General features: G+C 46.1%; 58 protein-coding genes, 1 other RNA gene, 1 pseudogene and 2 other annotated features (1 of these 62 running past the window's edge). Of the genes and pseudogenes, 5 read left to right on the top strand and 55 right to left on the bottom strand.

What is annotated here, in order from left to right; translation table 11 throughout:
* From MHZ95_RS21025 to hisS, 7 genes and pseudogenes are all read right to left on the bottom strand, one after another.
* Positions 1–119, bottom strand: a pseudogene (locus MHZ95_RS21025) (IS3 family transposase); the annotation flags it as partial.
* Between the two features lie 83 nt (positions 120–202).
* Complete coding sequence (locus tag MHZ95_RS16905) at positions 203–766, bottom strand: helix-turn-helix domain-containing protein (protein WP_239391968.1); 564 nt, start codon at positions 764–766, stop codon at positions 203–205.
* A gap of 72 nt (positions 767–838) precedes the next feature.
* Entirely contained in the window at positions 839–1,648 is an 810-nt protein-coding gene (locus tag MHZ95_RS16910; protein WP_239391969.1) for a DUF6612 family protein, read from the bottom strand.
* A 222-nt stretch (positions 1,649–1,870) separates the two neighbouring features.
* On the bottom strand, positions 1,871–2,638 hold the full coding sequence (locus MHZ95_RS16915; protein ID WP_239391970.1) for a tRNA threonylcarbamoyladenosine dehydratase: 768 nt from the start codon (positions 2,636–2,638) through the stop codon (positions 1,871–1,873).
* A gap of 94 nt (positions 2,639–2,732) precedes the next feature.
* Positions 2,733–2,915, bottom strand: a non-coding RNA gene (gene ssrS / locus MHZ95_RS16920) — 6S RNA.
* A gap of 185 nt (positions 2,916–3,100) precedes the next feature.
* Complete coding sequence (aspS, locus tag MHZ95_RS16925; RefSeq protein WP_239391971.1) at positions 3,101–4,855, bottom strand: aspartate--tRNA ligase; 1,755 nt, start codon at positions 4,853–4,855, stop codon at positions 3,101–3,103.
* 19 nt (positions 4,856–4,874) lie between these two features.
* Positions 4,875–6,149 (bottom strand): histidine--tRNA ligase, encoded by a 1,275-nt coding sequence (hisS, locus tag MHZ95_RS16930; RefSeq protein ID WP_239391972.1) that lies wholly within the window; start codon positions 6,147–6,149, stop codon positions 4,875–4,877.
* Positions 6,150–6,203: 54 nt separating this feature from the next.
* Positions 6,204–6,439: a binding site (T-box leader), on the bottom strand.
* 240 nt (positions 6,440–6,679) lie between these two features.
* Between hisS and MHZ95_RS16935 the strand changes: the two genes are divergently transcribed.
* The gene (locus tag MHZ95_RS16935) at positions 6,680–8,197 is read left to right on the top strand and encodes an N-acetylmuramoyl-L-alanine amidase family protein (RefSeq protein ID WP_239391973.1); all 1,518 of its coding nucleotides are present in this window, start codon (positions 6,680–6,682) and stop codon (positions 8,195–8,197) included.
* A 92-nt stretch (positions 8,198–8,289) separates the two neighbouring features.
* Here MHZ95_RS16935 and dtd read toward each other — a convergent pair whose 3' ends face one another.
* The 8 genes from dtd to MHZ95_RS16970 all read right to left on the bottom strand — a co-directional run bounded on the left by dtd (position 8,290) and on the right by MHZ95_RS16970 (position 17,192).
* Positions 8,290–8,733 (bottom strand): D-aminoacyl-tRNA deacylase, encoded by a 444-nt coding sequence (dtd, locus tag MHZ95_RS16940; protein WP_239391974.1) that lies wholly within the window; start codon positions 8,731–8,733, stop codon positions 8,290–8,292.
* Between the two features lie 16 nt (positions 8,734–8,749).
* Positions 8,750–10,951, bottom strand: a complete 2,202-nt coding sequence (locus MHZ95_RS16945) for a RelA/SpoT family protein (RefSeq protein ID WP_239391975.1) — start codon at positions 10,949–10,951, stop codon at positions 8,750–8,752.
* 131 nt (positions 10,952–11,082) lie between these two features.
* Positions 11,083–11,595 (bottom strand): adenine phosphoribosyltransferase, encoded by a 513-nt coding sequence (locus MHZ95_RS16950; RefSeq protein WP_239391976.1) that lies wholly within the window; start codon positions 11,593–11,595, stop codon positions 11,083–11,085.
* Positions 11,586–13,934, bottom strand: coding sequence for a single-stranded-DNA-specific exonuclease RecJ (gene recJ, locus MHZ95_RS16955; protein ID WP_239391977.1), 2,349 nt, complete (start codon positions 13,932–13,934; stop codon positions 11,586–11,588). The genes MHZ95_RS16950 and recJ overlap by 10 nt, the downstream gene beginning before the upstream one ends.
* Positions 13,894–14,016, bottom strand: coding sequence for a hypothetical protein (locus tag MHZ95_RS20900; protein ID WP_255726823.1), 123 nt, complete (start codon positions 14,014–14,016; stop codon positions 13,894–13,896). Before MHZ95_RS20900 ends, recJ begins: the two co-directional genes overlap by 41 nt.
* Before the next feature lie 43 nt (positions 14,017–14,059).
* Entirely contained in the window at positions 14,060–14,404 is a 345-nt protein-coding gene (locus MHZ95_RS16960; protein ID WP_239391978.1) for a LapA family protein, read from the bottom strand.
* Between the two features lie 75 nt (positions 14,405–14,479).
* Positions 14,480–16,750 (bottom strand): protein translocase subunit SecDF, encoded by a 2,271-nt coding sequence (secDF, locus tag MHZ95_RS16965; protein WP_239391979.1) that lies wholly within the window; start codon positions 16,748–16,750, stop codon positions 14,480–14,482.
* Between the two features lie 121 nt (positions 16,751–16,871).
* A complete protein-coding gene (locus MHZ95_RS16970; protein WP_239391980.1) occupies positions 16,872–17,192 on the bottom strand; it encodes a post-transcriptional regulator in 321 nt (106 codons plus the stop codon).
* A 109-nt stretch (positions 17,193–17,301) separates the two neighbouring features.
* On the opposite strand from MHZ95_RS16970, the gene MHZ95_RS16975 reads away from it, so the two are divergent.
* Positions 17,302–18,819, top strand: a complete 1,518-nt coding sequence (locus tag MHZ95_RS16975; protein ID WP_239391981.1) for a putative polysaccharide biosynthesis protein — start codon at positions 17,302–17,304, stop codon at positions 18,817–18,819.
* Here the strand turns inward: MHZ95_RS16975 and MHZ95_RS16980 are convergent.
* From MHZ95_RS16980 to MHZ95_RS17170, 39 genes are all read right to left on the bottom strand, one after another.
* Complete coding sequence (locus tag MHZ95_RS16980; protein ID WP_239391982.1) at positions 18,813–19,454, bottom strand: DUF421 domain-containing protein; 642 nt, start codon at positions 19,452–19,454, stop codon at positions 18,813–18,815. The two genes, MHZ95_RS16975 and MHZ95_RS16980, sit on opposite strands and share 7 nt — an antisense overlap.
* A gap of 169 nt (positions 19,455–19,623) precedes the next feature.
* Positions 19,624–19,881, bottom strand: coding sequence for a preprotein translocase subunit YajC (yajC, locus tag MHZ95_RS16985; RefSeq protein WP_239391983.1), 258 nt, complete (start codon positions 19,879–19,881; stop codon positions 19,624–19,626).
* A 39-nt stretch (positions 19,882–19,920) separates the two neighbouring features.
* Complete coding sequence (tgt, locus tag MHZ95_RS16990; RefSeq protein ID WP_239391984.1) at positions 19,921–21,060, bottom strand: tRNA guanosine(34) transglycosylase Tgt; 1,140 nt, start codon at positions 21,058–21,060, stop codon at positions 19,921–19,923.
* Entirely contained in the window at positions 21,060–22,112 is a 1,053-nt protein-coding gene (queA, locus tag MHZ95_RS16995) for a tRNA preQ1(34) S-adenosylmethionine ribosyltransferase-isomerase QueA (protein WP_239391985.1), read from the bottom strand. The genes tgt and queA overlap by 1 nt, the downstream gene beginning before the upstream one ends.
* Before the next feature lie 29 nt (positions 22,113–22,141).
* Positions 22,142–23,152: a Holliday junction branch migration DNA helicase RuvB gene (gene ruvB, locus MHZ95_RS17000; RefSeq protein ID WP_239391986.1), complete on the bottom strand. Its 1,011-nt coding sequence runs from the start codon at positions 23,150–23,152 to the stop codon at positions 22,142–22,144.
* A gap of 31 nt (positions 23,153–23,183) precedes the next feature.
* Positions 23,184–23,789 (bottom strand): Holliday junction branch migration protein RuvA, encoded by a 606-nt coding sequence (gene ruvA, locus MHZ95_RS17005; protein WP_239391987.1) that lies wholly within the window; start codon positions 23,787–23,789, stop codon positions 23,184–23,186.
* 97 nt (positions 23,790–23,886) lie between these two features.
* Positions 23,887–25,161, bottom strand: a complete 1,275-nt coding sequence (locus MHZ95_RS17010; protein WP_370643094.1) for an ATP-binding protein — start codon at positions 25,159–25,161, stop codon at positions 23,887–23,889.
* A 109-nt stretch (positions 25,162–25,270) separates the two neighbouring features.
* Positions 25,271–25,993, bottom strand: a complete 723-nt coding sequence (locus MHZ95_RS17015) for a YebC/PmpR family DNA-binding transcriptional regulator (RefSeq protein ID WP_239391989.1) — start codon at positions 25,991–25,993, stop codon at positions 25,271–25,273.
* Positions 25,994–26,004: 11 nt separating this feature from the next.
* The gene (locus tag MHZ95_RS17020; RefSeq protein ID WP_239391990.1) at positions 26,005–26,874 is read right to left on the bottom strand and encodes an aminoglycoside phosphotransferase family protein; all 870 of its coding nucleotides are present in this window, start codon (positions 26,872–26,874) and stop codon (positions 26,005–26,007) included.
* 6 nt (positions 26,875–26,880) lie between these two features.
* Positions 26,881–28,005, bottom strand: a complete 1,125-nt coding sequence (safA, locus tag MHZ95_RS17025; protein WP_239391991.1) for a SafA/ExsA family spore coat assembly protein — start codon at positions 28,003–28,005, stop codon at positions 26,881–26,883.
* 204 nt (positions 28,006–28,209) lie between these two features.
* Positions 28,210–29,073: a prephenate dehydratase gene (pheA, locus tag MHZ95_RS17030; protein ID WP_239391992.1), complete on the bottom strand. Its 864-nt coding sequence runs from the start codon at positions 29,071–29,073 to the stop codon at positions 28,210–28,212.
* A 19-nt stretch (positions 29,074–29,092) separates the two neighbouring features.
* Positions 29,093–29,548: an ACT domain-containing protein gene (locus tag MHZ95_RS17035; RefSeq protein WP_304649483.1), complete on the bottom strand. Its 456-nt coding sequence runs from the start codon at positions 29,546–29,548 to the stop codon at positions 29,093–29,095.
* A 66-nt stretch (positions 29,549–29,614) separates the two neighbouring features.
* The gene (gene obgE / locus MHZ95_RS17040) at positions 29,615–30,904 is read right to left on the bottom strand and encodes a GTPase ObgE (protein WP_239391993.1); all 1,290 of its coding nucleotides are present in this window, start codon (positions 30,902–30,904) and stop codon (positions 29,615–29,617) included.
* A gap of 11 nt (positions 30,905–30,915) precedes the next feature.
* Positions 30,916–31,530, bottom strand: coding sequence for a Spo0B domain-containing protein (locus tag MHZ95_RS17045; RefSeq protein ID WP_239391994.1), 615 nt, complete (start codon positions 31,528–31,530; stop codon positions 30,916–30,918).
* A 97-nt stretch (positions 31,531–31,627) separates the two neighbouring features.
* A complete protein-coding gene (gene rpmA, locus MHZ95_RS17050) occupies positions 31,628–31,918 on the bottom strand; it encodes a 50S ribosomal protein L27 (RefSeq protein ID WP_239391995.1) in 291 nt (96 codons plus the stop codon).
* 13 nt (positions 31,919–31,931) lie between these two features.
* Complete coding sequence (locus tag MHZ95_RS17055) at positions 31,932–32,261, bottom strand: ribosomal-processing cysteine protease Prp (protein ID WP_239391996.1); 330 nt, start codon at positions 32,259–32,261, stop codon at positions 31,932–31,934.
* A gap of 6 nt (positions 32,262–32,267) precedes the next feature.
* Positions 32,268–32,576 carry a 50S ribosomal protein L21 gene (gene rplU / locus MHZ95_RS17060; RefSeq protein ID WP_239391997.1) on the bottom strand — a complete coding sequence of 103 codons (309 nt, stop codon included), beginning with the start codon at positions 32,574–32,576 and terminating at the stop codon, positions 32,268–32,270.
* 13 nt (positions 32,577–32,589) lie between these two features.
* Positions 32,590–32,663: a sequence feature (ribosomal protein L21 leader region), on the bottom strand.
* A 45-nt stretch (positions 32,664–32,708) separates the two neighbouring features.
* Entirely contained in the window at positions 32,709–33,320 is a 612-nt protein-coding gene (locus MHZ95_RS17065; protein ID WP_239391998.1) for a M50 family metallopeptidase, read from the bottom strand.
* On the bottom strand, positions 33,317–33,883 hold the full coding sequence (locus MHZ95_RS17070) for a M23 family metallopeptidase (protein WP_239391999.1): 567 nt from the start codon (positions 33,881–33,883) through the stop codon (positions 33,317–33,319). The genes MHZ95_RS17065 and MHZ95_RS17070 overlap by 4 nt, the downstream gene beginning before the upstream one ends.
* 650 nt (positions 33,884–34,533) lie before the next feature.
* Positions 34,534–35,334 carry a septum site-determining protein MinD gene (gene minD / locus MHZ95_RS17075; RefSeq protein ID WP_239392000.1) on the bottom strand — a complete coding sequence of 267 codons (801 nt, stop codon included), beginning with the start codon at positions 35,332–35,334 and terminating at the stop codon, positions 34,534–34,536.
* A 1-nt stretch (position 35,335) separates the two neighbouring features.
* On the bottom strand, positions 35,336–36,007 hold the full coding sequence (gene minC / locus MHZ95_RS17080; protein WP_239392103.1) for a septum site-determining protein MinC: 672 nt from the start codon (positions 36,005–36,007) through the stop codon (positions 35,336–35,338).
* A 26-nt stretch (positions 36,008–36,033) separates the two neighbouring features.
* Positions 36,034–36,558 carry a rod shape-determining protein MreD gene (gene mreD, locus MHZ95_RS17085; protein WP_239392001.1) on the bottom strand — a complete coding sequence of 175 codons (525 nt, stop codon included), beginning with the start codon at positions 36,556–36,558 and terminating at the stop codon, positions 36,034–36,036.
* A complete protein-coding gene (mreC, locus tag MHZ95_RS17090) occupies positions 36,555–37,460 on the bottom strand; it encodes a rod shape-determining protein MreC (RefSeq protein WP_239392002.1) in 906 nt (301 codons plus the stop codon). Before mreC ends, mreD begins: the two co-directional genes overlap by 4 nt.
* Positions 37,461–37,479: 19 nt before the next feature.
* Entirely contained in the window at positions 37,480–38,496 is a 1,017-nt protein-coding gene (locus MHZ95_RS17095; protein ID WP_239392003.1) for a rod shape-determining protein, read from the bottom strand.
* 144 nt (positions 38,497–38,640) lie between these two features.
* A complete protein-coding gene (radC, locus tag MHZ95_RS17100) occupies positions 38,641–39,315 on the bottom strand; it encodes a RadC family protein (RefSeq protein WP_370643098.1) in 675 nt (224 codons plus the stop codon).
* Between the two features lie 13 nt (positions 39,316–39,328).
* A complete protein-coding gene (locus MHZ95_RS17105; RefSeq protein WP_239392004.1) occupies positions 39,329–39,943 on the bottom strand; it encodes a Maf family protein in 615 nt (204 codons plus the stop codon).
* A 95-nt stretch (positions 39,944–40,038) separates the two neighbouring features.
* Positions 40,039–40,686 carry a hypothetical protein gene (locus tag MHZ95_RS17110; protein ID WP_239392005.1) on the bottom strand — a complete coding sequence of 216 codons (648 nt, stop codon included), beginning with the start codon at positions 40,684–40,686 and terminating at the stop codon, positions 40,039–40,041.
* A gap of 167 nt (positions 40,687–40,853) precedes the next feature.
* Entirely contained in the window at positions 40,854–41,609 is a 756-nt protein-coding gene (locus tag MHZ95_RS17115) for a prepilin peptidase (RefSeq protein WP_239392006.1), read from the bottom strand.
* Positions 41,606–42,289, bottom strand: a complete 684-nt coding sequence (locus MHZ95_RS17120) for a pilus assembly protein PilO (RefSeq protein ID WP_239392007.1) — start codon at positions 42,287–42,289, stop codon at positions 41,606–41,608. The genes MHZ95_RS17115 and MHZ95_RS17120 overlap by 4 nt, the downstream gene beginning before the upstream one ends.
* Positions 42,282–42,896 carry a PilN domain-containing protein gene (locus MHZ95_RS17125; RefSeq protein WP_239392008.1) on the bottom strand — a complete coding sequence of 205 codons (615 nt, stop codon included), beginning with the start codon at positions 42,894–42,896 and terminating at the stop codon, positions 42,282–42,284. Before MHZ95_RS17125 ends, MHZ95_RS17120 begins: the two co-directional genes overlap by 8 nt.
* A gap of 4 nt (positions 42,897–42,900) precedes the next feature.
* Complete coding sequence (gene pilM, locus MHZ95_RS17130) at positions 42,901–43,851, bottom strand: type IV pilus biogenesis protein PilM (RefSeq protein ID WP_239392009.1); 951 nt, start codon at positions 43,849–43,851, stop codon at positions 42,901–42,903.
* A gap of 60 nt (positions 43,852–43,911) precedes the next feature.
* Complete coding sequence (locus MHZ95_RS17135; RefSeq protein WP_239392010.1) at positions 43,912–44,331, bottom strand: prepilin-type N-terminal cleavage/methylation domain-containing protein; 420 nt, start codon at positions 44,329–44,331, stop codon at positions 43,912–43,914.
* A 127-nt stretch (positions 44,332–44,458) separates the two neighbouring features.
* On the bottom strand, positions 44,459–45,670 hold the full coding sequence (locus MHZ95_RS17140; protein ID WP_239392011.1) for a type II secretion system F family protein: 1,212 nt from the start codon (positions 45,668–45,670) through the stop codon (positions 44,459–44,461).
* Between the two features lie 2 nt (positions 45,671–45,672).
* Positions 45,673–46,710 carry a type IV pilus twitching motility protein PilT gene (locus MHZ95_RS17145; protein WP_239392012.1) on the bottom strand — a complete coding sequence of 346 codons (1,038 nt, stop codon included), beginning with the start codon at positions 46,708–46,710 and terminating at the stop codon, positions 45,673–45,675.
* A gap of 11 nt (positions 46,711–46,721) precedes the next feature.
* Positions 46,722–48,380, bottom strand: coding sequence for a GspE/PulE family protein (locus MHZ95_RS17150; protein ID WP_239392013.1), 1,659 nt, complete (start codon positions 48,378–48,380; stop codon positions 46,722–46,724).
* Between the two features lie 14 nt (positions 48,381–48,394).
* The gene (locus MHZ95_RS17155) at positions 48,395–49,699 is read right to left on the bottom strand and encodes a G5 domain-containing protein (RefSeq protein ID WP_239392014.1); all 1,305 of its coding nucleotides are present in this window, start codon (positions 49,697–49,699) and stop codon (positions 48,395–48,397) included.
* Entirely contained in the window at positions 49,689–50,117 is a 429-nt protein-coding gene (locus MHZ95_RS17160; protein WP_239392015.1) for a hypothetical protein, read from the bottom strand. The genes MHZ95_RS17155 and MHZ95_RS17160 overlap by 11 nt, the downstream gene beginning before the upstream one ends.
* 208 nt (positions 50,118–50,325) lie before the next feature.
* On the bottom strand, positions 50,326–51,561 hold the full coding sequence (locus MHZ95_RS17165) for a GGDEF domain-containing protein (RefSeq protein ID WP_239392016.1): 1,236 nt from the start codon (positions 51,559–51,561) through the stop codon (positions 50,326–50,328).
* 79 nt (positions 51,562–51,640) lie between these two features.
* On the bottom strand, positions 51,641–52,858 hold the full coding sequence (locus MHZ95_RS17170; protein WP_239392017.1) for a bifunctional folylpolyglutamate synthase/dihydrofolate synthase: 1,218 nt from the start codon (positions 52,856–52,858) through the stop codon (positions 51,641–51,643).
* A gap of 62 nt (positions 52,859–52,920) precedes the next feature.
* Here MHZ95_RS17170 and MHZ95_RS17175 point away from each other — a divergent pair, with 62 nt between their 5' ends.
* Genes MHZ95_RS17175 through MHZ95_RS17185 form a run of 3 tightly spaced genes read left to right on the top strand, consistent with a single transcriptional unit; the run spans position 52,921 to position 55,607 of the window.
* Positions 52,921–53,787 (top strand): ATP-grasp domain-containing protein, encoded by an 867-nt coding sequence (locus MHZ95_RS17175; protein WP_239392018.1) that lies wholly within the window; start codon positions 52,921–52,923, stop codon positions 53,785–53,787.
* Positions 53,784–54,608 carry an ATP-grasp domain-containing protein gene (locus tag MHZ95_RS17180; protein WP_239392019.1) on the top strand — a complete coding sequence of 275 codons (825 nt, stop codon included), beginning with the start codon at positions 53,784–53,786 and terminating at the stop codon, positions 54,606–54,608. Before MHZ95_RS17175 ends, MHZ95_RS17180 begins: the two co-directional genes overlap by 4 nt.
* Before the next feature lie 60 nt (positions 54,609–54,668).
* Positions 54,669–55,607, top strand: a complete 939-nt coding sequence (locus tag MHZ95_RS17185; RefSeq protein WP_239392020.1) for an MBL fold metallo-hydrolase — start codon at positions 54,669–54,671, stop codon at positions 55,605–55,607.
* Between the two features lie 845 nt (positions 55,608–56,452).
* Here the strand turns inward: MHZ95_RS17185 and MHZ95_RS17190 are convergent.
* Positions 56,453–57,671, bottom strand: the 3' portion of a protein-coding gene (locus MHZ95_RS17190) for a pilus assembly PilX N-terminal domain-containing protein (RefSeq protein WP_239392021.1). 320 nt of this gene lie beyond the right edge of the window; only the last 1,219 of its 1,539 coding nucleotides appear in the window; its start codon lies beyond the right edge, outside the window; the stop codon is at positions 56,453–56,455.

The following is a 57,671-nucleotide window of genomic DNA, read 5'->3' on the forward strand; positions in this document are numbered from 1 at the left end:
CGCTGAACTTTCTTGTGATTTACTCGCATGCCCCGGTTCTCTAACTCTAGTTGAATCCGTCTGTAGCCATAGTTTCCAGCGTTCTCCTCGAAGATGGATTGAATCTCCTCTTCCAACTCCTGATCAGGGTTAACTGCCTGCAGTCGATTGATATGATAATGATAGGAAGATTCAGGGATGCCAACGACCAGCAGTATGTCCTTCAGTTGGAACTTTTCTTTGAGTTCGAATGATAACGCTGCTTGTGCTTTTCGAGATAGGCATCCGGATCCATCTGAAAAGCCCGCAACTTTTTTAAGTACTCGACCTCCAAGCGAAGGAGTTCGTTTTCCCGTTCCAGTTTTTGTTCACGTGTCATCTCACTGTCTTTTTGAAGTTTCTTAATGTTCTTCTCTGCGTTATTCGTCATGGGTGGCCGTCCTCTCGGTTTGTCCAGGGCTTCAGCTCCACCTTCAAGGAATTTTTTCTTCCATGAAGAAATCATCGGCGGGTTGGTCAAACCAAAGTGATGGGCCGTATCATTCTGCGAAGCGCCTGTCCTTTTCATAAAGCTTAGTACATCCAGCTTAAATTGAACAGAATAAACTTCTTTTTTCTCCTTCAGGACAAGGCCGTCTTCGCCGTGATTCTTGTATACATTCACCCAATTCAAAATCTGTTTATGTGATTTTATGTTGTATTTGCGCGCCAGAAGTTTATAGCCAAGCGGACCGGCAAGGTATTCCTGTACAACCATCAGTTTAAAAGATTCACTATATTTAGCCATAATAAAACACCCCAAAAGTTAGATTTTGACTCTAACTTTCGGGGTGCATATCAAAATGGGAGGTTTTTTCCTTTATTGTACAGCCGCTTCCTGTACTGCGGCCGGAAGATTAACGGTTTCGACGTCATTGAATCGGCTATAGCCGGCATTTATTTTCTGTTTGACCCGATGGGAATTGCCATCGATTTTGGTTGTCGAGTAGGCTGTCGTATCCAGCGTCATTTTGAAATTGGAGACGAAATATGTCAAACCATCGATGCTGATTTCCATTTCAAACTTATTGATCAATGGATATTCATCCTCGATTTCAGCCAATGCCTCTTCCGTCACTTCCGCCAACATCTGCTTTCTGAATTCTTTATACTGCTCTCTTGAAAGTGTCAATTTCAAACGATAACCATAGTCGATTTTCTCCAGCTCGAAATCATCCGCAAACGACTCAAAAATGGTAAAATCCAATGTTGGGTTCACAGCGGCGATCATCGTTCCGAACAGTTCCGTCATGGAACCGGAAACCGCTTCTTCCATTTCAGATTCCCCGTCTTTTTTAATGAAGAGACGATCATTCATTTTATAGACATCCGCTTGCCATGATTTTTCACCGAGCTGATTGACATTGACCCGCTGTTTGAATAGATCAGGCTGAAGTTGAGCATCCGATGTCATTTCGTATTTCACACTCATTCTTTCATCTGGCACAGTCGTCCTCCAAAAATCCTCGTAAACGACAGTGGTGCGAACTTGTTTCAGTTTGCTGGAAGCCTCTTTCGCTCGTTCGTAGACATCCTGCGCCGTTAACGTCTCATTCGCTTGGGCACTGCCACATGCCGCTAGAAGGAGTACGATGAGACCGATGATCATCCCATTTAACACTTTTTTCACATTGAAACTTCCTTTCTATTTCCCACTTATCCATCTTGCACACCGCTTCAACATCAAGACGTTATTTTAGCTAGTAAGTTGCAAGGTATCTATGCAACTAGTTTAACATGCTTTTTGGGGACATGCTTAATAAAAATCGACAAAAGCTGCCTATAGAAAACGATAGGCAGCTTTTACTAATTTCCTATTTCTTTATTGGAGCGCGAAGTGCACTGTTTTTTGTTATTTTTTGTCCTTTACTCGTTCGATGTGGATATCAGAGACGATATCATTCATCACCCAGCTGGCGCATACTAAGCCAGCAACGGATGGAACATATGCATTGGAGGCGGGTGGCATTTTGGCCTTCCGGATTTGTGCGTCCGGTTTACCGACCGTGCCGACAACATCTTCCCTAACAACGATCGGGCTCTCGTCGGAAAAGACGACAGGAACACCTTTACGAATGCCTTCTTTCCTTAATCGGAGGCGGATGACTTTCGCAATTGGATCGGTATGCGTTTTCGATATGTCGGCAATTTGGAAACGGGTCGGATCCAATTTGTTGGCAGCACCCATGCTCGAAATGATTTTAACGCCACGAGCCACGCATTCTTTGATCAAATGAATTTTGTAACTGATCGTATCCGACGCATCAATGACATAATCCGGCGCATAGCTGAAGAATTCTTCATAAGTCTCTTCCGTGTAAAACATATGGAGCGAAATGACTTCACAGTCCTTATTAATATCTGCGATTCGCTCTTGCATAACTTCCGTTTTGGAGCGGCCGACTGTTGACAAATATGCGACCAACTGACGATTGACATTCGTAATATCGACATTATCCTTGTCCACAAGGATGATGCGTCCGATCCCACTTCTTGCACATGCTTCTGCAGCGAACGAACCGACGCCGCCAACACCAAGAATGGCGACGGTAGTGTCTTTCATCCGTTTTACACCTTCCGTACCAATTGCTAACTCATTTCGTGAAAATTGGTGCAACAAACTAACTCCGCCTTCCTCATTTGAATAACTTCCATTTTCCCAATAAAAACCCTCTCCGTATATATACGAGAGAGGGGTGATTTTCCATTAAAAGACAAATCCCGAATGTGCCGTCTTTGTAGTATCGTTTTGAACCTGCAAATTCAGCAGGTGGGTGCCCTGTTCAACTCTTTTGAAGTCCTTGTGAAAGGCATGTCATCCAAATCGAAACGCAGACTCCCGACGATAGAATGTTCGGTCAAAACTGATTGGCAAATGACGAACACCTCAGGATTTGTATTAACTGTATCCTATCACAAATCAAAGAGCAGTTCAACGATTTTACTAGAATAAATTTCAGAATAATCTTTCAAAGTCGAGGTTTGCGCCTTTAGATGGGGCGCTAGACGTCTTAGCAATTCATTCATGACTCTAGCTTCCCAGCGCCATACTTGGCCCTTTTTCTCAACTTCGCATAGATGATTACAATAAAGTTTGAATGCCTAGCTCTTTTAGTTGACGGTCATCCACTTGGCTAGGTGCATCTGTTAGTAAGCAGCTTGCACTTGCCGTTTTCGGGAATGCGATCGTATCGCGTAAGTTGGTTGCACCTGACAGCAACATGACGATCCGGTCAAGGCCGAATGCAATCCCGCCATGTGGAGGTGTTCCGTAATCGAACGCGTCGAGTAGGAAGCCGAATTGCTCACGTGCAGACTCGTCCGTGAATCCTAACGCTTTGAACATTTTTTCCTGCACATCACGTTGATAAATTCGAAGGGAACCGCCACCCAATTCATAGCCGTTCAAAACGAGGTCATACGCTTGTGCTTTGACCGTTTCCGGGCTTGTAACCAATTCCTCGACATCAGCAGGCATCGTGAACGGGTGATGCGCCGCATAATAGCGCCCGTCTTCTTCGTTGTACTCGAACAATGGCCAATCTGTCACCCAAAGGAAATTGAACTTGGACTCGTCAATCAAGTTATGGTCCTTGCCAAGTTTCGTACGAAGTGCGCCTAACACATCTGCCACAACCGATTTCTTATCTGCAGCGAAGAGTAATAAGTCTCCGGTTTCTGCATCTGCCGCCGCTTTCAATGCTTCGCCTGCTTCGTCTTGGAAGAACTTGCCGATTGGACCTTTCAAGCCCTCTTCATCGACTTTCAACCAAGCCAAGCCTTTTGCTCCATAAATGGCCGCGAATTCCGCTAGACCATCGATTTCTTTCCGTGTATAGCTGTCCGCTGCCCCTTTGACATTAAGCAACTTCACTTGTCCGCCAGCTTCGATAGCGCCTGTAAATACTTTGAGGCCAGAGTTTTGAGCGATTTCGGAGATATCGATTAGCTCCATGCCAAAACGCGTGTCCGGTTTATCCGAACCGAAACGTGCCATCGCTTCGTCGTAAGGAATTCGTTTGAATGGAACTTCAACATCGATCCCTTTGACATCTTTCATCACTTTTTGCATTAAACGTTCGTTCAATTCAATGATCTGCTCCATAGACATGAAGCTCATTTCCATATCGATTTGTGTGAATTCCGGCTGACGATCAGCACGCAAGTCTTCATCACGGAAACAACGAGCGATTTGGTAATAACGGTCAAAACCGGATACCATCAACATTTGCTTGAATAATTGTGGAGATTGCGGCAACGCATAAAACTCACCTTCATGCACCCGGCTCGGTACGAGGTAATCACGCGCCCCTTCCGGTGTCGATTTTGTCAAGATCGGTGTCTCCACTTCCAGGAATCCTTCGTCATCTAGGAAATTTCGGACTGTTTTTGTAATATCCGAACGCATTTTGAACGTCCGTGCCAGTTGTGGACGGCGGAGATCCAAGTATCTGTATTTCAATTTGATGTCTTCGCCTACATCCGTTTCATCTTCAATCATGAACGGCGGTGTTTTCGCCTCATTGATGATTTCAACGGATGCTACTTGGATTTCGATAGCTCCCGTTTTCAGTTTCGGATTTTTCGTTTGTTCTTCCCGCTCGATCACTTTCCCGTTGATTTCGACAACATATTCATTGCGAAGTTTTTCCGCAATTTCCAATGCTTCTTGTGAAATATCCGGGTTGAAAACCGTTTGGACAATCCCTGTACGATCCCGCACATCGACGAAAATAAGGCCGCCAAGGTCCCGTCTTCTCTGAACCCAACCTTTCAGTGTCACTGTTTCTCCGATTACTTGTTCTGTCAATTCGCCGCAATAATGTGTCCGTTGCATTGCTTTTCTCCGCCTCTCTTTATCCTAACAATGTTTCTTTCATTTTTTCGATGAGTTCGGCAACCGGGACTTTCACTTGCTCCCCGTTCGCCATATTTTTCAACTGCACGACGCCTTCTGCCACTTCGTCTTCCCCAAGTAGTATCACCATCTGTGCCTGCAGTCGGTCAGCCGATTTCATTTGCGCTTTCATCTTGCGGTCCATATAATCCATTTCCGACCGGATGCCTGCCGCTCTCAATTCGCCGAGCAGTTTGAAGCCTGGCTGGCGTGCCTGTTCCCCGAGCGTCACAATATAGACATCTAGGGCCGGTTCTTCCTGGAATGTCTTCCCTTCCGCTTCCATAGCGAGCAACAAACGCTCGATACTCATGGCAAAGCCGATACCCGGTGCAGACGGTCCCCCGATTTCTTCAGCGAGACCATTATAACGGCCACCGCCGCATAATGTCGTAATGGCACCGAATCCGTCCGACGTGCTCATGATTTCAAAAGCCGTATGATTGTAATAATCAAGACCACGGACGAGGTTCGCATCGACTTCATATTCAATGCCGAGGTTATCCAGACAGCTTTTCACATCTTCAAAATAGCGGGCTGATTCCTCATTCAAATAATCCGCCAGTGACGGTGCCGATGCGATTAATGGATGACCATGATCCACTTTACAGTCCAGGATGCGCAATGGATTTTTTTCCAACCTCGATTGGCAGTCGGTGCAAAATTCGCCGATATGCGGTCCGAAATGGGCAACGAGCGCTTTTCGGTGCGCAGTTCTGCATTCCGTATCCCCGAGAGAATTGAGCACGAGCTTCAGGTGCTTCAAACCTGCACGCTTGTACACATCGAGCGCGAGTGCAATCACTTCAGCATCGATGGCCGGATCTGCACTGCCGATCGCTTCTGCACCAAATTGGACAAATTGGCGATAGCGCCCTGCCTGCTGGCGTTCATAGCGGAACATCGGACCTGTATAATAAAGTTTGACTGGCTGATCCGGATAACCGAACATTTTGTTTTCCACGAACGAACGGACGACAGGTGCCGTTCCTTCAGGACGCAATGTCAAAGAGCGATCGCCTTTATCCGTAAATGTGTACATCTCTTTCTGGACGACATCTGTCGTATCCCCTACGAGACGCTGGAATAATTCCGTCTGCTCAAAGATCGGTGTACGGATTTCTTTGTAGCGATATAGATCGCATAGTTCGTCAATGATTTTTTCGACTTGTTGCCATTTCCATGTTTCGGATGGCAAAATGTCTTGTGTCCCTCTAGGCACTTTGAACTTCATTCCAATTCTCCTTCCTTTCCATAGCAACAAAAAAGGCTCCCATCCCTTGCCTATGCAAGGGACGAGAGCCTATGTAGCTTCCGCGGTTCCACCCAGATTGGCGCAAATAGATACGCCCACTCAACACCCGGATAACGGCCGGTTCCGTCCGCACCTACTGAATGAGTTTCGTTCAGCACGGAGCCTCGATGGTGTTTTTCCTTGTAACTGTCTGTAGGATGGATTTCAGCCACGTCCGTCCCTCTCTTGTCAGCCAACTTTACAAATACTTTCCATGTCTTCAGCATAGTTGTTTATTCATCGAAATTGCAAATGACAATGTCAATCAACCATTATCTTAATGATTCGTTCGCAATGTGTCAACCTTTTTCATTTATCTTTATTCAGCAAAAGACTTTCATCTCTATATGATCTACATCCTGTAGACTTCAAGTTCGATTCAAAATTTGGATGTAATTGCGCCTAGGCGTAATGTATTATAGTTTTTTCTCCGAAAAAATTTTACAATGGAGATAATGGAGGTGGATTATTTGTTGAAGTGGGGAAAATGGATAATTGCTTGTGTTCTTTTACTAAGTCTTTTCCCGGCGATCCCTAAAACATATGCAAATACGGAGGCCGTTATTGTAGAGGTGGATTCGCTCCATATCCGTTCAGGTCCCGGCCTGACATATGCTGTGACAGGATCGCTGAAAAATGGAGACCGTGTCGAAGTGCTTGCAACAGATGGGGATTGGTTGAAAATCCAGAATGGCTGGATTGCCTCATGGCTCACGTCTGCTGACAATCGGACATCCGGTACAGCGAAGACCGTCGTTTCACAAGTCAACCAATTGAATATCCGGTCTGCACCCTCCGTTGGTTCCGCGGTTTTGGGACGGATGGATGCCGGTGATGAGGCGACGATGACCGGCGAGAATGGCGAATGGGCTTCCATTTCATACGCAGGCATTACTGGCTGGGTACATACAGATTATATTTCACAATCAGAAAGTCCAGTAGTTGCTACAACGGCAAAAGAACAATCAGCATCGGCAGCGACGTTCACTGTTGCGGTTGACGCGCTGAATGTCCGGAAAAAAGCGGACTTATCATCCAAACGGATCGGTCTTATCCATCGGGGTGAATCCTATGCTATTCAAGAAATCGATGGCAATTGGGTACGCATTGCATTTGGAAACAAACAACAAGGTTGGGTCTATACGTTCCACGGGGTTCTATCGACAGCCTCCCAGCAGGCAACCGATGAACCGAAAAACGGAAACGTGACGATTCTCACCGATGGGACAAACATCCGAGAACAAGCGACGACTTCTTCACAAATCGTCGCGCGTGCAGATGCAGGTGAACGGTTCCCGATCCTTGAAGACCATGGGGATTGGTATGAAATCGCTTTGGCATCTGGACGCTCGGCCTTTGTCGCTAACTGGGTCGTTTCCACCGATGAAACATCGGTCACAACAGAGCCTGTCATGAAAGAAAAAAAAGCGCGGGTACCAGGCACATTAAAAGGGCTGACGATCGTCATTGATCCCGGCCATGGCGGCAATGACCGCGGGACGACCGGCGCACGGGGCACCGACGAAAAGAACATCACGTTGCTTACTTCTGAACGATTAGCTTCCAAGTTAAAAGCTGCCGGCGCGGACGTGGTGATGACAAGAGAAACGGATACGTATATTCCGTTACGAAAACGGGTGGATGTCAGCCATCATGCGAATGCAGATGCCTTCATCAGTGTACATTACGATGCAAACCCCGATACATCTGTGACAGGGTTTACAACCTATTACACCCATCCGCGTCAGCGGAAACTGGCTGAAGCCGTGAATGATGGACTAGCCTCCTCTGTTAGTCTACGAGACCGCGGGGCACAACCTGGCGATTTCCTAGTGTTGCGTGAAAACAGACAAAACGCTATTTTGATTGAACTCGGATTTTTATCCAACTCTGTAGAAGAACGGGCTGTGACGACGGATATGTTCCGCGAACAAGCCTCCCACGGCATTTACCAAGGGCTTCTCAACTATTTTAACGTGGAAGATTGAAATAAGGCTTTATCCACGATCAGCGTGAATCTGAAACGAAGAAAAGGCTGTCCGGAAAGTCAGTAACAATCGACTTTCTGGACAGCCCTTTTTCATGATTTTGATTCGACAATGATTGTCACAGGTCCGTCATTTACGAGTTCGACATCCATCATGGCGCCGAAGATGCCCGTTTGTACGGCCAACCCTTCTTCTTCTAATTTACGGTTGAAATAATTCCATAACGGTTCCGCGTGCTCCGGTCTCGCCGCTTCAATGAAACTAGGACGTCTACCTTTCTTCGTATCCCCATACAACGTAAACTGAGAAACTGATAAAATGTCACCGCCCACCTCGTCGATGGAGCGGTTCATCTTCCCTTCCTCGTCTTCCCACAAACGGAGACCAGCGATTTTCTTTGCAACATAATCCACATCTTTCTCCGTATCCGTATGTGTGATGCCTACAAGTAACACATACCCTTTGTCGATCTGCCCTGTCACTTCGCCGTTGACACGGACCGCTGCGGGACCCGATCTTTGCAATACGACTCGCATCTACTCTACCTCCGACTTAATTGATCACACGCTGCACGGAATAGATGTCACGAATTTGCTTAATCCGATCGACAATTCGATGCAAATGTGCAATATCTGTTATTTTAATCGTCAGATGAATGCGGGCAATCTTATCCCGGTCCATCTTGCCGTTGACCGCAACAATCGGCGTTTTCATATCAGCAATGACCATCATCACTTCATTTAAGACACCTTGACGATCGAATGCGGACACTTCGATATCCACATGAAATTCTTTCTTCGAAGTGGACGGACCGACTGCCCATTCCACATCGATAAGACGATCATCTTCCTCATTTTCACACGTAGTGATATTCGGGCAGTCGGATCTGTGAACGGACACACCGCGCCCTTTCGTGATGAATCCAACAATTTGATCGCCTGGAACGGGATTGCAACATTTGGATAAACGAATCAACAGATTTTCGATCCCTTTCACGATGACGCCCGACTCCGTCATTTTCGTGGAAGAGGCGGAATTTATCTCCGAAACGATTTTGTCGATTGTATCTTGCTTTTCCCGCTCACGTCTCATTTTTTCTGCAAGGCGGTTGACGACTTGTTGAGCAGTGATGCCGCTAAAGCCGACTGCCGCATACATGTCCTCTTCTGAAGTGAAACTGAATTTCTCGACCGTCCGGTTAATGTTCTCAGCTGTGAGCACTTCCCTGAGATCATACTCCTGTGCTTTCACTTCTTTTTCAATCATTTCCCGGCCTTTTTGAATATTTTCCGCACGTAGCTGTTTCTTGAAAAATTGACGAATTTTATTTTTCGCTTGAGAGGTCTTAGCAATCTTTAACCAATCGCGGCTCGGTCCGAATGATTGCTTCGACGTCAAGATTTCAATGATGTCCCCCGTCACCAACTCGGCATCAAGCGGGACCATCTTGCCGTTCACTTTCGCCCCGATGGTTCGGTTTCCGACTTCGGAATGGACACGGTAGGCAAAATCGATCGGGACCGATCCTGCTGGTAGCTCCAGCACGTCCCCGTCAGGTGTAAAGACGTAGACCATATCCGAAAACAAATCGAATTTCAATGATTCCATAAATTCTTCCGCATTGGATGACTCATTTTGGAATTCAAGGATCTCCCTGAACCAAGTCAGTTTCGAATCGATATCGCTTGGCCGGTCTGAAATCGATTTCCCTTCTTTGTAAGCCCAATGTGCAGCCACACCGAACTCGGCAATTTTATGCATTTCTTCCGTCCGGATTTGCACTTCAAGCGGATCACCCGCTGGTCCGACAACCGTTGTATGCAATGACTGATACAGATTCTGTTTCGGCATGGCGATATAGTCTTTGAATCTGCCCGGCATCGGTTTCCAAAGCGTATGGATGATCCCAAGAACTGCATAGCAATCTTTAATACTGGAAACAAGAATCCGCACAGCGAGAAGATCGTAAATCTCGTTGAATTCTTTCTTTTGGAGAATCATCTTCCGATAGATGGAATACAGATGTTTGGGGCGGCCTGAGAGATCGGCTTGGATGTCCATCGAGCCGATTTCCTCTTTGATTTGCTCCATGACATTTTCCAAGTAATTTTCACGTTCGACCCTTTTTCGTTTCATCATATTGACGATCCGGTAGTATTGTTGCGGATTCAAATAACGCAATGCCGTATCTTCAAGCTCCCATTTAATGGCGGAGATTCCGAGACGATGAGCAAGCGGAGCGAATATTTCCAATGTTTCAGCTGCGACACGACGCTGTTTCTCTTCCGGCACATGTTTCAAAGTCCGCATATTATGAAGCCTGTCCGCCAATTTTATTAGAATGACACGGATATCCTGTGCCATGGCCACGAACATTTTCCGATGGTTTTCCGCTTGTTTTTCCTCTTTGGACTTATATTTCAGCTTTTCAAGTTTCGTAACTCCATCGACAAGTAACGCCACTTCTTCTCCAAATTCACGAATGATATCTTCCCTGCTGACTTCCGTGTCTTCCACCACATCGTGCAGAAAACCCGCAGCCACCGTCGAAGGATCCATTTGTAATTGAGCGAGAATACCCGCAACTTGGACAGGATGAAGAATGTAAGCCTCACCTGAGCTTCTGAACTGGCCTTCATGAGCGGATTTTGCAGACTCGTATGCTTTTTTGATAAATTCGACATGCTCGGCATTCATATAAGAAGAGACCAGTGAAAATATCTCTTCCGCTGTCATGTCACGATTTTTCGCCATGTTATTACTCCTTTCGACTCTTTCCGCAAAAAAAAATGATAATACTTCTATTGTATGTATAAAAGCATAAAGATGTAAAGGGGTAAGATAGAGAAAAATCCCCCGCTCTAATGCGGAGGACTTATTTCTCATTAGTATTGAATCAATGCTCTCATGTCGTAGCCTTTTAGTTTTTCACGGCCATTTAAATAGGACAATTCGATGATGAATGCGCATCCAGCAACGACACCGCCGAGTTTCTCGACCAGTTCGATCGTAGCGCCGACCGTCCCACCTGTAGCGAGCAGGTCATCGACAATGAGTACACGCTGTCCAGGCTTGATGGCATCTTTGTGAATGGTCAACGTATCCGTGCCATACTCTAAGTCATACTCGACTTTAATCGTCTCTCTCGGCAGTTTCCCTGGTTTGCGTACAGGAGCGAAGCCGACTTCCAGCGCATACGCCACCGGGCAACCGATGATGAATCCGCGCGCTTCGGGACCGATGATAATATCTGTACCGACTTCATTTGCGTATTTAACGATTTCATCTGTCGCGTATTTATAAGCTTTTCCATTATCCATGATCGTCGAAATATCTTTAAAACTAATTCCTTCTTTCGGATAATCCGGTACAATCGTCACATAATTTTTTAAATCCATTGATGTTCCTCCCTGTCGACAGTGCCCTTAAGGACTGCGTCGAACCAACTTTTCAATTCCAAATGGGGTGTATAGAGCAAATTTTTTTCGAGCTCCATCTGACGTGCGCGTGCTTGATAAGACGGGGCTTCGGAAAGATCCCGTTTCCCTGTCGTTTCCACAATGGAAACAAAACCATCTTCTATCTTAACAAATCCAAGTTCAGAAAACACCTTTGACATGAAAATTACCGAATCTTTTTTCCAGCCTTTATGCTTCGTCAGCAGTTCACCGTTCTTTGACAGATCGAATATTTCGCGCTTTTTCAAGAAACTGTAGTACCAGCCGAATTGTTCGCGGCTCGGAAGTCCATCGAAATAGACCGATTCCGGTGCATGGAAATGGGCATAAATCCGATCTGGCGCTGCCGCTAGAACCAATTGTTGCAAATCCTTTTCATCCTCCGGAATATCCAAAAGAACCAGATTTTTCACTTCTGTTACAGGTCGGCGTCCGTAAATATCGATGGCAATGCCTTTCAATGAAGATTGGAACTGCGTGACCGTCCGCTCGTGAAATGCAACAAACGACGTATGCTCCACCGGAATGGATGGCAACCATCTGGAAGGTTCGCGGACTCCCCTTAAATCGAATAACTGCCATTCATCCGACCGGATATCTCCAATCATCAATTGCGGCTTTTTAAGCCCGTTCCACTCATTCACTTGCAAATCGCCCGCTACCGACAATGTAATGGCAGGCGTCAGTTCATCGGCGATATGGCCTATACCGAAACCAATGGCATCTAGCGACAGTTCCCCATCTGCCAATTCCAATTTCAAATGATTTTTGGCAGCTCCGATTTTCCGGAAGGATTTAACGGATAGGTCTTCCAACAGATAATTCGGCTTTTCAAACGATATGCCAAATGGACGTAATAATTCCAACGATTCCAGAACTTCCACATCAATTTCATCTATCGTAAGCGGAACATCAATGAGCAGTTCAGGAGAAAGCATGTCATCGGTCAATACTTCTTCCGCCTGTGTATTCAGTTGTTGACGCAGCAAATCGATATTTGAAACTTCAAGGGACATGCCTGCCGCCATTTGGTGACCGCCGAAATGCGGAAGCAACTGTGCGCATTTCGACAATTCTGCGAACAGATCGAAGCCTGGAATGCTTCGGGCAGACCCTTTTGCAATCCCTTTCTCTTCGTCAATCGAAAGGACAATAGTCGGACGGTGATATTTGTCTGTGATACGGGAAGCGACAATGCCAATCACGCCTGCATTCCACCCTTCTGCAGCAATGACGAAGACAAGCGGGATGTCCGTGCCGTAGGTTGTGGCAATGATGTCTTCCGTTTCCTGATGAATGGCAGAAACGAGCGCTTGCCTTTCTTTGTTCAGCTCATCCAATTCCGAAGCAAGTGCAAGTGCTTGCTCCATAGTTTCCGATTTGAGTAGATGTACCGCTGGAGAGGCGTCGCCAAGACGGCCTGCCGCATTCAAACGGGGCCCGATCATAAAGCCTATCGATTCCTCATCCAGTGTTCTTTGATCCGTCCCGGAGATTTTCGTAAGTGCTTGAATGGCAGGCCTTTTGGAAATCCGCATCCGTCGAATTCCCTCTTTGACAAAATATCGATTCTCCCCCTGCAACGGAACAAGATCGGCGACTGTCCCGATCGCTACAACCTCAATCAAGTCTTGCGGAGGTCCTTCTAAAAGCGCACTGGCAAGCTTGAAAGCGACTCCGACACCGGCCAGTTCTCCAAATGGGTAATTCCCTTCAGGATGGCGTGGATGGATAATCGCATCCGCAGCCGGCAGCACTTCTCCGATTTCATGATGATCCGTCACAATCACTTGCATGCCGAGCGTTTTGGCAAATGCGATTTCATCGTTACCGGCAATTCCATTGTCAACTGTAATGATGAGAGACGCGCCTTGGGCATACAGCTCTTGGAAAAGATCTTTATTCGGACCATAGCCATGTTCAAAACGATCGGGAATGGCAAAGGATACATCTGCTCCGAGACGTTCCAAGGCGGTCGTCAGCACCGTTACACTCGTCACACCGTCGGCATCATAATCACCATAGACAACAATTTTCTTATCAGCCGCAATCGCTTGTTTAATCAGTTTGACCGCCTTATCCATATCATGAAATAAAAATGGATCATGCATAGCCGACTCTGTCATATATAGGAAATTTTTCGCTTCAATTGGGTCCGTTATCCCTCTTGCCGCAAGTATTTTCGCTTGGACGGTGGAAATGCCAACATCTTTCGTCAACGCTTCGACGATTTGCATGTCAGGCCTTTCCACCGTCCATCTTTTCATTGATTGTATCAAAATCTTTCACATCCTTACGTTCATTATAACGAATCAATTCGGTATCTGAAAGCGGCAGAAGAAGTTCCAATTGCTCCAACAATAGAAAAAACACCTTCATCGGTATATAGAAGGTGTTTTGCGCGTCATTCCGCCAGTTTTTCTGTCACTGGAGTATTTTCGGCACGACGGGCATTCTGTTTTTGCAATTCCGCAATCTCATTTTGTTGCGCCGCAATGGTCAATTCCTTTGCCGTCATTTCTTTTTGAAGTTCTTTCAGCCGATGCTTTGACTGAACCGAGCGGAACATCGCTACAAAGATGCTAATGATGGCACCAAGGAAAGCGGAACCTAAAACGACCAGAATCAATGGCCATTGCGCTTCCCCAAAAATATAATTCACTTTAACTGCCTCGACATTGACGATGGCAAACAAGGCGATCACAATCGCAAATAAAAGTCCAAATAATAAATTCCACTGAAATTTCACCGTATGACCTCCTTATCATGAAAAAGAACAGGATATAGCATAACTATACCCTGTTCTACACTGATACCAAACCTATTAGACAACAGGCTCGTCTGAACCCCATTGTTTCTTCTCTTGATCCACTTTAATAGTACCTCTCGTTTTCATTTCACGCTTTTTCAAATCAAACCAGATTTGAGCTGAAATGAAGATGGAAGAGTAAGTCCCTGCGATTAATCCGATCAATAAGGCGATTGAGAATGGGCGGATGGCCTCGGCACCCATTAAGATCATTGCCACAACAACGAAGATGACCGTCAAAACTGTATTGACGGAACGACCAAGCGTTTGACGAAGAGATTTATTGACAATGTCTGCAAGCTCCGCCACATCATTGATCGTACCCCGACGATTCAAGTTTTCTCGAATCCGGTCGAATGTGACAATCGTATCGTTGATAGAATAACCGACAATTGTCAGAACAGCAGCGATGAAGGTGATATCCACTTCCAACCGTAAAATACTGAAAATCGCCAGCATAAAGAACACATCATGGACAAGTCCGATGACAGTCGCCAGACCCATACGCCATTCGAAACGCAATGCTACATAGAGGAGAATACCAAGCCCAGCATAAAGGAGTGCGTAAAATGCATTTTTTGCAAGCTCCTTACCGACTGTCGATGATACGGTCGAGATATTCGGATCGGCCCCATATACAGCAGCAAGTTCCGCTTTTATTTTATTGACTTCAGCCTGGCTGAACTCCTCCTTATACCGAGCAACGCCAATATTGCCCGTTTCGCCTGAAATGACGATATCGCTTGTAGGATGTCCAATTTCCTCTAATTGTTCTTGCAGTCCCGCTTCAGTCAATGGATCGTTGGATAAGACTTCCACACGTGTCCCACTGGAGAAGTCAATACCTAGATTCAATTTGAAAACTGCAAGCATAATTATGCCCACGACAAGTAAAACCGCCGACAGACTGTAAAATCTTTTACGAGTACCAACGAAATCGAAACGATCAAATTTCGTCGACAATTCCAATGTTTCCACGCCTTCTTCCGGAGCATGGACCTTATTTTTCGAAATGCCGAACAGTCCCGGTTTCCCATCGAGCATTCCACTATTGACGAGAAGACCGAGCAGCAAACGTGTTCCCCAGACAGCTGTTATAAAGCTTGCGAGAATACTGATAATCAAAATCAGTGCAAATCCTCTAACAGAACTTGTCCCGTAAACGAAGAGGACGACTGCTGCCAAAATGGTTGTCAGGTTGGCATCCAATATGGCTGTGAAGGCTTGCTTCGCTCCAGCTTGGAACGCCGCCTTCACCGACTTGCCGACACGCAATTCTTCTCGGATACGCTCATATGTCAAAATGTTTGCATCGACGGCCATCCCGACCCCGAGCACCAATGCCGCAATACCCGGCAATGTCAGGACGCCATTGATGAGCGTGAATACAAGCAAGATGAGATAGATGTAAACCGATAGCGTAATGACGGCCACCAATCCAGGTATTCTATAATAGACAAGCATGAAAAGGAAGATGAGGGCGATACCGATAATCCCCGCATACACCGTCTTATTCAATGCCTGCTCACCGAATTGTGCACCGACAGAAGTCGAGTATACTTCTTCAAGATGGACCGGTAATGCACCCGCATTCAGAATTCCGGCCAGGTCTTTCGCTTCTTCCAATGTAAATGAACCTGAAATTTCCACATTGGAGGAATTGATCGGATACTGAACGCGTGGTGCTGAAACGAATTTCGGATCCGGTTTGAGCATTTCTTCTTTATAGGAGTCTACACCCTCTTCAAAATCGAGCCAGATGACGAGCACATTATCCGGCGCAGGCTTACTGGAAATTTCCGTTGTCACTTGACCGAATTTTTTCGGGTCTTTCATTTCCAGCGTAACGACAGGGCTATTCGTGTCACTGAACCCTTCCTTCGCCTTGCCTTCTTTCAGGTCATTTCCGTCCAGAATGATGTTATCATCCGCATCTCTGAACGTTAAATTTGCCTGAGTGGACAGCATTTCCCGTGCCGATTCCTGGTCTTCCACGCCCGCTAACTGGACACGAATCCGGTTTCCGGACTCGACTTGGATGATCGGTTCACTGACCCCGATCGCGTCAACCCGTCTGGACAGCGCACTTGCTGTATCGGCAACGACTTCTTCCGTTATTGGTTGTCCTTTCTTCAATTCTTCAACTTGATAAAGAACTTCAAAGCCTCCTTGTAAATCGAGACCGAGTTTGACATTTTTCAATATCGGATTGGTCGTCGTCCCGATTGTCGCGGCAAACACGACAAGCAATAATAGGAACGCAACGATTCGTCCTCTTCTTTTCATAATTCTATTTCCCCCTCTTTATGTGGAGCGGCACAACAACTAGCTATGTACATGCCAAAAACGCAATACGTCCATTATGAAACACGGTCATCCATGTGTCAAATGAACTTGCGTTTCTTTATCATAACTTATTTTCCTGTTTTTGTGGTGAGAGAAGAATTTGCAGTTCTTCACTATTCAAGTCGGAGAACCAATCGGAGCCCCGCTGTTCTTCAATCTGAGTATACGTCATGAATTCTGCTGGAGTAATTTGGAAGATACTATTGACAATTTCATGAAGTTTCATCGACCCGACATCTTTTTTCCGCCATTTTTTCCGAATGCAATACGCCCAAATCTCTTCCTCGGTGACGGTAGAATAGCCGTATAGATGGAATTCATTCTTTTTACTTTCAACCGCTGGCAACACTTGGATGAATCGTTGTTCGAATTGAAGTGTCATCGTTTCCATTCCTTTCATTTGACTGAAGATGAACAGTCCTAAGTACGATTACGTAAGCATACGTTTAGTGTATATGAATTGACTGTATTTAGGAAGGAGTTGTTTAACTTTGTCTTCATTCATTCGCGGAACGGTCGTCCTCATGGTCGCAGTCTTCCTCACAAAACTTTTGGGGTTCGTCTATCGTATCCAATTCATGCGGGTTGCGGGTGAAGAGGCGGTAGGAATTTACATGACCGCATACCCGGCGTTCATCTTTTTCCTCTCGCTCGTCCAATTAGGTGTGCCGATTGCCGTTGCGAAAGTGATTGCTGAACTCGATGCGAAAGGGCAATCCGTGAAACTACCTTCCGTGATGAGAACTTCCACGTTTATCACGGTTTTGACCGGGGCTGTTTTCATCCCTGTCTCAATTCTTTTCGTACCCTATCTATCCGGGACGCTGCTCGGGAATGCGGCATCTGCCACAACATTGTATGTCGGGATTGCCATTATCCCGGTTGCAGCCATCGGTGGATTGATCCGGGGTTACTTTCAAGGGATCGCCCGTATCGAAGAAACAGCATGGTCTCAAATTATCGAACAGTTTGTCCGTATCGCATTGATCACCTGGCTGTTGCCCACACTACTCGTTGCGGAAAATACGGCACTCAGCGCTGCGTATGCAATGGCCATCACATTATTGGCGGAAATGGTCTCCGTCTTGTATCTACTGTTCAAATACCAGCAGAAGAAAAGGCATGTGCCAAAAGAACAGAAAAAGCAGCCACGCTATCCGATGGAGCCCATCTTATCCATCGCGCTCCCTGCTTCCGGCAGCCGCTTGTTTGGATCCTTCACCTGGTTTCTTGAACCGATCATCTTTTTGCGTGCATTGGCGATGTCAGGGGTGACAGCTGTTGCGGCCACTACGCTCTATGGCGTTATCTCGGGCGTCCTCGTGCCCTTATTGCTCTTTCCATCATTCATCCCATATGCGTTGTCGGTTGTCCTTATACCGGCTGTCAGTGGGGCTGCAGCTGCGCATAACATAAAAAAGTTGCGGGAACGGATCCATTTGTCGCTTCGATTATCAGCCTTGACGGGAGCATTTGCCGCGGCGGTTTTTTATATCCACGGACAGGCGTTGGCAGAAAAGCTTTTCCACGTCACGGAAGGCGCTTCGTATATGACGTTGCTGGCCCCTGTTTTTTTCTTTTATTATATCCAAAGTCCACTGTATTCGATTTTGCAAGCGACAGGAGATGCCAAAGCCGGGATGATGAACTCCATCTATGGAGGAATCGCGAAACTCGGCGTCATGTTCGTCCTTGCTTCCCAGCCCGGACTTCAGGAAACGGGCGCTGTACTCGCAATCGGTTTCGGGGTTCTCGTCACATCGTTCCTGCATATCGCGACGCTTCGGAAAAACCGATCAACGGGCACCGGTTTTTCCATGTTCGCCTTACCTTATGCCGCCTTTATCGCAACATGTATTATGCGACCGATCTTCCTGCCTATCGGAAATTACGGCTTGTTAACGGAATGTGTCATTACAACGCTCTTCCTCCTCGTTGCGCTTATCCTGACGGGGCAAGTGAAAAAAGGCGATCTATTTTTGTTCAGAAGATTGATGAAGCATCATTGAGCATCTTCTTTCAATTGGAATCTCAACTTCCCCTCTTCAAATGTACAGTAAAAAACGGTCTTCACATCATACACGCCTTGAGATTGAAGTTGTTCCAGAAGCCATTGCTCTGTTTTCCCACTAATTTCAAGATGCCGCTTTTGAACGCTTCCATCCGCAATCAAGGAAAGAGCCGGTTGGACATCGGCATGTTTGAATACAGATAGATTTCCTGAGGGCTCTAAATAAGCCACGGACACCTCATGTACAGAACCGATTTGCTGCTCACGAAGTTGTTGGAAGAGATCATCAAGATTATAACGCTGTTTCCGCATTGCACTTTCAAGTATTTTCCCATTTTTTATAATCAACGTCGGATCACCGTCTACAAGATCCCTAAATTTCTTACTCTTCAATGATAAAAAAGACGAAATCAATTGAATCACGAGCAAGACGAACATCGGAACAATCGATTGAATGAGTTTCTGGTCAGGGGAATCAATTGCGAATGCAGCAATCTCCGCTAAAAAGACAAAAACAACAATATCGATCACCCCAAGTTCGCCGACTTCCCGTTTTCCCATAATTCGCAAGATGATCAAGATGAGCACGTAAAGTAATACTGTACGGAAACCGATAATAAGCAAATCGTGCATCTACATCCCCCTTTTTCAAGTAGGATACCCTTGATCATTTACGGACTATACCCGATTTGTTGTAAATCCAATAGGCAAGCGAAATTTGAGCACTTCCGAAACGCCAAAAAAGGCGGTCGTCCTACCAGGAAAATCCTGACAAGATGATCGCCTTTTCTTGTGCTTACAATTATTCTACAACTCGCCCGATTGCTTGTCTTTCAAATTGTAATCTTGTTCCATCTGAAACTTTAATAAATACGGACGTTTCATCCACCGCATCGATTGTTCCATGAAGTCCACCGATTGTAATGATATTGTCTCCGCGTTTCAATTCGCTTTGCATCGTTTTCGTCGCTTTCTGTCTCTTTTGCGCCGGTCTGATGAGCAAGAACCACATTACAGCGAACATTGCCACAAACGGCAACAGTCCTGCTAAACCTTCCATTTTTCATCCCCCTTTCAATCAAGATTCATTATACAAGATTCAAAAGTTTTTTGCATTCGGTTTGTTGAAACCGTAGTTTTCGAAAAACTCTTCCCTGAAATCGCCTAACCGATCTTGACGGATCGCTTCCCTCACTTGTTCCATCAAATGAAGAAGGAAATGTAGATTATGATACGTCGTCAAGCGGATGCCGAACGTCTCCTCTGCACGGATCAAGTGGTGGATATAAGCCCGGCTATAGTTTTTACACGCATAGCAATCACAGTTTTCGTCAAGCGGACGGAAATCATTCTTAAATTTCGCATTGCGGACAACTAAGCGCCCTTCACTCGTCATCAATGTACCGTTTCGTGCAATACGTGTCGGCAATACGCAGTCGAACATGTCCACCCCGCGAATCGCACCATCAATAAGCGAATCAGGTGAACCGACCCCCATCAAATAACGAGGTTTGTCCTGTGGCAGGAGCGGTGTCGTAAATTCCAATACACGATTCATGATATCTTTCGGCTCGCCGACCGATAATCCGCCGATTGCATAACCCGGGAAGTCAAGCGATACGAGGTCTTTTGCACTTTGCTTGCGCAATTCCTCAAACTCTCCTCCTTGCACGATACCGAATAAGGCTTGATCGTTCGGACGTGCATGAGCTGTAAGACAACGTTCGGCCCATCTGGAAGTCCGCTCGACACTCGCTTTCATATAATCATAGGTCGCTGGAAATGGCGGACATTCGTCAAAAGCCATCATAATATCCGGACCGAGCGCATTTTGGATTTCCATCGCTTTTTCCGGACTGAGGAACAGTTTGCTTCCGTTTAGATGATGTCTAAAATGGACGCCTTCCTCTTCAATCTTCCGGAAATCGCTCAATGAAAAAACTTGAAAGCCACCTGAATCGGTCAGAATCGGACGGTCCCAATTCATGAATGTATGCAAACCGCCCGCCTCTTTGATAATTTCGTGACCGGGACGCAACCATAAGTGGTACGTATTGCTCAAGATGATGCCTGCCCCGACCGCTTTCAAATCTTCCGGCGACATCGTCTTGACCGTCGCCTGTGTCCCGACCGGCATGAAAGCAGGTGTCTCGAAAGAGCCATGTGGCGTATGGACAATTCCAAGACGCGCTCCGGTCTGTTTACACGTTTTAATATGTTCGTAAGTAATGGCTGCCATTAGTTTGATTCCTTTCTTTGTTGAGGTTTAATGAACATGGCGTCACCGAAGCTGAAAAAACGGTATTCTTCATCGACTGCCTGTTTGTATGCCGCAAGAATATGCTCTCGTTTGGAAAGCGCCGAAATAAGCATCAGCAATGTCGATTTCGGTAAATGAAAATTGGTTAAAAGCCCGTCCACGATGCTGAACGTATAGCCCGGATAGATGAAGATCGACGTCCATCCACTTGTAGCGACCATTTTCCCTTCATTCGCCGAAGCGATCGTTTCCAATGTCCGCGCGGAAGTCGTGCCGACTGCTATCACCCTTCCACCTCGTTCCTTCGCTTGGTTGATGGTGGCGGCTGTCTGTTCCGTGACGTAATAATATTCGGCATGCATCGTATGCGCTTCAACAGAATCCACGCTGACCGGACGGAATGTCCCTAAGCCGACATGCAAAGTGATGAAGGCGACGTCGACACCCTTTTCCCGGAATTGATCCAAGATTTCTTCCGTGAAATGGAGCCCAGCTGTTGGCGCAGCGGCCGAGCCGCGTTCTTTCGCAAACACCGTCTGATAGCGATCCTGATCGTCCAATGTTTCTGTTATATAAGGCGGCAACGGCATTTGACCGAGCGCATCCAAGATCTCATAGAAAATACCTTCATACTGAAACTTGAACAGACGACCGCCTTGTTCCAAAACGCCTGTACATTCCGCTTTCAGACGGCCATCGCCGAATGTGACGACCGTTCCGACTTTTATCCGTTTCGCCGGTTTGACAAGTGTTTCCCACTCATCTTCGCCCGTTTCCTTCAAGAGCAGGACTTCGATTGTCGCCCCCGTGTCTTCTTTCACACCCATCAGACGCGCTGGAAGCACGCGTGTATCATTGAGTACGAGGATATCCCCCGCCTCGACTTCATCGAGCAAGTCCGGGAAGTGCCGGTGTTCGACATGCCCTGTCTCTTTTTCAAGCACCATTAGCCGACTCGCTGTCCGGTCTTGTAATGGTGTTTGTGCGATGAGCCGTTCTGGTAAATCAAAATCGAATTCATTTACATCCATCAGCTATATGATCTCCCTTTATTCTAAGATTAATGTGTGTTCTCCTCGGGAAATACATACCCGAAATGATCGTAAGCAAGGCGTGTTGCAATCCGTCCGCGCGGTGTCCGTTGGATAAAACCAATTTGGAGAAGATACGGTTCATAGACATCTTCAATCGTCACCGATTCCTCACCAATGCTTGCAGATATCGTATCGATGCCAACAGGTCCCCCACGGAAACGTTCAATCATACCGGTCAACAATTTATGGTCAATATGATCTAGTCCATGCGAATCGACTTGCAACATTTCAAGTGCTTCCTCCGCCATTTCCAACGTAATGTTGCCATTTCCTCTCACTTGCGCGTAATCACGCACACGTCGCAGCAAGCGGTTGGCAATACGCGGCGTTCCACGGGCACGACGAGCGATTTCTCTTGCTGCCCGTTCGTCGATTTCCACTTCAAACAGGCCGGCACTGCGCACCACGATTTCTGTCAGCGGCAGGACTTCATAATATTCAAGACGCAGCGGAACACCGAATCTGTCCCGTAGCGGTGCCGACAATGCCCCTGCACGCGTCGTAGCACCAATCAACGTGAAGGGAGGCAAGTCGAGCCTGATGGACCGGGCGGAAGGACCTTTTCCGACCACAATATCAAGGCAGAAATCTTCCATTGCAGGATACAGAACTTCCTCAATTGAGCGGTTCAATCTGTGTATCTCATCAATAAATAACACATCGCCCGGTTCCAATGACGAAACGACAGCAGCAAGATCGCCCGGACGTTCAATCGCAGGACCACTCGTCATACGAACATTGACGTCCATCTCATTGGCAATGACGGTCGCAAGCGTCGTCTTCCCAAGACCGGGAGGGCCATACAACAAGACATGATCCAAACTTTCACTACGCCCTTTTGCAGCTTCGATGAAAATACCAAGGTTGTCCTTCACTTTTTCTTGCCCGATATACTGGCTCAGAAACTGCGGCCTGAGCGATTGTTCAAAACGCTCATCATAATTCGATACTTCCCCCGATATGACGCGTTCTTCCATCTTCATCCTCCTTTCCCTCATTATGAATCCGTTATTTCTGTTTCAATAATAACTGAAGAGCCAATTTCATATAGCCTTCTGTATCAAGTTCTTCTTTTTCCAGTTTCGGTTTTACTTTCGTCAATTCACGTTGCGAATAGCCTAATGCTTCCAAAGCCAACATCGCTTCATCGAGCGCACCATTTTCAACCATTGTCAATAAAGTCGTTTCCTCGTCCGGCACGTCGATTTCACTGAACAAATCATGCAGCTTCCCTTTCAAATCTAAGATCATTTGCCGAGCCGTCTTTTTACCGACCCCCGGGAATTGAACGAGGAATGCTTCGTCTTCTCGTTCAATGGCTCCGATCACTTGAGATGGAATGCCACTTGCCAATATTGCCAATGCACCTTTCGGACCGATTCCTGAAACTGTGATCAGCTTTTTGAACAATTCACGCTGTTCAAGTGTTTTAAAACCAAGCAACATTTGGATATCTTCCCTGACATGTAAATGCGTGAACACTTGTTGAAGCTCATCTGTCATATGAAACGCATAGGGATTCGGTGTCATGATGAGCCAGCCGATTCCACCTTGTTCAAGCGTAATATATTCAGGCGTCACACGCGTAACATGCCCTTTTATATAGTCGTACAATAAATTCGCCCCCTATATGTATAGAAACAATTATATCATACGAACGCACTTTCTACCCGATTGGGAAATCCTCTCTTCCGTTATTCTAACTGGAAAATTAAACGGGAATAGTAATTAGCATGGTCGTCCCTTTTCCGAGCGTACTTTCCACTTCAATCTTGCCATTTAAGCTATTGATTGTTCGATACACCATGAACATACCAAGGCCCGTCCCTTCTTTTTTTGTTGAATAATAAGGCACGCCTAATTGCGAGAGTTCTTCACTTGTCATGCCAATACCGCTGTCTTTGACTTCGATTAGGATATTGCTATTTTGTGCTGATATATCAATTGTAATGTTGCCGCCTTCTTCTTTCATCGATTCAATGCTGTTTTTAATAAGATTGATGAAGCATTGCCTTACTTGGCTTTCATCATAACTTTTCTTTAATTTGTTTGTGCATTCAATATGGATGGCAACATTATTTTTAGTGGCATAGGGACCAAGGATGTTTTTCACATATTCGAGTTCATCTTTAAAATTCGAATAAACCATATGAATTGATTGAGGCTTTGAAAAAGCAAGAAAATCATTCACAATCGTTTCTGCACGCTCCAGTTCAGTCAACGAAAAATCGATATATCTTTTTTCCTCCGGAGTAATCGTCTTTGAACTGTTCAACAGTTGCAGAAATCCATTTGTGACGGTCAGCGGATTTCGTATTTCATGCGCGATGCTCGCCGATAATTCACTAATATCCTTCAGCCTTTCCGATTGAATATAAATCTCACGTCGCTTGACGTTGGAAATGATTTTCTCGATTAAAGACATGATAATGAAGATAACAACCGTATAGGTCAGCAGCGAATTAATGACCAACTCCCAAAACTCATCCGTCAATTCCTCGTAAAAAAAGCCCAGAGATGTAAAATAAAGTGCCATCATCGAAAGGGTGGCAATGATTCCATAAGCCACACGCCTATTGGGAGTCTGAACGATGAATTGCTCCCTGAAGAAAGGGATCACTAGCAAAATGACGGTCGCGAAAGCAAGGGAATGATAGAATCCATCCCCCCCACCGATAAGGTAGCGATAAACATTCAGAACAATATAGAGAGGTAAAGCCATCTTATAACCGCCAAAAAGGGCCACAACGATGAATGGAATCCATCTTAAATCAAACATGAAACCGATCTCTAATTTCAGTGGAAACGCCATACAAAGAAGAAGTGATACAGATGACCAGAAGATCAGGCTGAATTTATTAAAGGTATTCCATTTATTTTCGAAAAAAATGACAGATATTAAAACTGGAAGAAGCAAGAACAAAAAATTTAGCAGTAATGTTTCAAACAAGCGGAACTTCCTTTCCATGTATACATACCTATGCATTGTACACTATTTTTCTAGCGCAGTATGTAGAAAATCAATATCATAAAATAAATATCCATCATCCGTTAGAATTCAATCAATTCTTAAACGGGTGATGGATATTTGGGACTTACTCCGCTGCGTTATGGTAAATATCCTGCACGTCATCGTCGTCTTCGAGCACTTCGATCATCTTCTCGAAGTTTTCAAGTTTTTCTCCAGAAAGTTCCGTATACATCGATGGAACCATTTCGATTTCGGCGGAAATAAACACAATCCCTTCTCCTTCGAGCGCTTCCTTTACAGTCAAAAAGTCGGATGGTTGCGTGACAATTTCAAAGCCTTCCTCAGTCGATGTGATATCATCCGCACCCGCCTCGAGGGCCGCCATCATCACCGCGTCTTCGTCAGTGTCTTCCGTCCGCTCGATGAACAGACGACCTTTCCGTTCGAACATATACCCAACCGAACCGCTTTCTCCGAGGCTTCCCCCGTTTTTGTTAAAAGCAACACGGATATTGGGTGCAGTACGATTTCGGTTATCCGTCAAACAGTAAACGAGAACCGCAACGCCTCCTGGGCCATATCCCTCATAGATCACTTCTTCGTAATTTTCATCCGCTCCCGCGCCTGTCGCTTTATCGATGGCACGTTTAATGACGTCATTGGGAACGTTAGCGCTTTTCGATTTTTCAATCGCAAGACGGAGCGCGGCGTTCGATTCGACATCGGGTCCGCCCGCTTTTGCGGCTACGAATATTTCCTTCGACATCTTTTGGAATATTTTCCCACGCTTCGCGTCCTGTGCACCTTTACGATTCTGTATGTTTTTCCACTTGGAATGTCCTGCCATGTTGTTACCCCCTAAGTAATCATCCGCTCTACATCATACCATAATTTCGGCCAATGTGAGAGCGCGGACTTCGTAAAGGGGATGAGCCGTTTCGCCTGCTTTTCCCTGTTCGAGGGTGATAATGTAAAGAGATAAAGCCATTCACGCAGCAACTCATTTGGAAATAACAACATCGTCTTGGCAGCTCCATCCATTTTCTGCAACGAAGGCTGTTCATCAAACAGAAAATCGATATCATAGTCGATCTGCGGCAATACACGATGGACCCATAACGCATTTTCCGTCCCCGGAGGTCCCGTGCATGCCAGATCGAAGTCTATGAAACGGATGATGCCGTTCTTGTCACGCAAAATATTATGATGAACCACATCACCATGCAACAAGGTCCCGTCTAACTGATCCACATAATTCTTTTTCAAGATCCCCATCGCATTCGTCGCATAAAATAAAATTTCATCGACACGACCTTTACCAATATACGACTCGCACGCCCCACTCATTTCACGGAAACGGAGGATGCGATCTTCCCATTTTCCTAGAAGTGGATACGGATGCAAATAGGACTTGGATCCCCAGTCGATTTGTGACTTTGTGGCATGAAGGGCGTGAAGGGCCGCCAATGAATCCGTCCGATCTGCTCTTTTTTTGAAATTGACGGCTTTCGCCCCTTCAAGCCATGGCTGGATAAATGACAACTGGTCTTCCGTAGCGACAACTTGCACGATATGCGGAAACGCCACCGAGTGAAGTGCCTCGTGAATTTGTTTCACTTTCGAAGCTGTTGACAACGAATGGTAACGTTTCACCGAAAAATGATTGCCACCCTTTTCTAATTTCCACACATTCTCTTTGATTTTCTCTAGATTTTTATCTAGTGTCATACACCCTTAGTAAGACCCATACCAATTGGTGTGTTGATAAGGGGTAGGCATCATATGGAATGGATGAGCATGTGTGGGTGCATTACAAGACCATGGATTCCCGAAGAAAAACGGCATCGGCATCATGATCGGATGATGTCCACCACTACAACCGCAGCCGCAACCTTGCTGCCCCTGGTGGTGCATCGGCATCTGATAGGCAGGCGATAGCGCTTGTGGTACATATCCGTCCTCCGGTGGGCAATGGACAGATTCCTCAAAGTGGAACATCGGCGATTCTTCAAAATGCATATCCGGTGATTCGATCAGTTGCCAACCTTCCATGGCCGGACTTGGCTCTGGCGGTGCTACCGGCGGTCGGCTTTGGAATACTGGCGATTCTTCCATGAATGGTTCTTCCTGTCGTATCGGTGCTGGCTGAGGTGCTGGTGGCATTGCCTGGATTTGCCCCGAATGCATGTATGGATAACAATCTGTATCGAAGATGGGCATCCATCCGCATGGAACGCTGAAAATAGGTTGCACGAAAGTCGGCATTGGAAACGGCTGAGCTGGCGGTGGTGCCGGCATATGCGGAATCGGTGGTGCTGGCATTGTTGGTTGCGTTTGTATTGGTGGCAGCGCCGGGATTTGTGGAATCGGCGGGATTTCCAGTTCCTCTCTAGGAGGCAACGGCTGCACCGGTGTTGGTGTCGGCATTGGCTTAGGTGCCGGTGTCGGTTTTGGCGTCGGTTTTGGTGTTGGTTTTGGTGTCGGTTTTGGTGTTGGTGTTGGTGTTGGTTTTGGTGTTGGTTTTGGCGATGGTGCTGGTGTCGGTTTTGGCATCGGTGCCTGCTTCACCGGCTCCTTCCCTTTTCCAGGATGCTTGACGTGATCATGATGTTCCCCTTTTGAACCATGATGTTGTTCACCCGTAGACTTTCGCGGTACAAATATCTTCATCCCTGGTACGATATAATCCGGATTCGCCAAATGTGCGTTGGCCCGTTTCAGCTCTTCAAACGGGACGCCATATTGCCGGGCAATCTTCCATAATGTATCCCCTCTTACAACAATATGAACTTCCACTTCCATATTTCCCCCTTCCGTCAATCCATCGTATGAACGAACGCCCGTCTTTGTGACGTTCATTTCTACGTGATGTCCCCTCTTGCCATTTATATGCGAGACGAGGCTATTTATTCGAATAAAAGATTGTTCCAGACGGAAGGGGCTTCCGGACGTTCCCTCACAAAAACGCCCCGTATATGTTAGTTTGGTGTCTAACATGTACGGGGCAGTTCAACGAGATATTGTTTATTTTCGGCAAGGAGCAACAAAGGCCTTGCGTTTTGATCAGTATGTAAAATAAGAGCCAAGGGAGCGGACCGAACAATTCAATGCAGCCAATTCCTCTTTGGCACCAAGCATCATCGGATGTTCGTCGGACTCCAATACATCGATAATGAAAAAATAGTTTCCGAGCCCTGTTTTCATCGGCCTTGATTCAATTTTACTCAAATTGAGCTTTCGCCATGCAAATACCGATAATACTTGGTATAGCACACCGGATTGATCGTCTTCCGGAAGTTTTACAATTAAAGTCGTTTTGCGTTTTTCAGAGTGTCCTTCTTGTTCCAAAACTCCTTTGCGCAACGAAAGAATGATAAAACGCGTATGATTGAAATGGAAGTCATGGATATTCTCTTCCGCAATATGTAGTCCGTATCTTTCGGCAGCCAATCGGTTCCCGATAGCCGCAATTTTCGCTTCCGGATGCTCAGAAATATATTTTGCAGCGGCAGCTGTCGATGTCGTTTGAATGAGCGGAACGCGACGGTAATGATACTTTAAGTATTTATGGCATTGCGCAAGTGCATGTGGATGGGAATTGATGGATTCAAGCTCATCCAACTTAGACATTTGTTGTGGATTGACCAATAAATGCTGTTCGATCGGGATGGAGATTTCAGCATTGATGTACAAGTCGCTTTCATGGAACAAATAATCGATCGTCATCGGAACGGAACCTTCCAATGCATTTTCCATCGGAACGATTGCATATGCCACATGCCCTTTGGCAACCGCTTCAATACAATCCGGAATGGTCGGTTGCGGTATCAGCCCGGAAGTGCCGAAAAGCTTGGTTGCCGCAACATGTGTAAAGGATGCCTCCGGTCCTAAATAAGCGACCGTCGGCGTGAACTTTTCATTTTGCATATTCTCATAATCCTCCTATTTATATGGCGCCTGAACTGATCAAAACGACAGATTCAACAAAATCAGGCACTTTCAATCTTTGTAAAAATTCTTCCATTCTGATGGGCATTTCGGTCACATCCAATGATAATGTAATATTTGCCCGTCCTTGCACCGGAATCGTCTGATGGATCGTTAAGACATTGCATCTTGCATCCGAAATGATTTGCAGCAAAACTGCAAGCGACCCTTTCCGATCTTCCATCTGAATGAAAATCGTCAGAATTCGTTCCCGGGCAATGGATTCAAATGGAAAAACGGTATCCCGATACTTGTAGAACGCACTCCGGGATAGTCCTACCCTTCTTGTTGCCTCTTGTATCGTCGATTCTTCTCCACTCGCCAAAAGCCTCTTCGCCTCCAGCATCTTCAGCATCGATTCTGTCAGCACGTCTTCCCTAACAAGGTAAAACTGCCCTTCCCCCAGTTGTTTCATAGCAGATTCCTCTTTTCTTGCACAGCATGGCAATCATAGTCGAAGCGAATATCGGGTTTAGATTCCTTACTCGATAAAATCGAATTCGAAGTCGAGAATACGGACCGTATCCCCGTCTTTTGCCCCGCGCTCGCGAAGTGCATCATCCACGCCCATTCCCCGCATTTGTCTTGAGAATTTACGGACGGATTGATCAAAGTTGAAGTCAGTCATTTTGAACAATCGTTCAATCGTATAGCCGGATAATACAAACGCCCCATCATCATCACGAGTAATGACAAAGTCTTCCGGTTCCGCTTCATGTTTATAAAGCACGGAATGCTCGTCCTGCTCCTTGATTTCATGCATTGGGAATTCAGGCGTCGTTTCCAGCAGATCCGCAACCTCATAAAGTAGATCATCGAGCCCTTTTCTCGTCAATGCTGAAATTGGGAAGATGCGCGCGTTTTCGTCATCCAATTTTTCCTTGAATGTCTTTAAGTTCTCCTCCGCATCAGGCATATCCATTTTGTTGGCAACAATAATTTGTGGCCGTTCTGTCAAGCGTAAGTTGTATTTCTCCAATTCTTCATTGATCGTCACAAAATCTTCGTACGGATCGCGCCCTTCCAAACCTGACATGTCGATCACATGAATGATGACCCTTGTCCGTTCGATATGGCGAAGAAACTGATGGCCCAGACCTACACCCTCATGCGCTCCTTCAATAAGTCCCGGCAAATCCGCCAAGACAAATCCGCGGCCATCATCCGTTTCCACCATTCCCAAATTCGGAACGAGCGTCGTAAAATGATAATCCGCGATTTTCGGTTTAGCTGCGGAAACGACCGACAGCAATGTCGATTTTCCGACACTCGGAAATCCGACAAGACCGGCATCCGCTAGCACTTTCAGCTCCAAATTGATTTCCCTGGCAACGCCGGGTTCCCCTTTTTCCGATAATTCGGGAGCCGGATTTTGTGGCGTCGCGAAACGGCTATTCCCTCGACCGCCACGACCTCCTCTGGCAACGACTGCCTTTTGTCCATGTTCCACAAGGTCCGCGATAATCGTCCCATCTTCCGCATCCGTCACGACGGTTCCTGGCGGGACTTTGACAACCATATCCGTAGCCCCGCGGCCATGCATGTTCTTGCTGCCGCCATGTTCTCCCCTCGGCGCCTTGAAGTGGCGTTGATAGCGGAAGTCCATGAGCGTCCGTAGTCCTTCATCAACAATGAATACGACGTCGGCCCCTTTTCCGCCATCTCCACCGGCAGGTCCACCGTATGCGATATATTTCTCACGCCGGAATGCGACCATCCCGTCTCCGCCATCTCCGCCTTTTACAAAAATTTTCACTTGATCGACAAACATCCATTTTCCTCCTATCGTCCACGTATCGTGAACGTCCATTGATGACTCGATAGCGCTTCCTCGACAATCAGATCCCCTTCCGCTTTCGGAATAGGCTGCATGTTGGTCATGTCACCCTTTACCGCAAATGCGATGCACCAATCCGTAGCGCTAGCTTGGACCTCTATTTTCGTTTCATATTCATAGCCCGCATCCACGGCATTTACCGCTTGATCGAACACGCGCTTTAAATAAGAGACAACCGTTGCATCTTGCGTTTTCCGGATTCCGGTCACGATATCACATGTCATCGTTGCCGCGAAAGGGTTATAATTCCAAGCAAAGGTCGTCAACCAGATTTCCGTTTCCGGCAGACCTAGTTTTTCCAACATGGACATTTGACGCATATGATCCGTCGTGTCCAATATTTTCTTCTTTGCTTCAGGAACCTTGCCGAGATCGATATATAATAAGATTAACTGAAGTTCATTTAAAAAATCATGCCTTGCAAATTTCAGTGCTTTTGCCGTTGTCAGCAACTCATTTCCCAATCTCTTCACCGCCAACTCATCATATTTACAGTATAGCACTTTGACACCTTTCTTCGCCAACTGCGAACGACTTTCCGTATGGACGAATCCGATCAAATATGTCCTTCTGTCACTACGAAAGGGTTGTGCCCTTTTTATGTATGCATATAATAAAAAGGACTGCATATCCAATGCAGTCCTTTCCCGTCATATGTTACGCTTCCTGAGCTACAGGGTAAACGCTGACTTTCTTTTTGTTCCGGCCTAGACGTTCAAAACGTACGACGCCGTCAACTTTCGCGAAAAGTGTATCGTCACCACCGCGACCAACGTTTTCACCTGGGTGAATTTTCGTTCCGCGCTGACGATAAAGGATGGAACCGCCTGAAACGAATTGTCCGTCCGCGCGTTTTGCGCCAAGACGTTTCGCCTCGGAGTCACGACCGTTCCGAGTAGAACCTACCCCTTTTTTCGATGCGAAAAACTGGAGATCCAAACGTAGCATGTTATGTCACCTCCTACTTTTTGAAAATAAGTTGTATATGTTGCCCATAGTCTTGTTCAATCGTCTGTAATGAAACAATCATCGCTTTTACGATCAGCTGGATGTCATGATCTTTTTCGTCGGCTTCCGGAAACGTGACTTTCAAATAACCGCCGTCAGAACCTTGATCGATTTGAGGCGTTTTGCCTGTCAGTGCAATGATGGCATTGACAGCCCCGAAGGACACTGCGGATGCTCCTGCACAGACAAGGTCTTTTCCATGTTCCGCGAAATTTGCGTGGCCTGACATCTCGAATGATCGGATGCGGCCTGTTGGTTGTTCATCAATGAGGACTTTGATCATGCCGGCTTACAGATTGATACCGTCGATAACGACTTTCGTGTATGGCTGACGATGACCTTGTTTTTTGTGGTAGTTCTTTTTCGGCTTGTATTTGTAAACCGTGATTTTTTTAGCGCGGCCTTGTTTCACAACTTTCGCTGTTACAGAAGCACCTTCCACGAATGGAGCGCCTACTTTCACGTCGTCTCCGCCTACGAATAGGACTTTGTCGAAAGTGACGACCTCGTCAGCTTCACCAGTAATTTTCTCGATGTAGATTTCTTGGCCTTTTTCGACTTTGACTTGTTTACCACCAGTTTCAATGATTGCGTACATACTTGCACCTCCTCTATAAACTCAGACTCGCCTTCCTAGGTGATCCATGCGGATGCTTGTACCTGCTCAGTGCGGTTGCAGTAGCACGGGTGCTACAAACAATAACAGTTGAATATTACCATGTAGAAAAGCTTACGTCAACTGTTTTTGTTTTAATTCTGCATAGGCTTGTTCATATTTTCGAAATCGGAAAGCCGAAATATTTTGGATAAGTAGAAAGAGTGCTAATAACATATAGGGAACCGTTGCCGGCAAACTGAAAGCCAACAACAAACACGCTACAAACAAAAACAGGATGGAATGGACAAGGAAAAGTTCGCGCGTCCTGTATGCAGAACCGCCTTTTTCAAGCAGTACACACAGGACTTGTCCCCCATCGAGGGGAAGGATCGGAAGCAAATTTAATACGAGCAACGCCACTTGAATACGGATGACGTGCGCATCACCAGGAAATGGGATCAGCATCGCGCTTAGAAGGAGTAAACCTGTTGCCAACGGACCGCCAAGCGCGACGAAAATCCGTGCTTTTTTCGAGGCCAAATTGCGGTTTGGAATGATCAGTTCCCCACCGTAGGGCATGATTGTACAAGACCGGACACGCATTCCCGCAAGACGCGCTGCAACGAGATGTCCGGCCTCGTGAATGAGAAGGGACAGGAAAATGAGGACATACACCGACAAGCCGTCAACGACGATCAGAAACAGGAAGAATGGCAAAAGGACAGGATGGAGCCTGAACTTCATCGAGCCGTTTCCACCCCTCCATCACCCGAAAGATAAGTCGGCAGCAACGAGGCATCCAAATTAACCCCATCCCGCTTCACCATCAAATAGATGGCCCCCTCTTCCATCATCGCCAGCGTGTCCCCTTTTTTCACAGTCGTATACGGCAGTTTCGTAAAAGTACCAACAAACCCATACGTCACTTCATCCCCATCATCATACAACACCGTAATCGTTTTGCCGGATTCCCGAGTGAAACCCGTAAAGACAACGAGACCTGGACCTTGCGCTTCAATCGGCAACGGATCCGCATACGAAACGATGACACCATTCTTATAAGGCTGCATCGATTCATACAGCGTAAACGGATCTACCTCTTGCGGATCAGCCGACACGGTAATTCGCGCATCTTCCGGATCGCCGATCATCGAAGCCACCCATTTCTTGATCACAACAAAGTCCTTTCCGGACGAAACGTACTGTGTTACGGGCTTCTGAATCACACCCGTCTGCTCCAACTTTGCCATACCAAAAACACCCACCGCCACTACAAACGCCGCTATCCATTTTGTTTTCCACTTCAACCGGCTACACCACCCATTTTTTTCAGTATATGATGGCATACGAAAGAATAGTATGGGCTACGTTATTTTTTGGACATCTTATTTTGTCAGTTTGGAAGATGGGATGTGATTTGTTTTTAGGGTGGAGTATGGGCGTTTGGTGGTGGGTTATGAGCGCGTGAAGCTCGTTTTGAGCGCGCGGTGAAAACTTTGATCGCTTGGAATTCTTTATGAGCGCGCGGTGGGGACTTTGATCGCTTGGAATCCTTTATGAGCGCGCGGCAGGGACTTTGATCACTTGAAATTCTTTATGAGCGCGCGGTGGGGGTTTTGATCGCTTGGAATCCTTTATGAGCGCGTGACAGGGGCTTTGATCACTTGGGATCCTTTATGAGCGCGCGGTGGGGACTTTGATCGCTTGGAATTCTTTATGAGCGCGCGGCAGGGACTTTGATCACTTGGAATTCTTTATGAGCGCGCGGCAGGGACTTTGATCACTTGAAATTCTTTATGAGCGCGCGGTGGGGACTTTGATCACTTGAAGCTCACTATAATCACTTAAAACAGATCCATGAGCGGTTGGAGGTTGATGATGCTGGTTACCAACGAAAAAAATCCCCACGCACTATAACAGCGCTGGGGATTGGGGGTTATTTGAATAAAGACGTTTTTTAACTTTTTACAAAGATGGATTTTAACTTTCCAAAGAAACCTCGTTTTCCGGCATCTACTGACATGAGCGGAACGGACTCACCGAGGATGCGGCGGGCGATGTTCCGATAGCCGATTGATGCTGGATTTGCCGGATCCATAACGACGGGTTCTCCTTTGTTGGATGAGGTAATGACATTTTCATCATCCAATACAATACCAAGCAAGTCGATCGATAAATGGGTTGTAATGTCGTTGACGTCGAGGGCTTCGCCCGAAGCCATCAGCTGCTTTTTAATGCGGTTGATGATGAGTTTGGGCGGCTCGATTTCTTCCTTTTCGAGCAATCCGATAATCCGGTCGGCATCCCGGACAGCCGAAATCTCAGGCGTCGTTACAACGATGGCACGGTCCGCACCGGCAATCGCATTTTTATAGCCCTGTTCGATTCCCGCAGGACAATCGATCAGGATATAATCATAATCCCTTTTTAAATCCGAAATCAGTGCTTTCATTTGCTCAGCGTTGACGGCGTTTTTATCCGTCGTTTGCGCCGCTGGCAATAAAAAGAGCCCATCTTCAAATCGTTTATCTTTCACGAGTGCTTGTTGCACTTTGCAACGCCCTTCAATGACATCCACAAGGTCATAAATAATCCGGTTTTCTAATCCAAGAATCACATCAAGGTTTCGGAGGCCGATATCAGTGTCGACGAGACACACTTTTTTTCCTTGCAGCGCCAATGCAGTTCCAAGGTTTGCGGATGTCGTCGTTTTGCCGACACCACCTTTGCCAGATGTTATTACAATTGCTTCTCCCACACTAGCTTCCTCCTTTGAATGATGACAGACCGGGCCGTAGATTTCGAAGTTCCTGCAAACGGTCAATGGCGATAAAACCGTTCGGATGCAAATAAGCACATTCCATTTCCGGTTGTTCTGACAAAATTGTCAATTCATCCGTCATCGTTTCCATTTTATCTGCAATGATAAGATGCGTCGCTTCCAGCCATGAAGCGGCGATCACCGCTTTTGCATTGCCGTTCGCTCCGGCATGCGCAATCCCTTTCAGCCTGCCAAGAACATAGATGCTGCCCGCCGCCTCGACGCGGCCATTCGGGTTGACATCGCCGATAACGACGAGGTCCCCTTCCGCTTTGACAACTTGCCCTGATCGGACGATTCCGATAAAAGTTTCGGATTGGTTTTCAAGTATTTTCCGGTTACACTCTTCCATCGTGATGACATCGCTTTGAATTTTGGACACACGAAGATTGGGTGAACCGTGTATGATGTTCATAATTTCTTTTAGCTCTTCTTCACTGCAATACCGGTTGCCCGTTTGGACCTGCACTTCTGCAAGCCCTTCCAAGCCATCTTCTTCCACTTTCCTACGGAGCTCGGCAATCATATCCGAATAGGCGCATTTATCATCGAGCCGAAGAACAAGACCATCCTTCGTGCCTTTGATTGTTACATATTGCTGTTTCGTCATTTGCGTCACCCCGAATTCACTATCTTTCACAAAGATTCACCCTGTCCCTGTAAAACTCTTTTATAAATCAGATTTTTGAAGAACCAGCCGAACATTCCGACAAATATTGAATTCGCAATCATGGTCGGAGCCAGCCTACCGGTAATAAATTCATTAAAACCGATGGATGTCAGTGATAGTAGACTCGCAAAAAAGTAAGAGAGTATCTCTAACACGACGATCAAAAATAAGGCGAGCATCATTGCCGTCCCGATATGACGATGGATTTGACGAATGATCAATGCTGCGATGAAACAGATGGATGGGTAAAGAAATGCATATAATCCAATAATATCAATGTGGAACATATCATACAAGAGTCCGAGTACGATTCCATAGATGATTGCCTGCCGCCGATTGATATAGATTGCCATGAAAATGAGATAGACAATGACAAAACGCGGAACAAGCGTATACCGCTCTCCACCGATTTCAATAGGCGAGAACAAACTGAAAGCAGGCTCCAAGAAAAACAGCATGACGGCAATAAGAGGGATGATGAATCGGATCATGATCCACCCTCCCCCTCAGTGCCTGAAGTCCCGTCACCGTCTGTCCCTGTTCGATCGGGCGTCGAAGTCCGTTTGGCAATCATGACATGATCCAGCACAGCAAAGTCCGCTGCCGGACGGATATAGGCCAACTTCGTCAACCCATAATCATCCGTTGACACTTCTGTCACTTCTCCAATCAGCAAGCCTCTCGGGAAAATCCCCCCGAGCCCTGACGAGATGACTTTCTGCCCGACTTCCACATCGATGCTGGAGTCGATCCGCTTCATGATCAGTTCGCCGCGCTTATGATCATATCCTTCTATCAAACCGAAGGCCGCTTTCTTTCCGTTCTCCTCTGGAATCACAGAAGCGACCCGGAAATTGCGATTTTCTGTCGACAGCAGTTCGACCGTGGATGTGAATTTGGTAACGAGGACCACTTTGCCGATTAAGCCATTTGCGGTGATAACCGCCATATTCCGCTCAATGCCATGTACTTCGCCTTTATCGATAATGATCTTCTCTTCCCACTGATCCGGGTTCCGAGAGATGACCGTCGCTTGGATCGGTTCGTATTCACGTAAATCTTCTTTCTTACCGATGATTTCAAGCAAGCGCTTATTTTCGGATTTCACATCGATGAGCTCGGCTTGTGTAGAGGCAAATTCGCTCAGCCTTGATTTTAATTGTTTGTTTTCCTCATATGTATTCAATAGTCCATCTATATTCCCGATGATGTCCATCACGAAATGTGCCGGCTTCGAAAACAACGATTGGCCGAAGCCGACGACATCTTTTACAATTTGTTCGGGAAGCGAGGCATTGTGCCGGTCCTTGAAAGAGAATGAAATTAATGCAACGAGAACGATAACGCCCACGAGCAGTAAAATCAAACGTTTATTTGAAAAAAATCGCGGCATTGCCCGTATCCTCCCTCAATTATCTAGACTGCATTTTTTTAATCAAATCAAAATTATCCAATGCTTTGCCAGTACCGATTGCCACGCAATCAAGCGGATCTTCCGCGATGAAAACAGGCATATTCGTTTCATCTGAAATGATTTTATCGAGATTCTGGAGCAACGCCCCGCCGCCCGTTAGGACGATTCCCCGCTCCATGACGTCAGAAGACAGTTCAGGAGGAGTCGTTTCAAGTGTTTTCTTTACTCCGTCGATGATTTGTGTAATCGACTCACGTAAAGCATCCACAATTTCGTCCGATGAAATTTCAATCGTTTTCGGCAAGCCTGTTAATAGATCTCGTCCGCGAATTTCCATTTTCTCAGACTTCGCAGTCGCTTTAGCGGAGCCGATTTCAATTTTAATCGCTTCGGCTGTCCGTTCACCGATTGTGAGATTGTAAGTTTTGCGAATATACGTAATGATCGCATGATCCATCGTGTCACCGCCGACACGGATCGATTCGCTTGTTACGATACCACCGAGTGAAATGACAGCGACTTCTGTCGTACCCCCACCTATATCGACGACCATGCTCCCGGTAGGTTCCCAGACTGGAAGATTTGCACCGATAGCAGCCGCGAATGGCTCTTCGATTGTAAAAGCATCTCTAGCTCCCGCTTGACGGGATGCATCCGTGACCGCACGTTGTTCGACCGACGTTATGCCGTATGGCACACAGATCATCACATTCGGCTTTTTAAATGAACCGCCAGCCGCTTTCATCGCTTCTTTCATATAATGTTCAATCATTGCCGTCGTGATTTCAAAGTCTGCAATGACACCATCTTTCATCGGTCGTGTCGCTACAATCGAACCTGGTGTACGACCGATCATATTTTTCGCCGCACTACCGACTGCGACAATTTCGCCCGTATGTGTGTTTTTAGCTACTACGGAAGGCTCTCTCAGGACGATGCCCTTCCCTTTAATGAACACTAATGTATTTGCTGTGCCGAGGTCAATCCCGACATCTCTCGATCCAAATCCAAACAAGATAGTTCTTCCTTTCTCCATAACCGCTCAATTACGGCCTTCATCAAATCATACACCATAGTATAACGGATAGAAGAACAAAATTACAGTATCACCTATATACTCATTTATTTTTCATGCCATTCGACGTATGATTTCAGAATATTAAATGTAGCCTTTTTCTTTTAAACTGATGAACTTGTGATCTCCGATGATCAAATGATCCAATAACTCGATACCCATGATCAAGCCCGCTTCTATCAATCTTTTCGTCACTTCAATATCTTCTGGAGATGGTGCAGGGTTGCCGGAAGGATGATTATGCGCAACGACAATGGAGGCGGCTGAGCGTTTGACAGCTTCTCTGAAAATTTCCCTCGGGTGGACAATACTGGAATTTAAACTACCAATAAAAACCGTTTGCTTGTGCAGCACTTCATTTTTGACATTCAAAAAAAGAACCACGAAATGTTCTTGGCTCAATGATGTCATATCTGTCATTAAATAAGCAGCGGCATCTTCCGGAGATCTTATGGTATATTTTCCCCATGTATTCTTTCGATAGAGCCGCTTACCGATTTCCACCGCCGCTAAAATTTGAACGGCTTTCGCTTTGCCAATCCCTTTAACGGCCATCAATTCTTCGATCGTCGCGTCTTTTAAATCTTGTATTTTATCGAACGAAGAAAGGAGACGGTTCGCCAATACGAGAACCGACTCTTCTTTCGTCCCAGTACGCAGAAGGATGGCAATCAGTTCCTGATTGGATAAGCTTCCCGCACCTTGCGTCATCAATCTTTCACGCGGCCTGTCCGCAATGTGGACATCACGAATCATCATGTTCGAGTGAAGTTCAGTGATCAACGGACGCTTCACCTGCTTCCAATGCAATCCATCCCTGTCCACGCAACCATTCGGTTAGCTTGGCAATCGGCAAGCCGACCACGTTATAATAATCACCCTCTATTTGTTCGACAAGCAGTGCTCCCGCCGTTTGAATACCATAGGCGCCAGCCTTGTCCATCGGATCGCCAGAAGCGATATAGGCATCCAGTAGCCGATCATCGAGCGTTCGGAAGGTCACTTGCGTTTCAGCAGAAAAACCGTGAAATTCCCCTTCGAGAGCGACACAGACACCCGTAATCACTTGATGGGTCTTGCCCGAAAAAGTTTTTAAAAAAGTCTTCGCTTGTTCGTGATCGGTGGGCTTCGGATATACTTTCCCTTCGTGCACAACGATCGTATCGGCTCCGATCACGATATGCCCCTCATAGCGCCGCGCAACCGCCTCCGTTTTTCGTAAAGCAAGCGCTTCGGCATAGGCGGCGAAATCGCCGTTTTCCACTTCCATCTCTTCCGAAACATCACTTGGCACAACCGTAAACGGCAAGCCGAGCAATTGGAGCAATTCTTGCCGACGCGGTGAAGCGGATGCCAAAATGATCGGTTTCACACTACTAAAATTCATGTTACATTCCTCCTTTCCTCCATCATACCGGAACAAGAGGGATGTGAAAATTGTTCCGAAATCGCCATAATTTCAATTCAGAACATTTCCTGTCGTTAAAATGTAATTTTCACACAGTTGTCCGGAGAAGAATAATGGGATAACAGATGAAGTTTCACCACATGCAAATCATTCGAAAACGCCGTAATGGCGGTAATATTCTTTTTGAACTCCTGCACTTTCTCATCATCGCTTTCACCATCTTGAACAGTCGCCAAATTTTTAATTTGACTCAATTCTGTTCCATTCAACACTTCCCACAATTTACCGGCACCATCCGCGCCGCAAGTAGCTAGTTCAGCAGTGAACGCTTTGCGGAAAGTACCTTCGCTCTCGCTCGGGTCAATATCGCTTTCCCGCAAGCCGACCGCTGTCCATACATAATATTGTTCACCGACTTGCATGACGGCCGCTTTCGCCAAGGACGGATCTTCCGCGATAAATTGCGATGCAGCGTCCGCGGACGTAAAGACACCATGCTGTTTCGCAAATAAACGCACAGGCTTTTCAGCGTCCGGCGCTGAAACTTGAGCGGGAGCCGGACCAGCAGTCGGCACTTCCTCACTGCCGGCCACAGAGCCATCCTTCCCTTTCATCCCCATAAGCAATAAGCCGATGACGGCAACTCCCGCAACCCCGATCAAGACCCCGTGGAGCATCGCCATGAGGACTGTCACTTTCGAATAACGTCTTCCAAATTTCATTGCTGACCACCCCGTTTTCTATCTAGCTTTCACACCCGGATGGGGAAGCAAACCGATTGCCCATCCTCTATTTCCCTTCCAGGCGCTGCGCTTTTCCTATAACCGTAACAGAGTGGACATGAAAAAGAACAAGACGTCTGTCGCCTTGTCCAAAGAAATTTTTCGACTCAAAAAAGTAAATTGCCATACCATCCGACAAGATGGGCACCCCAGAAATAGGCGATGACAGCCGCTACAGCAATCGATGGACCGAATGCGACCGGCGTCTTGCGCCCTTGTCCAGTGCGTTTCAATACAATTACCCCTACAATAGAACCGATGAGCGCAGCTAAAAATAAAGTGACGAGCGTTTGCATTGTCCCGAGCACGAGACCGATGACGAAAAACAATTTAATATCTCCGCCGCCCATACCGCCCTTCGATACGACCGCAATGAGAAACAACACCAGAAAGCCCACAACAGCCCCTACGATGCTGTCCCACCATGGCCCCAACGGAACGAACAGCCGAATGACAAACAGTAGCACAGCGAACGGCAGCAGCACTTTATCAGGGATGAGCATATACGCAATATCCGACACCGTAATGATGACAAGAAGGGACATGAAGAGGAGAGCTACAACCAGCTCCGCGGAAAACCCAAGCTGATAGTAAGACAAGGCAAATAAGCCCCCAGTCACAAATTCCATAAATGGATACAGCGGACTAATTTTCGACCCGCATCCCCTGCATTTCCCTTTCAAGAAAACATACGAAAAAATCGGGACGAGATCGAGCGCTCCTAATTTTCGGTTACAAGTCGTGCAATGGGAGGGCGGCGAAACGATCGATTCCTTTTTCGGCACACGCAATCCGACAACATTGAAAAAAGAGCCGAAGACGATGCCGTAAAGGAAAAATAACATTAAATAGAAGATGGTCATGAATCAGTCCCCCTTTTTATACCCTCATTGAATGGCGTTGGATCGTATTTCCCTTCAGAAGGAGGCGCATCGATTTTCGGGACTTCGCGCTGCAAGTCGACGAGATCCGGGCGATAAAATGCACTAAACGTGATGGTCATTTGCATGGAATCCTCATTTGTCGATTCGTCGCGGACTTCTTCCGGCGCCGTGAAATGGATGGCATCGACGATCAAAATTCGGTCCATCTGTTCGATCTCCTCGATAAACCGCTCGACTTCCAAATAGGAATCCGCTTCTAAATGCACTTCTGTCGAGAGCCGATGAGCACGCTCGACTTGTTCGGATGCATTTGTTGGGACAAATTCCTCCGGTGTAAAACGGATGTCGTGCACAGCGCTCTCCGATTTAATTTCAGCCTTGGTGATTTCCAGTAAGACAGCCTCTTCCAATGGCTTGACGGGAACTTTGCGCTGTAAGGACTGTGAACTAGATGTATCTGTTTGACCGCTTGCCGCTTGTTGTTTTCGTAAGGCAAACAACACTTCTCGCTCACTGGACAACATATTTTTCACCTGTTCATTTTGCTCTTTCACCGGGGCATAGACGTTGAAATAGGTATACGCCGAAAGCGCAAGGAAGAAAATAGAAGAAAGGAAGATCAGAATCATTTCTTTTTGGCGTTTGGTCAAACTAGTCATCCAGCATCCCTCCTTCTTCCGTTTCCTCACTTACATCCTCTTCCGTAATGGATCGATCATCGACAAATTCTAGTGAATAGGTCGCGATATAACGCGGCAATAGATCCGTAGCATTGCCCCCCTCCGAATCATCTGCAACGGTTACCGATTCCAATGTAACATTCGAAATGGAAGACGATGCTTCCAATCTTGCAAAATAATAAGCGGCATCTGGCTTCGTATCGAATTGGACAACGACCGACGCCAAATGAGGGCTTGTGAAATCAAAAGATTGGAAAAAACCCCGTTTCGGCAACAGCTGGATCAGATCATGCAATAACGGGACCGTATCGTATTGATACGCTTCTGCCCATTCGACAGTAAGCGCGAGCTGTTTTTTCGAGTCCTCTGATTCAGAGCGGCGGATATCCGATCGAATCGCTTCCTGGCTCGCTTGCACGGATTCCAGCTGTTGTTCCAACGTCACCGTCTCTTTTGTAAGATTATTCGTGATCATGAAAAAAACAACCCAAAAAAGAACAGCTGCACCGATTATTGCCAGTGCAGCCACAAGAAGCGAAGAGCGCTCCCTCTCTTTTTCGGGCAATAGATTGATATCGACTAACATTGCTTCACTTCACCTCTTTCAGCGCCAGTCCAATCGTCCGGTTGAATCTTGCCGGAATTGCATCACCTGTCGCGAGTTGCAAAGGTTCTTTCAACAGCGGCATCGCCTCGATCGACAACTGCCCTCGGATCAGGGTGAGTAATGCTTCCATATTCGCATACTCGCCATTAACGAACAGATGGGTGATACCCGCCGTACCGTTCCATAGATTATAACGGTAAAAATTGATCAGCTTTTCCAGCTCCATCACGATTGTCGTCGGGGTTACACGCTGTTCCTGTATCGTTGTAACGACGGCCAAATCCGCCGAGTTTTCCAGTTCCACAGGCCGCATGAAAAGCGGATAATGCGCATGAAAAATGGAGACGGTCAGCTTGTCCTCGTGTAAATCCGCAAGCAGGACATGCTCTTCTCCTGTTAAAGGATATTGTGTAAAAGCGAGCCGATACAAAGCAAGCGGTGCAATATCTGCAATGATTGGATCCAATTTCACGTCTTCTAAAACCTTTTCATAACCATTCAAGACACTTTCTTTCGAGGCGATCAGGATCGCTTCATTCGTTTCAGTATTCGGTATGTATGGCACAACATCAAAGACAGGATCATCGAAAGGCAAATAAAGCGTCGAGCCGATTTCGATAAAAAAATGCCCTTTCAATTCGTCTTCCAAGAGATCATCGGGATACGGCACCTTTCGGATAATGACATATTGATCCGGCGCGAGGAACTGGACGGATCGTCTAGCAATTCCCCACTCCTTCACAACCCCGTCCAAAATCATCGCAAGTGTCTCCGCATCGACAATCTTCCCTTCGACAACAACACCCGGAGGAAGAGGCACTTCCTCCGCAACATCGATCACGAGTGGATCCGCCGTTTTCAGCCGGACAAACCGGATCGCCTCTTCTTCAATTGTCAAAGATGCCGTACGCTTGCGGCGAGTGAATAGGGACATGGGGTCAACTCCTTAAAACATGTTTGCTATTTCTGAAATTATACTATATAAACTTCATTATTATTTATTTCCCATTAAAGTATTCAAATTTTCTTCTGTCGAAGTATTACTGCTTATATTTTCAGATAATCTAACATTTTTTATGTTTGCAAATTCGGAATATGTGACTGACCATACATCCCCAGTTTTAGAAACAGAATATGTGGCAGTACTATCTATCCCCTCAACAAACCCCGTTAAGTCTGTTTGTACACAGCTTGTATCACTTGTACAAGCCCCATCTATCATAGCCAATTTCGCACCTGTTAGTATACTTGATGCGTCTGCCAAAATCGCTTTATCTTTCGTATTACTAATAACATTTCCAATCGCAGGCACTGCAATCGCCGCAATAATCCCCAAAATAACAATAACCGCCAATAGCTCAACGAGTGTTAAACCTTTCTCGTTTTTCAATCGTTTTTGTAACCATTTTTTCATTTCCTATTCCTCCTAATTATTCATTCTTCTAATAGTGTTTCAATACAATTATACCTAATCTATTGAAATATGAAACTAGGAAAGCTTAAAACTATCCGTATTTTTTACTATAAATTGAAATTCTCCCTTACAATCCGTCTATATCATTGAAGATTTCAAACATCGGCATTAAAATAGAAAGGACTATAGTCCCTACTAACCCTGCCAAAAGGACAATCATCAAAGGTTCGATTAGTGCTTTTAAGCGTTCGGTTGCGGCTTCCACTTCTTTTTCGTAAAAATCGGCGACTTTGGCCAACATGGCATCCAATGACCCGGTCTGTTCACCGATAGCGATCATATGGGGAATAAGCGGTGGAAAGGCCCAATGCCCATGCATCGGCTCCGTCAACGATCCGCCCCGCTCCAATGAGCTTCTCGATTTAGCCATGACCCGTGAAATGACTTCGTTTTCCACGACTTTCTCCGTCATCGTCATCGCCTGCAAAATTGGGACCGAGCTGGAGAACAATGAGCTCAATGTCCTCGTCATCGTTGCAAGAACGGATTTTTTCATAATGTCACCGAAAATCGGAAGCCGTAATAGAAAACGATCCAGCAAGTACTTGCCTTCCCGATTCCTGCGTAGCATCCAGATACCAAGCACGATAAGAGCTACAAAAATAATAAACACATACCAATAGTGTAAGGCAAAATCACTGGCATTAATGACAAAGCGCGTCAGCCAAGGAAGCTCCCCTCCGAAACTGGCAAACATATCGACAAACATCGGGACGATCGTCGTCAATAAAAAGATGACCACGCCGATAGACAGTATTCCGACAATGATTGGATAGGATAATGCAGAAACGACTTTCTGTCTCAACAGATGCGCTTTTTCATAATGTTCGGCAAGGCGATCGAGTGAGTCATCGATCGTCCCGGACATTTCACCCGCCCGAATTAAATTGACGACGAGCGGTTCGAACGCTTTCGGATGTTTCGCAAGAGCTTCTGATAACGATCCACCACCCCGCAAATCATCATGAACGGTAACAAGAATTCGTTTGAACGGTTTCGACTCCACTTGCAAAGAGAGGATCCGGATCGCATCAAGTATTGTCACACCCGCCCGCAACAACGTGGAAAATTGCCGTAAAAACATGATGAACTGATCCCGTTTCACCGGCTTTCCGATGACAATCTCTTTTGTCCATGTCGTTTCCGCTTGTTCCGTCAAATTCTTCACACGGATGCCTTGGCTTTTGAGTTTCATCGCCGCTTCCCGTTTATCCGCCGCAACGATGACGCCGGTTCTGATGGAGCGGGCATCCCGGCCTTCATATTTGTATCTCGCCATTGTCAGTCAACACCTTCAAGGTACGGTCTAGCCGTTTCATACGTGATGATCCCTTGATCGAGAAAGCTTTGCACGGAGGAAGCCATCATATGCATGCCTGCCGCCCGGTTCGTCTGAATGACATTCGGGATCTGGTGTATTTTTTCGCTGCGGATCAAATTGGAGATGGCCGCATTGTTGATCATCAATTCGGTTGCCGCCCTTCTCCCTTGCCGATCCGCCGTCTGGAAAAGACGCTGAGAGATGACCGAAGTCAAGACGCCCGCAAGTTGGACACGGATTTGTGACTGCTGCCCATGTGGAAAAACATCGATGATCCGGTCAATCGTAGAGGCGGCGCTCCACGTATGCAATGTCGCCAAGACAAGATGGCCCGTTTCCGCTGCTGTAATCGCCGTCGAAATCGTCTCCAGATCCCGCATCTCCCCGACAAGAATGACATCAGGGTCCTGCCGAAGCGCTGCCCGCAAGCCGTCTGCAAAAGAATGTGTATCGAAACCGATTTCCCGCTGATCGATGATGGATCTACCATGCTGATGCATATACTCGATCGGATCTTCCAATGTAATGATATGTTTCCGCATATTTTCGTTCATATAGTTAATCATCGAGGCAAGCGTCGTCGACTTCCCCGATCCTGTAGGCCCTGTCACAAGAACGAGTCCTTGTGGGGTAGCGGCTAAAGATTTCAATGTCTCCGGCAATTGCAGATCGTCAATAGTCGGAATGACTGTCGGGATCGTCCGGAAAGCGAGCGACACTGCACCGCGTTGTTGAAACGCGTTTACCCGGAAGCGCGCGGCCCCTTGCACTTCATAGGAATAATCGATTTGGCCTTGCGCGACGAAATCCGGATACATTTTTTCGGGGATCGTCCACTCGGCGACCGCTTGCGTGAATGCGACATCGACTGTCTCTTCCCCGTACCGCTTCAAATTCCCATGAATGCGGAATATCGGCGGCACGCCTACTGTCAAATGAACGTCAGACGCCTTCAATTGGGACGCCGCAAAAAGCAGCTCATCAATCTTCATTTTCATCTACAAAACTCCTATTCGATCAAGGCGACGCGCAACACTTCTTCTGTCGTCGTAATCCCTTGTTTCACTTTCAATAAGCCATCATCAATCAAGAACACCGTCTTATTGCGAATGGCAATTTCCCTTAAATCCGCAGAAGAGCCGCCATTGTGAATGACTTCCCGCATCGCATCATCCAATACGAGTACTTCATGGATCGCAATCCGTCCGCGGTATCCCGTCATATTGCATGCGGGACAGCCCTTCCCGCGAATAACCTTCTCGATAGCGAGCCCCCGTTTTGCAAAAATCTCCTTTTCACGCCCAGATGCCTCCATCTCCCGCCCGCAGTCACGGCACACCCGGCGAATCAACCTTTGGGCGATAACCGCATTCAAAGATGATGTGACGAGAAACGGTTCGACTCCCATATCCAATAATCTCGTAACGGAAGCGATGGAATCATTCGTATGGATCGTACTAAGCACGAGATGGCCTGTTAATGAAGCTCGGATGGCGATTTCAACCGTTTCCCGGTCTCGGATTTCCCCGACCATGACGACATCGGGATCCTGTCTCAAAATCGCCCGGAGACCTGCCGCGAAGGTCAAGCCGACATTCGGGTTCACTTGTATTTGATTGACCCCTTCGAGCTGGTATTCAACCGGGTCTTCAACTGTGATAATATTCACTTCTTCTTGATTCAACTGATTAAGCGCTGCGTAAAGCGTCGAAGATTTTCCGGAACCAGTCGGACCGGAAATCAGGACGATGCCATTCGGCTTTTTGATCTGCTCTTGAAACCGCTCCAAATTGAGCCGGTTAAAACCGAGCTTCGTCATATCATTCAAGGAACTGCTCAAATCTAGAATACGCATGACGATCTTCTCGCCGAAAACCGTCGGCAATGTCGACACCCGCAAATCGATCGGGCGGAAATCGACTTGCGTTTTAATGCGGCCATCTTGCGGTACACGATGTTCCGTAATATCGAGGTTCGCCATGATTTTGATACGTGCACCGATCATCCCTTGCATATGCTTCGGCAAATACCGCTCCGTCTTCAACAAGCCATCAATTCGGAAGCGAATGACGACTTGATGCTCTTGTGGATCGAAATGGATATCACTCGCCTTTTGAGTGACCGCCGAGGACATAAGCTGATTGACCAAACGTACGACCGGCGAATCCAAATCCGTCAATTCATCTTGCGGCTCTGCTTGATTCGTTGTCTGCTCGATGAAAAGTTCATCAAACGACTCTTCATCATAGTATTTGGATATCGTCCGCAAGATGTCGTCTTTGGACGCAATGGCCGTTTCAATATGAAAGCCCGTCGACAGACGCAAATCATCGACCGTTATATAGTCCATCGGATCGGACATCGCCACAAACAATCGATCGCTTTCCACTTTCAACGGCACAAGTAAATTGCGTTTCGCGAATTCCTTCGGCACAACGTTGAACAGTTTCGGATCGAAAGGATATCTGAACAAATTGACATGCGGAATCCCCAACTGGAACTCCAGCACTTCAATCAATTGCTGTTCTGTAATATACCCACGTTGCAGCAGTAAATCACCAAGTTTTTGATCACGCGGTTTGTCTGCAAGCGCCGATTGGAGCTGTGCATCCGTTATCAGACCCGACTCGACAAGCAAATCACCGAGTCTTTTTCTTGTGGTTGCCAACGCACATCCCTCTTTCAGTTAATGATGTTTCCGCCTTTGTCGTATTGAACTTCTTCCGTCGGTTCGCTATCGTTTTCCTTATCCGGAGCGCCTCCCAATTGATCGGATTCGGAAGATGGTCCGTTTTCTTCTGGATTCTCGATTCCATCAGGTGGGTTATCAGCATCTTGTTGGTGATCTTTTTCCAACGCATGCAGTTCGATTCGAGGCTGCGGTGCATAGAAATCCGAAGAAATCCATTCATCCGCCAATTCCACACCTCCGTAGGCAATCAATCGGCTTACGGATACTTCTATTCCTTCTTTCCCCTCGTCTTCCACACGGACTTGCCCAGCTGGTATGAATGCGCTAAATTGACGGACCGTTTTCGGTTGATACGTTTCTTTCCCTGTCGTATAGGGTGTATATTCATAAAGCAAAGGCATGCCCGTCAATGACGTATGAATCGTGTTGCCTGTTAACGTAACATGCAATGTAAACGCCGATTTATTCGGATTCGTAAAGCCGAAATTCACCCCGAGCGACTGATTGATCGCCGCTTCGAACCCCGGCTCAACAGCAGGCGATAATCGATTTCCGATACTTCTTTCGTCTACTTCAAAGTTCGTCTGCAAGACTAAGGCATATAAAGTAGAGGCCAACAACGTCAGTTCCTCATCTGCAACCGGTCTGACCCCTTCCTCTTGCATTTTATCCAGCAATGAAAAAGAAGAAAACGAGTCCATTTCAGTGCCATCCAATGCACGGATCAACTGTTGTAGCGAACGCGACGGATTTTGCACGACCAGCGATGAAGAAGCGATTTCCTCCTCTTTCCATTCTGGGTATTCCATATAATCGGTTATGTATACGGTAAGTGGCATGATGCCCGCCCCAAGCTCTTTTTCAATGCCTGTAGCAATGGAGCGGAGACTGTCTTCATCGACCTCAACAGATGCAAACTGTTGCCTCAAAACTGTACGCAACCCATCAACGGACACGATCGCCACAATCGGATTTTCTTCTCCCGATTTTGCCCGTTCTATCGTTTGCTCGGCATCCAGTCGAACCAATTCCTCCGGCAACGCGACAACCGCGTCCTGATATGCCAAATTAACGGAGAACGCCGACTGCAACTCATTAAAGCCGGTTGTGAGCTTTTCCGCCGCCTCCCGCTCTTTCTGGTTGGAAATATCATACGGACCGACATACGTCTGGTCATCAAAAAACGTAGTCGAAGCTTGGCTGAAAGCGAGTGCTCCAAACGTGGATATGCCGTAAAAAAATAGCGTAGCTGCCAAAACTGCGATAAATGTATTCAAAATTCCTTTATTCCCCATTCGAGTGCCGCCCTTCTCCTTCTTTCCTACCAGGCTGTTCTGCAACTATCCAACGCGCCAAATCTTCCTCAATTCGCTGAAGCGTATTTTCCTCTTTCGCTTCTGTTGTGACCGCCACTTCCTCCATGCCCACTTTTTGCCTCAAATCTGATGCGGTCGAACGATTCACTTGATTGCCATTTGCCGTTTTCTTCATCCGCTTATCCAATAAGACCGTTATGAGGAAAACGAGCCCGAATAGTACAGCGACAATCGAAATGAGTTCGAATAAGTTCTGCATCAATAGGCCGACTAGCGCAATAAGAAACCCGGAAACACTGGCTGTTAACACCCATTTTTCAACTTTGTGACGCTTCATAAGAATGAATAACAAAGGAAAGACGATCACCGCAGCCAAACATAATATGAGGTATTTCAAACTTCTGTCTTCCTTTCTATGAAGATTTAACCCTAACAACAAGACTAATGAACTAGAATCCTTAGATAATGATACTCTATTATGTACAAAAGAATGTGATCCTATTACTATTATCATAAATTCTCATCTATTTGTCACTATTCATTTACCAACAAAATAAAAAGACCGCTAAACCGGTCTTCCATGTCCATTCCCTATTTCATCAAACTCAAACCTGTCGCATTTGTTCATATCCATACACGCCAACTCGATTGCGTCCCGCCCGCTTTCCGCCCATATACAACGCACGATCCGCATTCCGTAATAATCCTTTGGCATCTTCGACATCTTCAGACACCGTTGCAACGCCAAGACTGATAGTCATTCGTATATCCAACGGTTCACGCGTTTCGCTGAGATCGGAAACAATCCGAAACGTCGTGGACGCCACTTCACGCCTTAACATTTCCGCCATGTCCACCGCATCCATCGCTCCGATATCCGGCAAAACGAAGACAAACTCTTCGCCACCATAACGGGCAACCGTCGTACCAGGAAACACATAGGTTTGAAGAATGGCAGCCAGCGCAATCAATAAGTCATTGCCACTTTGATGTCCGTACGTATCATTGATCGATTTGAAATGATCGATGTCCAATATGATCACAGATAACTTCGAAATTTCCCCGGTCCGCAAACGGGATACCTCTTGCTCCAAACATGCATCGAGATGCCGGTAATTATATAGCTTCGTCAACGCGCAACGTTCGCTTTTCGTCATCGCCTCTTCCATATAGCGTGCCTTTTCAACATTCACCGTAAAATAAGTGCAGAGGATATCCAAAATTTTTAACTGATAATGTTTAAAGGCGAATTTCTTTTTGCTAGCCAATAAAACAACCGTTTCGATCTTCTGATTACGGCTAATTGGTACACAAATGACGCTTTGCATATCATCCGGCGAATACCCTTTCGATAGTGTTTCCCATTTGTTGCGCTTGTGATAATTGACCGGCTGCTTCCATTCAAGAACCATTCCTGCAATTCCTCGACCCGCTGCCATATTTGCAAAATTGTTATCGACAAATCGCCCTTGCTCGTAAGAACGGATTAATTCCAACCATCCATCTTGATGGTCGAATAAATACGCGTAGTCTGTTTTGAAAAATCCTGACGTTTCAACCATAAACTGATCGATCACCTTTTCTTCAGTGAGCAAAGCGGACAATCTCCCTCCTACTTGCACCGCCCGCTGCAAATCACGATTCAGTTTCCTTGAATGATCATAGAAGTTTGTAATGATTGGGAAGAGGACAGAGAAAAACCCAGCTAAGCTAAACAGTGCAATATAGAGACCGTTCACTTGTCCAGGCGGATTATTCCATAAAATCGCGACTACACCTGGCGGCACGATCAATAGCCATAAAAGTGTCAGCAATAGAGCAGATCGTCTTTCCCTTTTCATGCCATCCGTCACTCCCAATCAATTCATTCGAAAAGATAGACCGTATAAGAACTGTAGCGAGTTATCTGATTGGAATCATTCATCCTTTTAAATAGTCTCTTATACCCGATAACAGATACAGTGAACCCGTGACTATTTTCTTCCTATCATTACTTGCATCTAGCAACTTCGCTTCATTGATTCCGTTCACCACTTCTTTCACCTTATGCTGACAATAGCCCATCAATTCCTCCCCCGATGCCGCGCCTGCATGTGAAAACGATACAAACGTGAAAGAAGACGCAACGGGGATCAGTTCATTGAGTGTCTGCTCGATATCCTTCCCTTTTAACATTCCAATGACAAAGTCCACTTTCTCGCCCGGAAATTCCGAACGGATCGTTTCGGCCAATCGGTTCGCGGCAGCCGGATTATGAGCGCCATCAACGAAAACGCCCGGCGCGATCTCTTCAAAACGATGGGCAAGTTGGACAGTGGCGATGGCTTGTTGCACTGCCCGCTGTTTCAGTTGAATTCCCGCTACACGTAATGATTCAATGGCCACGGCCGCATTCACTCCTTGATGTTCCCCTTTCATCTTCCTTTCTTCTAACTGGATCGTTTCAGCACTGATGAATCGATTGCCTTCCATCTTGAAATGCTCGCCATAGATGTAGAGCGGGCTCTCTTTGCCATTCGCCACTTGACGGACGACCGCTTGCGCTTCCGTCGGCAAAGGGCCGATGACAACTGGAACCCCTTCTTTTATAATGCCTGCTTTCTGCTCTGCCACTTGCGTAATCGTATCGCCCAAAAACGCAGTATGGTCCAGCGCAATCGATGTGATGACGGAAACGATCGGCATGACGACATTGGTACTATCCGATTTCCCGCCCATGCCCGTTTCCAATAGCACATAATCTGGCTGGAGTCGCTCAAATGTCAGAAATGCCGCAACCGTCAACAATTCAAAATTGGTCAGCAGTCCACTCAAGCCCGCTTCTTTCATCGTTCGGAACGATTCATTCAGCTCCGCTTTCGTAATCGGTTCGCCGTTGATACGGATCTGATCATGGATATCGATCAGAGCAGGTGATGAAAAAACACCTGTCGAGAAACCCCGTTCTTTCAAAATCGCCTCCATAAACGCAATCGTCGACCCTTTGCCGTTCGTCCCGGCTACATGGATGATTCGCCCTTTCTTCTCCGGATGGCCGACAGCCACCAACGCCTGTTGGATCGCCTTCAATCCCGGTTTAATAGAATCATCACTCATAATTCCCCATCGTTCTTTATATTCATCCAATTTCGGAATCAAATCTTTCCCTCCATATGCTAAAATCTAGATAGAAAGAGTATATCATGGCCGGAGGTTTCTATATGCACAGTTGTTGGGTGATTTATAATGGCAGTCTGATTAGCGATAAATTCAAAGATCAGGCGGAGTTAGTGAAAGAAGCGGCGGAACGCGTAGGCGTCCATGCCGAGCTGAAAAAAAATTATGAAGTGATGATGGACTTGGCGAGCCCACTGGAAAAGCGGCCCGATTTCATCGTCTTTCTCGATAAAGATATTTTACTTGCACAGTTTTTAAAGAACGCAGGCATTCCCGTATTCAACGATCCTGCCGTGATTGAAACTTGTGACAATAAAGCGAAACAATACCTTGAATTGGCCAAGCATGACATCCCGATGCCTGAAACGCTTATCGCCCCGAAAGTGTATCCGAAATTCACCATCAAGGATTCCGGTTACTACGAGCGCGTATTGGAGCGCCTTGGATTGCCGATGATCATTAAGGAAGGTCATGGATCATTCGGCATGAAAGTGTATTTAATAGAAACGGAAGAGCAGTTTTATGCGAAAACGGATGCATTACGAGGCGTGGATTTTGTCTTCCAAAAATTCATCGCCTCCAGCAGAGGACGGGATATCCGCGTGAATATCGTCGGCGGAGAAATTGTCGCGGCGATGTACCGGCATTCGGAAACGGATTTTCGGGCGAATATTACAAATGGTGGCGTTGCTGAACAGATCGAACTGACAGCAGAGCAGAAAGCACTTGCCGTCCGGGCAGCGGAGGCGGTCGGTGCAGAATTCGCCGGCGTGGACTTGCTGTTTGGCGAGAACGAAGAACCGCTCGTCTGCGAAGTGAACGCAGCCGCCCATATCCGCAATCTATATAATGTGACAGGCGTCAATGTCGCCGATGCGATGATTGCTTATATTTTGAGGAAACTCGGATGAAAGGCTATGTGTATTATGCAAAAGAAGAATTAGTGAGGAATCGGGGATTCATTGATGATTTGATGGTGGAATCAGAAAAAATCGGGATTGACTTACACTTGCTTGTCGAAGACGAACTTCCGGATGCCGATGCGGATTTCATTTTATTCCGTGATCGAAATCCAGAGAAAGCCGTATCTTTCGAACAGAACGGTTTCCACTTGGTGAACCGAGCGCAAGTAAACGACATTGCAAATGATAAATTAAAGACATTTGAACTTGCTATCCTGCTAGGCGTTCCAGCGGTTCCGACAAAAAAAGTGCGCTCTGAGAACGATATCAATACGTTTCCTTGCGTTTTGAAAACGATCGATGGTCATGGTGGGACGGAAGTGATGCTTTGCAACAATGAGGCAGATGCGGGAACTTTTTTCACACAATTTAGAGGACGTTCCATAATCGTCCAACCATACATCGAATCAAATGCGACAGACGTCCGGGTTTTCATGCTTGGACAAGAAGTGCTCGGTGCCGTGAAACGTTCTGGAAACGACTCATTCAAATCGAATTACACACTTGGCGGCTCTATCGATAAATACACTCTGTCTAATTGGCAAGAAAAAGAAGTGACAACGATTGCCCGCGCTTTGAAAAGTGAATACATCGGTATTGATTTTCTTTTATTGCCGGACGGCAGCTGGCTGTTGAATGAAATCGAAGACCCCGTCGGCGCGCGATCATTGTACAAGACACATGATTTTTCAGTGGCGGAGAGATTGATAGAGCATGTGAAGAGAAAGTTAACAAAACCCAAATCCGGACAGCTGTTGCAAATCCATTGAACGATTGGAAGTTGATGGAAACCAGTGAGGTTGGTATAGTTTTTAAAAGGGGGAGAAATCATGCTCGAACAATTAGGGATAACGCTACTCAAAATAGACTTACCTTTCCGGCTAAATCATGTGAATTGTTTTATGGCAGAGGGGGAAAACGGCTGGACACTGATCGATACCGGCTTGAACAATGAACCGACAAGGGCACTTTGGGCCGAACAGCTTCGCGATAAAGAAGTGACAGACCTATTCATCACCCATTACCATCCAGATCATTTCGGCTATGCGGGCGGCCTTCAACAGAAGACCAATGCCCGCGTTTCCATGACAAAAACAGATGCCGAAGCAGGTTTTAAAGTCTGGACGGATGCCTATATACAAAAACTCTTTCAAAACTATCAAACTGCCGGAATTCCGAACGAAACTGCGCTTCAAATGGTCAGCAACACAGCGGAGTTTCAGCAACTTGTCACACCCCAACCAACAATCCATCATTATTTCACGGAACATGAAAAAGTGCCGATCGGTCATTATGAATATGAAGTGATTGCCGCACCCGGACATTCCGATGGCATGGTCTGCTTTTATAATGCTGAAAAAAGCGTATTATTGTCAGCGGATCATATTTTACCGAAAATTACACCGAATATTTCGTATTGGTTTCATGGGGATGACAATCCATTACAGTCCTATCTCACTTCACTGAAAGAAATGAAACAGCTAGATGTCGCTTACGTAATCCCTTCACACGGAAAACCGTTTTACGGAGCTAATGATCGAATCAATGAACTATTGAAACATCATGAGGAACGATTGGAAGAGACCATCGCAGCAATCGGTTCCGAATCGACCGTCTACGAAGTATGTAACCGACTGTTCCGCCCCGGTTTGACAGTGCACGAAACGCGCTTCGCCATCGGAGAAACGGTCGCCCACCTCGAATACTTATGGCATGACGGGAAATGCCATAAGGAATTGAAGGATGGCAAGTGGATTTACTTTGTGTAAGGGGTTGCAAGGATGCCAGGTGTCGGCAAAATGTGCGAGTGTGATTCTATTGAAAAACCGGCCGAGGAATCATCGGATTCCTCGGCCGGTTTATTCAACTCGCTTATCATTCGTATCACCGCTTATGACAATGGTCATTAGTGAAGATACTTTTTAATCTCCTCTACCATTTGAGCTTCCAAAATTTCATCAATTAAAAGTTCTAATGTGATCTGGTGATCTGTCCAACTTGAAAATTCCTTCTTGGATTTCCTTAGGAACCGTATAAAACTTTTTTTGTCAATAATTGAATTGTTGTTTTGGCTAATGCTTGGGTTTCCACGATTTCCATACCTTCTTCTCTCCACATATCAGCTAATGTCATCGCTATTTCACTCCCTTCAGGATAGTCCTTTTCAAATTGTTTAATGATTTTTTCTACATCTTTTTTGTCAAATCCTTTGCGCCACTAAAGATATACTGCATTATCGTTTCAAAATATTCCATCCCTGTTTACTTATCTTCCAATTCCTTCAAGCATTGGATGTTTGACATTTTACAAAACTCTATTTGCAATCGGCAAAACTATAGTCTACCTAGAATACTGACTACACAACGGAAAATGCCAAAAAGTATGGAAGGATGGCAAATGAATTTACTTTGTGTACGGGACTACAAATGCCGTAAATTACCGAAATGTGCGAGCCTTGGATTGTGCCTGTTCTTGCCACTCATTTCTAGTTAGGAAATGGGCACTTCATGGTTTCTTAATTATCGGAGTCGATTTAGAACCTAGAACCTAAAATTTCATTACTAGATTCGTCTCTGTGCACTTCGTCACATTATACACTGGTACTGAACAGTAGTTACTCACTTTCTATTAAATCCCCCTTTTTCAAGTGAAAACTATCAAATCCACTTGTATTGTTTTCACCTGAATTATCCCCTGTATCCGAAGCAAAATCGTCTTCAAAAGGCTTTTGATAGCGTACTTCTCCATTTCCTGAGACATTAATCGACTTCCCTATAATAACACCATAAACTTTCCCACTACTTCTCACTTCAAAATGTGCATTTGGAGCAAAATATAACGATGGTTGAATATTCCCACCGCCTTCTACAATAAACGAACTACCACCTGACAAAATACTACCATATATTGCGTCACTACCTCCTACTGAAATATTTGCCTTTTCTGCAAATATTGATCCATAAATTCTAGTATCACTATTAAAGTGAAGGTTCGAGCCTCCAAAGTATATTTCAAGTTTTCCATTAGGTGCCTGTGCATTCAACGTCGCGCTGCCAGCTATAGTAAACTTATTTTTCACATATAAAGTTAGCTTCCCTGTTCCTTTAATAATAATGTCGGCATGACCCGAAACATCTAACTCATCCAAAACAAGTTCCCTATCAGTACCTCCTACGTCAATTATCAATTGGTGACTTCCACCGACTTTCAAAGTTCCTAAAGATGAATTTTGATTAAGTATCATCAAAGTATTTCCAGCAAGTTTTGATCCATCTCCACCTAAGTTAGTCGAAAAAGAATATCCATTTAATCTTGGATATGTCGGTATCTTTGGGAAAGCTGGAAGTCCTGGAAAGCCCCTCATTTCCATTCCTTTAGCACTAGGAATTCCGCTCATCCAAGTTGGTTTTTTTACAGCAATTCCTTCAGATCCAATGGGTACGTAAATAGATCCAGTAAATTTACTCCACCCCGGACCCACAACTCCTCCATCACCGATAGTTATACTATTAGCGCCAGCATTTAAAATACCGATATTTCCGGAAATAATCGCACTATTTAATGAAATATTCTCTTTTATATAAACTCCTATTCCTTCCGGGTAATCTATAGGGTTACTAGGCGGATCTTTAATCTCAGGCGGATCCAAAGTAATGATTATTTCCTGTATAACGGTACGTGTTTTTTGACCGATATTTCCCGTTGATTCAATTTTATATTCTAATGGACCATCTGTTTTTACTGGAATAACTATTACTTCTGCCTGTGGCTGTTCACCAAAACTCATTTCAAAAACATTCATTTTTTTTAACTTTGTATCCATTTTAGATTTG

Source organism: Sporosarcina sp. ACRSM, from assembly GCF_022346545.1.
Classification (GTDB): domain Bacteria; phylum Bacillota; class Bacilli; order Bacillales_A; family Planococcaceae; genus Sporosarcina.

What these genes read in the sequence shown, in the direction of transcription:
- hisS (WP_239391972.1), bottom strand. Translation starts at nt 6,149, where the DNA reads ATGAAGTTCAAAGTGCCTAGAGGGACACAAGACATTTTGCCATCCGAA.
- MHZ95_RS17180 (WP_239392019.1), top strand. Translation starts at nt 53,784, where the DNA reads ATGAAAGGCTATGTGTATTATGCAAAAGAAGAATTAGTGAGGAATCGG.
- MHZ95_RS17010 (WP_370643094.1), bottom strand. Translation starts at nt 25,161, where the DNA reads ATGCATAGGTATGTATACATGGAAAGGAAGTTCCGCTTGTTTGAAACA.
- pheA (WP_239391992.1), bottom strand. Translation starts at nt 29,073, where the DNA reads ATGCAAAATGAAAAGTTCACGCCGACGGTCGCTTATTTAGGACCGGAG.
- pilM (WP_239392009.1), bottom strand. Translation starts at nt 43,851, where the DNA reads ATGTCCCTATTCACTCGCCGCAAGCGTACGGCATCTTTGACAATTGAA.
- minC (WP_239392103.1), bottom strand. Translation starts at nt 36,007, where the DNA reads ATGACGAAACAGCAATATGTAACAATCAAAGGCACGAAGGATGGTCTT.
- MHZ95_RS16905 (WP_239391968.1), bottom strand. Translation starts at nt 766, where the DNA reads ATGGCTAAATATAGTGAATCTTTTAAACTGATGGTTGTACAGGAATAC.
- mreD (WP_239392001.1), bottom strand. Translation starts at nt 36,558, where the DNA reads ATGATCCGATTCATCATCCCTCTTATTGCCGTCATGCTGTTTTTCTTG.
- MHZ95_RS17115 (WP_239392006.1), bottom strand. Translation starts at nt 41,609, where the DNA reads ATGACCATCTTCTATTTAATGTTATTTTTCCTTTACGGCATCGTCTTC.
- tgt (WP_239391984.1), bottom strand. Translation starts at nt 21,060, where the DNA reads ATGGCAGCCATTACTTACGAACATATTAAAACGTGTAAACAGACCGGA.
- MHZ95_RS17035 (WP_304649483.1), bottom strand. Translation starts at nt 29,548, where the DNA reads ATGAAACAACTGGGGGAAGGGCAGTTTTACCTTGTTAGGGAAGACGTG.
- rplU (WP_239391997.1), bottom strand. Translation starts at nt 32,576, where the DNA reads ATGTACGCAATCATTGAAACTGGTGGTAAACAAGTCAAAGTCGAAAAA.
- MHZ95_RS17015 (WP_239391989.1), bottom strand. Translation starts at nt 25,993, where the DNA reads ATGGCAGGACATTCCAAGTGGAAAAACATACAGAATCGTAAAGGTGCA.
- rpmA (WP_239391995.1), bottom strand. Translation starts at nt 31,918, where the DNA reads ATGCTACGTTTGGATCTCCAGTTTTTCGCATCGAAAAAAGGGGTAGGT.
- MHZ95_RS17110 (WP_239392005.1), bottom strand. Translation starts at nt 40,686, where the DNA reads ATGAAATTTGGAAGACGTTATTCGAAAGTGACAGTCCTCATGGCGATG.
- MHZ95_RS17145 (WP_239392012.1), bottom strand. Translation starts at nt 46,710, where the DNA reads ATGAAAATGAAGATTGATGAGCTGCTTTTTGCGGCGTCCCAATTGAAG.
- aspS (WP_239391971.1), bottom strand. Translation starts at nt 4,855, where the DNA reads ATGCAACGGACACATTATTGCGGCGAATTGACAGAACAAGTAATCGGA.
- MHZ95_RS17155 (WP_239392014.1), bottom strand. Translation starts at nt 49,699, where the DNA reads ATGGGGAATAAAGGAATTTTGAATACATTTATCGCAGTTTTGGCAGCT.
- ruvB (WP_239391986.1), bottom strand. Translation starts at nt 23,152, where the DNA reads ATGGAAGAACGCGTCATATCGGGGGAAGTATCGAATTATGATGAGCGT.
- MHZ95_RS17185 (WP_239392020.1), top strand. Translation starts at nt 54,669, where the DNA reads ATGCTCGAACAATTAGGGATAACGCTACTCAAAATAGACTTACCTTTC.
- MHZ95_RS17135 (WP_239392010.1), bottom strand. Translation starts at nt 44,331, where the DNA reads ATGAAAAAATGGTTACAAAAACGATTGAAAAACGAGAAAGGTTTAACA.
- yajC (WP_239391983.1), bottom strand. Translation starts at nt 19,881, where the DNA reads ATGGAAGGTTTAGCAGGACTGTTGCCGTTTGTGGCAATGTTCGCTGTA.
- MHZ95_RS17120 (WP_239392007.1), bottom strand. Translation starts at nt 42,289, where the DNA reads ATGACTAGTTTGACCAAACGCCAAAAAGAAATGATTCTGATCTTCCTT.
- MHZ95_RS16980 (WP_239391982.1), bottom strand. Translation starts at nt 19,454, where the DNA reads ATGCACGATTTGCTTATTATCGGTTTCCGTACAGTATTACTTTACGTG.
- MHZ95_RS16950 (WP_239391976.1), bottom strand. Translation starts at nt 11,595, where the DNA reads ATGGATTTAAAAAATTATGTGACGATTGTACCGGATTATCCGAAAGAA.
- safA (WP_239391991.1), bottom strand. Translation starts at nt 28,005, where the DNA reads ATGAACGTCACAAAGACGGGCGTTCGTTCATACGATGGATTGACGGAA.
- MHZ95_RS16945 (WP_239391975.1), bottom strand. Translation starts at nt 10,951, where the DNA reads ATGGCGAAAAATCGTGACATGACAGCGGAAGAGATATTTTCACTGGTC.
- MHZ95_RS17125 (WP_239392008.1), bottom strand. Translation starts at nt 42,896, where the DNA reads ATGTTAGTCGATATCAATCTATTGCCCGAAAAAGAGAGGGAGCGCTCT.
- MHZ95_RS17165 (WP_239392016.1), bottom strand. Translation starts at nt 51,561, where the DNA reads ATGAAAAGGGAAAGACGATCTGCTCTATTGCTGACACTTTTATGGCTA.
- MHZ95_RS17020 (WP_239391990.1), bottom strand. Translation starts at nt 26,874, where the DNA reads ATGACACTAGATAAAAATCTAGAGAAAATCAAAGAGAATGTGTGGAAA.
- MHZ95_RS17055 (WP_239391996.1), bottom strand. Translation starts at nt 32,261, where the DNA reads ATGATCAAAGTCCTCATTGATGAACAACCAACAGGCCGCATCCGATCA.
- MHZ95_RS17140 (WP_239392011.1), bottom strand. Translation starts at nt 45,670, where the DNA reads ATGGCGAGATACAAATATGAAGGCCGGGATGCCCGCTCCATCAGAACC.
- MHZ95_RS16970 (WP_239391980.1), bottom strand. Translation starts at nt 17,192, where the DNA reads ATGACACTTCAATTCGAACAACGATTCATCCAAGTGTTGCCAGCGGTT.
- obgE (WP_239391993.1), bottom strand. Translation starts at nt 30,904, where the DNA reads ATGTTTGTCGATCAAGTGAAAATTTTTGTAAAAGGCGGAGATGGCGGA.
- dtd (WP_239391974.1), bottom strand. Translation starts at nt 8,733, where the DNA reads ATGCGAGTCGTATTGCAAAGATCGGGTCCCGCAGCGGTCCGTGTCAAC.
- MHZ95_RS17065 (WP_239391998.1), bottom strand. Translation starts at nt 33,320, where the DNA reads ATGAAGTTCAGGCTCCATCCTGTCCTTTTGCCATTCTTCCTGTTTCTG.
- mreC (WP_239392002.1), bottom strand. Translation starts at nt 37,460, where the DNA reads ATGCCGCGATTTTTTTCAAATAAACGTTTGATTTTACTGCTCGTGGGC.
- queA (WP_239391985.1), bottom strand. Translation starts at nt 22,112, where the DNA reads ATGGATGTAAATGAATTCGATTTTGATTTACCAGAACGGCTCATCGCA.
- secDF (WP_239391979.1), bottom strand. Translation starts at nt 16,750, where the DNA reads ATGAAAAGAAGAGGACGAATCGTTGCGTTCCTATTATTGCTTGTCGTG.
- radC (WP_370643098.1), bottom strand. Translation starts at nt 39,315, where the DNA reads ATGATGATTCGTGATGTCCACATTGCGGACAGGCCGCGTGAAAGATTG.
- MHZ95_RS17175 (WP_239392018.1), top strand. Translation starts at nt 52,921, where the DNA reads ATGCACAGTTGTTGGGTGATTTATAATGGCAGTCTGATTAGCGATAAA.
- MHZ95_RS17105 (WP_239392004.1), bottom strand. Translation starts at nt 39,943, where the DNA reads ATGAATTTTAGTAGTGTGAAACCGATCATTTTGGCATCCGCTTCACCG.